Consider the following 56462-nt stretch of genomic DNA (forward strand, 5'->3'; position numbering starts at 1 on the left):
CCCCACACCCCCCGCCATCGGCTGTATCTTCTCGCTTCGTGGCGCAATTTCGAATGAACGGCTCCAAGATGCTCGCCGTCGACCTCGGCGGCGAGACCATCAGGGCGCTGAACGGATCCATGGTCGCCTACGAGGGCCAGATGTCGTTCAAACGCCAGGGCATGACGGGCGGCGAGGGGCTGCGCGGCGCGCTGAAACGCAGGATCGCCGGCGAGGGCATGACCCTCATGGAGATCAGCGGGCAGGGGACGGTGTACCTGGCGAGCGAGGCGACGGAGGTGACCCTCGTCCCGCTGACCGGCGACACCCTGTTCGTCGAGTCGGAGAGCCTCCTCGCCCTGGACGGGAACCTGCAGACCGGCGTCCACTTCGTCGGGCTGCGGGGGATGGGCACGGGGCAGGGGCTCGCCACCACCAAGGTCGAAGGGCACGGGACGGTCGCGATCCTTTCCGAGGGCCCCGCGATCGTGCTGGAGGTGACGCCGCAGGCGCCGCTGTGCGTCGACCCGCACGCCTACGTCTGCCACCACGGGCAGCTCCAGCAGGACGTGGTCACCGACGTCAACTGGCGGACGGTGATCGGCCAGGGATCGGGGGAGAGCGTGCAGTTCCGGTACCAGGGGCACGGCCTGGTGTACGTCCAGCCGTCCGAACGCGGCGGAATCTTGGAGGTCTGATGGCGACGAAGTCGGCCAAGGGGCGTGGGGGGTCGTCCCCCCTCGGGAGGTACTGATGCCCGGATACCAGTCGATCAACTCCAAGATGCTCCAGGTGCCGATCGGACCGGGCCAGGAGGTCTACAGCAAGCGCGGCGCGATGCTCGCCTACACCGGGCCCGTGTCGTTCGCGCCGACCGCGACGGCCGGGCAGGGCATCGGCGGCACCCTCGGACGCGCGGTCGCCGGCGAGCGCAGCGCGATGATGCACGTCACCGGGCAGGGCAGCGTCCTGTTCGGGCACGGCGGGCTGTACGTCACCGTCATCGACCTGCAGGGCGCCGACACCCTCTACGTCGAGGCCGACCGGCTGCTCGTACACGACGCGTCCCTCCAGGTCGGGACGATGTTCATGGGCGAGCAGGGCGGCGTGCGCGGCATCGTCCGCGGCGCGGTCACCGGGCAGGGCCTGTTCACCTCGACGCTCATGGGGCACGGCTCGTGCGCGGTGCTGTCGCACGGCGGGGTGATGGAGCTGCCGATCAGCCAGAACCGTCCCGTGCACGTCGACCCGCAGGCGTACGTGGCGCACCGCGGCCAGGTGCAGAACAAGCTCACCACGGCGGTGGGGCTGCGCGACCTGGTCGGACGCGGTTCCGGCGAGGCGTTCCAGCTCGAACTGAGCGGACTCGGTGTCGTCTACGTCCAGGCCAGCGAGAGGAAGATCTGACCGTGAGCACGTACGGCACGCAGACGCAGACCTGGAACCCGGTCACGCTTCCGTCCAACGACAACGTCAACCCGTACGCCTTCAGCGTCGACCTCAACGGGCAGTGGTTCGCGCAGAAGGGCAAGATGATCGCCTACTACGGGCAGATCAGGTTCGAGGCGCTGTCGGCGGGGCCGCTCGACTCGCTCGTCGCGCACACCTTCAACTCGCCGCTGTACGCGCAGGACTGGATCGTCGCGCAGGGGCAGGGGAAGCTCGTCCTCGCCGACCGCGGGTTCGACGTCAACTCCTTCGACCTGGAGAACGGGAACCTCACCGTCCGGGCCGGGAACCTCCTGGCGTTCGAGCCGGGCCTGGAACTCAAGCAGTCGATCATCCCCGGGTTCCTGACGCTGATCGGGACGGGACGGTTCGTGGCCGCCTCCAACGGCCCCGTGCACTTCGTCGAGCCGCCGATCAGGGTCGACCCGCAGGCGCTGCTCGGCTGGGCCGACTGCCCGTCCCCCTGCCACCACTACGACCATTCCTACATGCGCGGGGCGTTCGGCGCCGCGCGGATGGCGTTCGGGATCGGCGGGCAGTCCGGCGAGGAGCACCAATTCGACTTCACCGGGCAGGGCACCGTGCTGATGCAGTCGTCCGAGGTCGTGATGAACGAGGACGTCCTGCTGCGCGACCTCGAAGGGCAGATCGGGCTGGTCGGCACGTCCGGGCTGCAGCGGCTGCAGCGGACCATCACCCAGCGGCTGTCCGCCGAGCGCGGCGGCTGACCAGGGCCAGAGCAGGCCGTGGGCCCGGACGTCCGGGCCCACGGCCCACCGGTCACGACTCCGGGCCCTGCGCGGGCTTCATCACGCGGAACGGCACGCCGAACGGGTCGCGGACGGTGGCGATGCGCCCGTACGGGGTGTCGACCGGCTCCTCATCGACGGTTCCGCCGCCCGCGCGGACCTGCCGGGCGGCCTCGTCGGCGTCGTCCACCGCGAAGTAGGTGAGCCACGACGCGACCGGCTCCGTGCCGCCGCCGATGACGAGGCCCTCTCCGCCGAGGACGCCGCCCATGAAGCGGCCGTCCGGACGGGCGATGGTGGTGTAGTCCAGGCCCTCGGCGTCCTGCATCGGCTCGACCTGGTAGCCGAACAGGGCCTTGTAGAACTCGCGGGCGGGCCCGGCGTCGCCGGGGACGAAGAGGTCGTTCCACGTGAACGACCCCGAGTCGTTCACGATCCGCGAGCCCGGGTGGGCCTGGCCCTGCCACAGGCCGAACTGGGCGCCGGCCGGGTCCTTGACGATGGTCATGCGGCCCTGGTCCATCACGTCCATGGGCGGGAAGACGACCTCGCCGCCCGCGTCGGTGGCGCGCTTGACGGCGCCGTCGCAGTCGTCGGTGGCGAAGTAGACGTTCCACCAGTACTGCGGGGGCTGGTCGTCGGGGTTCTGCATCATCCCCGCGACCGGCTCCCCGCGCAGCATGCACATGTTGTAGTGCCCGCCCTCGGGCCCCGTGTCCTGGAACTGCCAGCCGAGCAGCGTCCCGTAGAACGTCTTGGCCCGGTCGATGTCGGGGACGCCGATGTCGATCCAGCTCGGCGTGCCCTCGGGTGGATTGCTCGTGACCTGCGTCATTCGTCTCACGCTCCTTCGTGGCGGGACCCCGGGGCCCCCTGTGTCTCTCCGCCGCACGCCCGTGCCCCTCATCCTGGCCCCGCCCGCGCCGTTCACACATCGCCCGCACCGGATCCGGCATGACCGGTGCCGGTCGCCGGTCACGTACACTGGGCGGATGGTTCCGCTCCCGAACTGACAGGCCCGCTTCGAGCGCGCCCCGGTCACGACGCCGACCGAGAGGCGCGCTTCTTCGTGCCTGTCCATCGAGCCGTCCGTCAGGGGAGCCCTGTCACTGTGATCATCGCGAAAGACATCGAGCTGCGCGCCGGGTCCCGGCTGCTGATCGAGGCCGCCACGTTCCGGGTCAACCCCGGCGACCGGGTCGGGTTCGTCGGGCGCAACGGCGCCGGCAAGACCACCCTCACCAAGGTGCTGGCCGGGGACGCGCTGCCCGCGCAGGGCGCGGTGACCTCGTCCGGCACCGTCGGCTACCTCCCGCAGGACCCCCGCGACGTCGACCTGGGCGAGCTGGCCCGCGACCGCATCCTGTCCGCCCGCGGCCTGGACGAGGTGATCCGCGACCTGCGCGCCGCCGAGGACGCGATGGCGGCCGCGACGGGCGCCGACCGCGACAAGGCCGTCCGCCGGTACGGGCGCCTCGAGGAGCGGCTGCACGTCCTCGGCGGCTACGCGGCGGAGTCGGAGGCGGCGTCGATCGCGTCCAGCCTCGGCCTGCCGGACCGGGTGATGACCCAGCCGCTCGGGACGCTCTCGGGCGGGCAGCGCCGCCGCGTGGAGCTGGCCCGCATCCTGTTCTCCGGCGCCGACACGCTCCTGCTGGATGAGCCGACCAACCACCTGGACGCCGACTCGATCGTCTGGCTCCGCGACTTCCTGAAGTCCCACCAGGGCGGCCTCGTCGTGATCAGCCACGACGTGGAGCTGCTGGACGCCGTCGTCAACCGGGTGTTCCACCTCGACGCCAACCGCTGCGTGATCGACATCTACAACGTCGGCTGGAAGAAGTACCTCGACCAGCGCGAGACCGACGAGCGGCGCCGCAAGCGCGAGTCGGCCAACGCGCAGCGGCAGGCGTCCGCGCTGCTGTCGCAGGCCGACAAGATGCGCGCCAAGGCCACCAAGGCCAAGGCGGCCCAGCAGATGGACCGGCGCGCCAGGCAGCTCCTCGCGGGCGTGGAGGGCGAGCGGCAGGCCGACAAGGTCGCCAAGATCCGGTTCCCGGATCCGGCCCCGTGCGGCAAGACTCCGCTCACCGCGGAGGGTTTGTCGAAATCGTACGGATCTTTGGAGATATTCACCGACGTGGACCTGGCCGTCGACCGGGGCAGCCGCGTCGTCGTCCTCGGCCTGAACGGCGCGGGCAAGACGACCCTCCTGCGCCTGCTGGCGGGCGTCGACGAGCCCGACACCGGGACGGTCGTCGCCGGCCACGGGCTGCGGGTCGGCTACTACGCCCAGGAGCACGAGACCCTGGACGTCGACCGGTCCGTCCTGGAGAACATGCAGTCCGCGGCGCCGGGGATGGCGCCCGTCGAGGTCCGCAAGATCCTCGGCTCGTTCCTGTTCTCCGGCGACGACGTCGACAAGCCCGCGGGCGTCCTGTCCGGCGGCGAGAAGACCCGGCTGGCGCTGGCGATGCTGGTGGTGTCCAGCGCGAACGTCCTGCTGCTGGACGAGCCCACCAACAACCTCGACCCGGCCAGCCGCGCGGAGATCCTCGGGGCCCTGCGGACGTTCGCCGGCGCCATCGTCCTGGTCACCCACGACGAGGGCGCGGTGGAGGCGCTCGCGCCGGAAAGAGTGATTTTGCTGCCGGATGGGGTGGAAGACATCTGGAGTGACGACTTTGCCGATCTGGTGGCGCTCGCGTGACCTGCGGGGTGAGTTCCACAGATCTTTTCTGGCCGAGTGGGTAGCCGAACAGCCGGGAATGACTGATCATGGCGGGGGATAACGCAGCGGTCACCACATCACTACGGGAGGTACTCGTGGCCGAGACCCTTAAGAAGGGCACCCGCGTGACCGGTGCCGAGCGCGACAAGCTGGCGGCGGACCTGAAGAAGAGGTACGACTCCGGCGAGAGCATCCGCGCCCTGGCAGCCGCCACCGGCCGCTCCTACGGTTTCATCCACCGGATTCTGACCGAGTCCGGCGTCAACCTGCGCGGTCGCGGCGGCGCGACCCGGGGCAAGAAGTCCTGACCGGACACCGCCCCCGGATGAGCGCACGGCCCGAACCGTCGCCGCGGCCGACCGAGTAAGGTTCGGTCGCGGCGGCGGACGGGTTTCCGGGCCCGCCCCGTGGACGGCGGGGCGGGCCCGCACGCTCATCGAGAGGAAGACGCATGGGGGACGCGACCACGAACGGCCGGCCGGAATCGCTTCCGGACCTCGACGAGGCGGGCCTCCTCCTGGACGTGGACGGAGCCGTCGCCACCGTCACACTCAACAGGCCCGAGCGGCGCAACGCCATGACCTTCGCGACATGGCGCGGGCTCGCCGCGATCGGACGCTCCCTCCCCCCGGCCGTGCGCGTCGTCGTCGTGCGGGGCGCCGGCCCGTCGTTCTCCGCGGGCATCGACCTCGGCATGTTCTCGGGGGAGGGCGGTGGCCTCCCGGACGGCTCCGACGCCGAGGCCGCCGACCGCTTCATCGCCGAGCTGCAGGAGGGCTACACCTGGCTGCGGCGCCCCGACCTCGTCACGGTCGCGGCCGTCCACGGCCACGCCATCGGCGCCGGGTTCCAGCTCGCGCTGTCCTGCGACATCCGCGTGGTCGCCGACGACGCGACGTTCTGCATGCTGGAGCCCGCGCTCGGGCTCGTCCCCGACCTGACCGGCACCAAGCCGCTGGTGGAGATCGTCGGGATCGGCCGCGCCCTGGAGCTGTGCCTGACCGCCCGGAAGGTGCCCGCCGAGGAGGCCGCCCGGATCGGGCTCGCCGAGACCGTCGTCCCGCGCGACGGGCTGGACGGCGCCGTCCGCGGCCTGGTGAAGGATCTGCTCGCCGTCGACGCGGGCGCCGCCGTCGCGACGAAGCGGCTGCTGTGGCAGGCCGCCGGGAACACCCTCGAACAGCAGAGCGCCGCCGAGCGCCGCGAGCAGCTCGGCCGCCTCCGCGACCTCAACGCCAGGTGACCGGCGGTCCTTCCGCGAAACGAACCGGCGGGCCGGGGGCGTGATGCCCCGGCCCGCCGGTCGTTCAGGCCGTGCCGCGTCCGCGGCTACTGGAGCGACTCGCGTCCGCCGCGCGCCAGCGGAAGCAGGATCTTGCTGACGCCGGGCCGCACGCCGACCTCGGTGCCGGCCGGGTAGCGCAGCGTGTAGTCGTAGTCGGTGGACAGCAGGATCACGCCGAGCCGGTGGCCGGGCTTCACGACGTAGTCGGTGGGTTCGAGGTCCCACCGGAACGTGTACGTCTTGCCGGGCTTGATCGGCTCGGTGCGGCTGAAGCTGTGCCGGTTCCGCACGTCCAGCCATCCGCGCGTGATGACCTTGTACGGGGCCGTCTCCGTCCTGTGCGTCTGCCGGATCGTGCAGCCGACGTCGCCTTCGACGCTCTGCCCGAAGCAGACCTGCTCACTGGTGTTGACCCGAGCGCCCGTCGGACGGGTGTCGGTGCCGTAGTCGACCAGCAGCGCCGTCAGGTACGGCGACCGGCCGTCGAGCGCGGCCTGCACCGAGAGCGACGGGATGCCGTTCACCCGGACGGGCTTCGGCAGCGGCCCCGTCAGGTAGGCGAGCCGGTTCGGGTCCGCCTGGTTCTCGTTGACGAGGAGCTGCTCGGCCGTGCGGGTCTTGCCCGCGTCCACGAACGACTGCGTCCTGCCGTGCCGCGGCCACAGGCCGAGAGTGCCCGGCTGCCCGGACGGCCCCGACTGCGCGGCGTTCAGGCTGAGCGGGACGGTGCGGGTCCCGGGCACGGGCCAGTCACGGGCCGTCTCCCACGTTCCGTCCGGGCGCTCGACGTCCACCCGCGGCTCGCGCTCGATGCCGTTCTTGATGCCGTACAGGTAGCGGTCGAACCAGTGGTGCGTCTGCCGCAGCCATTCCTCGACGCGCCAGCGGAACGGCGTCGCGTGGCTGGCCTGGTGCAGCCACAGCTTGCGCGGGACGCCCGCCTTCTTCAGGGCGTTCCACCACTGCACGGAGTTCTTGACCTTGACGTTCCAGTCGTTGACGCCGTGTACGACCATGACGGCCGCGGTCACCTTCCGCGCCTGGCCGACGTAGTCGCGCTGCGCCCAGACCTTGCCGTAGTCGCCGGTCTCGCGGTCCTGCGTCGCCTCGATGTCCTCGATGACCTTCGCGCAGACCTCGGGGTTCTTGCGGGTCAGCACCACCTTGGCCAGGATGTCCAGGTCCTCGCCCTGGAAGCCGCCGGGCGCGACCACGCCGCCGCCCGCGCGGTAGTAGTCGTACCAGCTGGAGATGCCCGCGATCGGGACGATGGCCTTCAGGCCCTCGACGCCGGTCGCGGCGGCCATGTTCGGCAGCGTCCCGTTGTAGGACTGGCCGATCATGCCGACGTTGCCGGTGGACCAGGACGCCTTGGCCGGGGAGCCGTCCGGCGCCCAGCCGCGGGCGCGGCCGTTCAGCCAGTCCACCGCGGCCTTGGCGCCCGCCTGCTCGTCGCGGTCGCCGGACGTCGGGCACCCGGTCGAGCCGCCCGTCCCGATGCTGTCCAGGTTCGCGATGGCGTAGCCGCGGGGCAGGAAGTAGTTGTCGTAGTAGCCCGGGAAGATCTCGGCGAGGCTCCGGAACGGAGGGGCGAGGCCCCGCTTGCGCGCGTCGTCGATGTCGACCGGGTGCATCGGGACATCGTGCGTCCCGGCCCAGTACGGGCTGGCCTCCAGGATCGTCGGGACCTTGAGCCCGGCCGTGTCGGTCTCCTTCGGCCGCATGATCCGCATCCGGACGCGGTCGCGGACGCCGTCGCGGTCGCTGTCGACCGTGGTCTCGATGTCCACGGTCTGGGTGACGGCGTCGGCGCGGGAGTAGATCGGCTTCGTCTCGCCGTTCTGCACCGGGGTCTTCGCCGCTGGCGCGCGAACGGGCGACGCGGACTTCGTGGGTCCGGCCGCCCCCGCTGGGAGCGCGGTGAGGGCGAGCAGCGCGGCCGTGAAGGTGATCACGCCGGCGCCGCCGCGCGGGAGGCGTTGGTTCACTGGGGCTCCTGGGGGGTGTGAGCCTGAAATTGTAATGATCATTAACCCGCAGAGCGGCGTTGAAGTCCATACGCCGTTCTGCCCGCATCCGGCCGCCCCCAAGGCGTCACTGCGGCGCCGCCGCCCGCGGCGCCGGGCGGTTACGCCGTGAGCGGACGCGGGAAGGCCGCCGTCGGGGCACGCGTTGTGGCCACCGGACACTGATGCTTACTTGATTACACAGGCTTGATCGCGTACGGGCGGACCTCGGAGGTGCTCAATGGGAATGCCGGGCAACGGCTGGCAGGTGATGGCCTCGTTCCGCAAGGACGGCTCCGTCACCCAGCAGAAGCTCAAGCCCGGCACCGTCGGGCGGATCGCGGGCTACGCGCGGCCCTACGTCCGCGAGCTGGTGCTGTTCCTCACCCTGAACTCGTTCGCCGCGCTGATCGTCGTCGCCAACCCGCTGCTGCTGAAGGCCATCATCGACCGCGGCATCCTGCCGGGACGGCAGGACCTGGTCATCTGGCTCGCGGTCGCCGTCGCCGGGCTCGCGCTGGTGGAGGCCGTGCTCGGCCTCGCGCAGCGCTGGTACTCGGCGCGCATCGGCGAAGGGCTCATCTACGACCTGCGCAGCCAGGTCTTCGCGCACGTCCAGCGGCAGCCGGTCGCGTTCTTCATGCGCGCCCAGACGGGATCGCTCGTCAGCCGCCTCAACAACGACGTCATCGGCGCCCAGCGCGCGATCACCACCACCCTGTCGTCGGTGGTGTCCAACGTGCTCAGCCTGGCGATGGTGCTGGTCACCATGATGATCCTGTCGTGGCAGGTGACGCTGATCGCGCTGCTGCTGCTCCCGATCTTCGTCCTGCCGGCCAAGTGGGTCGGCAAGCGCCTGCAGCGCGTCAGCCGCGAGCAGATGGTGCTGGACGCCGAGATGGGCTCGCTGATGACCGAGCGGTTCAACGTCGCGGGCGCGATGCTGGCCAAGCTGTACGGGCGTCCCTCCGAAGAGGAGGAGAACTTCCGCGGGCGCGCCGCGCGCGTACGCGACGTCGGCGTCGTCGCGGCCATGTACGGGCGGGTGTTCTTCACCGCGCTGACGCTCGTCGCGGCCCTCGCCACCGCGATGGTCTACGGCGTCGGCGGCGCCCTCGTCGTGGACGGCTCTTTCGAGATCGGCACGCTCGTCGCGCTCGCCACCCTCCTGACCCGCATGTACGGGCCGCTCACCGCGCTGTCGAACGTCCACGTGGACGTGATGACCGCGCTCGTCAGCTTCGACCGCGTGTTCGAGGTCCTGGACCTCAAGCCGCTCATCCGCGACCGCGACGACGCCCGCCCGCTCGATGAAGCCCGTCCGCTCGACAAGGCCCGCCGCGCGTCCGACGAGAAGGCCCCTTCCTTGACGAAGGCTCCGAAGGCGCCGTCGATCGAGTTCGACCACGTCCGGTTCGCCTACCCGTCGGCGGAGGAGGTGTCGCTGGCGTCGCTGGAGTCGATCGCCCGCACCGACACCGCCCCCGGCCGCGAGGTCCTGCACGACGTCGACTTCACCGCCGCGCCCGGACGGCTCGTCGCGCTCGTCGGGCCGTCCGGCGCCGGCAAGTCGACGATCACGCACCTGGTGTCGCGGCTGTACGACGTGTCCGAGGGCGCGGTCCGGATCGGGGGCGTGGACGTCCGCGACGTCACCCTCGAATCGCTGCGCGCGGAGATCGGCGTGGTCAGCCAGGACGCGCACCTGTTCCACGACACGATTCGCGAGAACATGCGCTACGCCCGCCCCGACGCGTCCGACGCGGAGATCCTCGCCGCGCTGGACGCCGCGCAGATCGGCGGGCTGGTCGCCGCGATGTCCGAGGGCCTGGACACCGTCGTCGGCGACCGCGGCTACCGGCTGTCCGGCGGGGAGAAGCAGCGGCTCGCCATCGCGCGGCTGCTGCTCAAGGCGCCGTCGGTGGTCGTCCTGGACGAGGCGACCGCGCACCTGGACTCCGAGTCCGAGGCGGCCGTCCAGCGGGCCCTGCGGACGGCCCTCGCCGGGCGGACGTCCCTGGTGATCGCGCACCGGCTGTCCACGATCCGGGAGGCCGACCAGATCCTGGTGATCGACGGCGGCCGGGTCGCCGAGCGCGGGCGGCACGAGGAGCTGCTGCTCCAGGGCGGCCTGTACGCCGAGCTGTACCGCACGCAGTTCTCCCACCAGCGCGACGAGGAGCGCCAGACCGAGCCGCTCGGAGCCGAGTGAGCGCTCAGAGGTCCGAGCCGAGGGGATAGCCGAGCCGCCGCAGCTCTGTCCCGGCGACCTTCTCGACCTGGGCGAGCTGCCGCGCCGTCAGCCGCTCGCGCCACGACCCGACCCCGGCGCCCGCCTCGGCGCTGAGCTCCCCGGCGCGGACGAGGCCGGTCAGCGCCGTTCTGGAGATCGGCGCGTCCAGGTACTCCGACAGCGCCGCGCCGACGCGGCGCGCCTTGGACACCAGTTCCTCGTAACGGACGGTGAACAGCTGCTCCTCCGGGACCTGCCGCCGCAGCCGCGCGCTGAGCCGCACCGACCCCCGCCAGCGCAGCGCGCACTTGACGGCGGGCGCGGCGCGCGGCCAGCGGCTCCGCTCGGTGTGGTCCTCGACGCCGAAGAACGGGTTCGGGAACACCGTGTCCAGGTTGGCGAGGCCCGGCTTGAACCAGGCCAGGCAGCGCTCGTCGTCCAGCATGTCGGCGACCGCGTCGCGGCCGTCGCGGATGACCTGCACGAGCTGCGCGTCGGGGAAGGCGTCCAGCAGCACGTCGGCGCTGTAGATCAGGTCGGGCGAGGCGTCGGCGAACCGGACGATCCCGGACGGCTCGACGCACGGCTCCGCCGGGTCCCCGCCGGGACGGACGGCCTGGCCCGCGCGGTCCCGTCCCCGCGGCGGGAGTCCGGCCAGCTCGCGGCACTCGTCCGGGCACTGCGCGCAGGCCCGGGCCGACACCAGCCACGCCTCGGCGCAGGCGTCCCGCAGCACCCGCGCCGCGCCCCTCTCGCGCTCCGTCGCGATCGACGGCTGCCGCGCGAACGCGTAGGTGACGCGCAGCACGCCGTGACGGCCGGTGGTCAGATGGAAGCCGGGGGACCGTTTCACCGCACGCGCCAGCAGCTCCGCACCCGAGTGCGGAGCGCCCAGGATGAACACCGGGCGGCGGACCTTGGTGCCGTTGACCACCAGGATGTGCGGCGTCGACCTCATACAGGGCCAAGTTTGTCACCTTTTGAAGACCGCTCCGTCCGTGACGCTCCGTAAGGTCGGCGGATATCCGTTCGGGGCCTAACATGTTGCGGGTGGACGCTCCCCAGACGCTCGCCGAGCTGCTGCCCCGCGCCGAGGCGATCACCGTGCTGACCGGCGCCGGAATCTCCACCGACAGCGGCATCCCCGACTTCCGCGGCCCCCAGGGCGTCTGGACGAAGGACCCGTCGGCGGAGGCGATGTCCACGATCGACGCCTATGTCGCCGTCCGGGAGGTCCGCTGCCGCGCCTGGCGCTCCCGCCTCGACAGCCCGATCTGGGACGCGCGGCCCAACGCCGCCCACGCCGCTCTCGTCGAGCTGGAGCGGGCCGGACGGCTCCGCGCCCTCATCACCCAGAACATCGACGGGCTGCACCAGCGGGCCGGGTCGTCGGCCGAGAAGGTCATCGAGATCCACGGCACCGCCCGCGAGGCCGTCTGCCTGTCCTGCGACCTGCGCACCCCGATGGCCGAGATCCTCGCCCGCGTCGGCGCCGGCGAGGACGACCCGCCCTGCGCCGACTGCGGCGGCGTGCAGAAGTCCGCGACGATCTCCTTCGGGCAGGCGCTCGACCAGGACGTCCTCGACGCGGCGATCACCGCGGCCCGGTCCTGCGACCTGTTCCTGGCCGTCGGGACGTCGCTGACCGTCCAGCCCGCCGCCGGGCTGTGCCTGGAGGCCGTCGACCACGGCGCCCGGCTGGTGATCATCAACGCGGCGGAGACGCCGTACGATGGGCTGGCCGACGCGGTGCTGCGGCGGCCGATCGGCGAGACGCTCCCGCGCCTCGCCCGAATCGCACTCGGTACGGGGAGATGACCGGGAGATGATCTGTTGGGGGGTCGTGACCGGTCGCCTCTTCCGCTGGCGTCCGGATCCTGACAAGCTCTATCCGTCGCGGTGCGAGGAGGGATCGGGTTGAACAGCGGGGGCGCCCGCGCGGAGGCGGCCGAGGAGCCGTCAGACGCGCCCGGCGCCGGCCTGCCGGGAGGCCCGGCGCGGTCCCGGAGGGCCCGCAGGCACGGGCGATTGCGGCCCGGCGACCGGGTCGTCGTGATCGCGCCGAGCGGTCCCGCCGAGCCCGCCCGCCTCGAGGCGGGTTGCGCCGCGCTCCGCGATCTCGGTCTTGACCCGGTGGTCGCAAAGCACGCCCTAGACCGTGTCAATCTGGGTCATTCTGGACCGCTCCGAGACGAGTGGCACCAGCTCGCCGGGGGTGACGCCGAACGGGCCGCCGACCTCCAGGCCGCCTGGTGCGACCCCGGCGTCCGGGCGGTGATCTGCGCGCGGGGCGGCTACGGCGCCACGCGCCTGCTGGACCTGCTCGACTGGGACGCCCTCGCCGCCGCGACGGAGGCGTCCGCCGCGTCCGGCCGCGGGCCGAAGATCCTGCACGGCTCCAGCGACGTGACCGCCCTGCACACCGCCTTCGGGACGCGCCTCGGCGTCACCACGTCCTTCGGCCCCATGCCCGCCGGACTGATCGCCGACCTCGCCCCGGCCGTATCGGAGGGCATGCCCGACGAATCGCTCGACGGCCTCCGCGCCGCCCTGTTCGGCGGTCCCGTCGCACTGCCCGGCACGCACGCGCTGCGGCCAGGACGCGCGGAAGGCCCCCTCACCGGCGGCACCCTCTCGCTCCTCACCGCCCTGCTCGGCACGCCGTACGCGCCGCCGCCCGCCGCCGGCCGCATCGTCTTCCTGGAGGACGTCACCGAGGCGCCCTACCGGGTCGACCGGATGCTCGTCCAGCTCCTCCAGGCGGGCTGGTTCGACGGCGCCGCCGGGATCGCGCTCGGCTCCTGGCGCGACTGCGGCGACCCCGCCGAGCTCGACGCGGTGTTCGCCGCGCGGCTTGGCCCGCTCGGCGTCCCCGTCCTCGCGGGCGTCCCCGCGGGCCACGGCCCGCGGCAGCGCACGCTGGAGCTCGGCGCCCCCGCCGTGCTCGACACCACCGCTTCCGTTCTTGATTCAGGCCCGGACCCCGCCGTGCCGGACATCGGCGCGCTCACCCTCGAAGCACCCCCGGGAGGTGCGCGATGAGCGGCCGCCACGCACGTCCCCATCCGTGGGACGACGGCACCCTCGACTCGCTGGTCGTGCTCGTCGCCGAGAGCCTCGGCTACACCTGCCACAAGGCCCCCGGCGAGATCGTCATGCTGGAGGGCCCGCAGCGCCTGCCCGTCAACATGCGGGACGTGCGGCAGCTCGCCCGGCTCGTGCCGCGCGCGGACTGGCCGGCCGTCGTGTCCGACTACGTCACCACCATCGTCACCTCGATGGAGGAGCCCCTCGACCTCAGCGACTTCGACCTCGCCCAGCATCTGCTGCGCACCCGGATCTACCCGGACGAGGCCGACAACGGCGGGCTGGCCGCCCGCCCGTTCGCGCCCGGCCTGATCGAGGTCGTGGTCGTCGACACGCCGACGTCCGTCCGGACGCTCAGCAAGGAGGAGATGAACGGCTGGCCGGTCTCCGGCGACGCGCTGTTCATGCTCGGCCGCGCGAACGTCCGCGGCGACGGACCGCTCCAGGTCGACGAGCAGGACCTCGGCGGCGTCCGCGTCTCCGTCCTGCACGGCTGGACGTTCTACGTCGCGACCCACCTGGCGTGGCTGGAGGAGTACCTGCCGATCGGCCCGCACGGCGCGCTGGTCATCGCCCCCAACCGCAGCCTCATCGTCACCCACCCGCTCCGCCTCGCCGAAGGCCACCCGAGGGCCCGCTACGACACGGCCGTGGCCGCCGCCACGGAGCTGCAGGCGCAGGCCCACCGCGCTTACGAGGAGGGGCCGGGCTCCCTCAGCCCGCACCTGTACTGGTGGCGCGCCGGTGAGATGACCTACCTCGAGACCCGCTACGAGGGCGACACGCTGGTGCTGCCCCGGGAGTTCTCCACCGTCCTGGCCACGCTCGCCGCCGAACGGTGAGCCGCCCGCGGGTCGTGGTCGCCCCCGACTCGTTCAAGGGCGGCCTGCCCTCCGCCGCCGTGTGCGCCGTCACGGCACTGGCGGAGCAGGCGGTCCGCCTCTTCGCGCGCTAAGCGGCGCGGACGGGTTCCCGGTCCTCCGGCTCGGGCACCGGCTCCGGGGCGGGCTGCTTGATCGTCAGGGCTGGCAGGAGCACGTGCGTCAGCGGGCCGATCGCCACCGCGTAGAGGAGCGTTCCGATCCCGACGGTGCCGCCGAGCAGCCAGCCGATGGCGAGCACGGTCAGCTCGATCCCCGTCCGCACCACGCGGATGGACCTGCCGCGCGCGGCGAGCCCGGTCATCAGGCCGTCGCGCGGGCCGGGGCCGAGGCCCGCGCCGATGTAGCAGCCGGTCGCGAACCCGCCCACCAGCACGGCCGTGACCAGGTACGCCCAGCGCGCGGCGAGCGCGCTCGGCTCGGGCAGGAGCCAGAGGAACAGGTCGGCGAAGACGCCGACGAGGACGACGTTGCTGATCGTCCCGATGCCGGGCCGCTGCCGCAGCGGGATCCACGCGAGCATGACCACCACGCCCGCGATGATGATCCAGGCGCCGATCGACAGGCCGAAGCGCCGGGACAGGCCCTGGTGGAACACGTCCCACGGGTCGTTCCCGAGCCCGGACGCCACCTGGAGGGCGATCCCCAGCCCGTACAAGGCCAATCCGACGTACAGCTGCACCAACCGGCGCACCATCAAGGCCATTGCCGCGCTCCAAACCCATCAGTGGCATCGTCCTGGACCACTTTGCCCGAGAGTGGACTGGTATCTACAGGGCCAATATGGGAAAGTGGCTTGTGTGAGCACACGGTATGTGAGCGGCCCGAACCTGGCCCGGCTGCTGGGCGACGTCCCGGGGGAGCGGCCCGTCTACGCGGCGCTGGCCCGGTCGGTGCGCGGCCTCGTCCTGGACGGGCGGCTCGCCCTGCGCACCCGGCTCCCGGCCGAACGGGACCTCGCCGCCGCGCTCGGCCTCAGCCGGACCACCGTCACCGCCGCCTACGACCGCCTCCGCGACGAGGGCTACATCGAGAGCCGGCAGGGCGCGGGGAGCTGGACGGCCTTGCCCCCGGTCCGGATGTCGTCCGCCGAGCCGAGTGTCGCGGCCGCGCACGGCGGGCGGTTCGGCAAGGCGCATCCCGTGCCCGACGACCCCACGTTCATCGACCTCGGCTGCGCCACCCCCGGCGCCCCGGCGATCTTCGCCGAGGCCGTCGCGGCCGCCGTCGACGAGCTGCCCCGCTACAGCACCGGTCCCGGTTACGAGCCCGCCGGCCTGGCGGGCCTGCGCCAGGTCATCGCGGACGGCTACGCGGCGCGCGGCGTCCCGACCCGGCCCGACCAGATCGTCGTCACCACCGGGGCGCAGCACGCGTTCACGCTGCTGGCGCAGGTCCTCGCCGAGCCCGGCGACGCCGTGATGGTGGAGCGCCCGACCTACCCGCACGCGCTCGGCGCGCTCCGCGCCCGCGGGACCCGGCTCGTCCCGGTCGGCGTCAACGAGGGCTGGGACATCGAGCTGATCGCGGGCGCCATGCGGCAGGCCGCCGTCCGGATGGCCTACACGATCCCCGACTTCCAGAACCCGACCGGGCATCTCATGCCCGCCGCCGAACGCGCCGCGCTCGTCGACGCCGCGCGCCGCGCCGACGCGTTCCTCGTCACCGACGAGACGTTCGCCGATCTCGCCCTCGACCTGGACGCGCCGCGCGAGCCGCCGCTGGCCGCCTATGACGCGGGCGGCCGTGTCGTCACCATCGGGTCGGCGTCCAAGCTGCTGTGGGGCGGGCTGCGCATCGGCTGGATCCGCACCACCGCCCCGCTGGCCCGCCGCCTGATCATCGCCCGCGAGCCGTTCGACATGGCGAGCCCGGTGCTGGACCAGCTGATCGTCCGGGAGCTGCTGCTGCGGGTGGAGGAGGTCCGGGCCGAGCGCGCGGAGAGCCTGCTGCGCGGCCGGGACGCGCTGGCCGCGGCGCTGCGCGAGCTGCTGCCCGGCTGGGACTTCGGGCTGCCCGCGGGCGGCATGTCGCTGTGGGCGCGGATCGGCGCGCCGGTCGCCACGCGGCTCGGCGAGGCGGCCGAGCGGCTCGGCGTCCGGGTCGTCGGCGGGCCGGTGTTCGGCGTGGACGGCGTCCTGGAGGACTACGTCCGGCTGCCGTACGTCCTGCCGCCGGACAGGCTGCGCCCGGCCGTCGAACGGCTCGCGCTGGCCTTCCGCGAGGTCGAGGCCGCCCCGCCCGCCCGCCAGCCGCCCGCCTACGTATGAGCGGGCCGCCGGACGGACAGTCCGGCGGCCCTCCCAGGCGGGACTACTGGACGTTCTGGATGTAGCCGACCAGGTGCTCGCGCTCGCTCTCCAGCTCGTCGATGGCGCTCTTGACGACGTCGCCGATGCTGACGATCCCGGTGAGCCGCCCGTCCTCGACGACGGGCACGTGCCGGATCCGGTGCTCGGTCATCGTGCGGCGCAGGTCCTCGACCTTGTCGGCGGGGCCGCAGCTGCGGACCTCCGAGGTCATGATGTCGGAGACGGGACGGTCGAGCAGCACCGCGCCGCGCTCGTGCATCCGCCGTACCACGTCTCGTTCGGACACGATCCCGGCGATGGACGCGCCGTCCGGCGAGACCACCACCGCCCCGATGTTGTGCTCCGCCAGGACGGCGAGCAGCTGCCGCACGGTGGCCTCGGGACGAACCGTGGCCACCGTGTCTCCCTTCCTCCGCAGGATGTCGCGAATCCGCATGCCTCACGCTCCGGTGCCGTTCCGGGCCCGTGCGGGGACGGCCCCGCCGGGGCGGGCCGGGCCGCTGGGCCTGTCCTGCCAAGGTCGCATGTTCCGGCCCTTGGGGAAACCCCGAGCCGGTAAACCGTTCATCGGCCGACGTCGAGCCGGGCCAGAAGCCGCATGAGCCCCGGCGCCGCGCGGGACGCCGCGTACCCGAGGCGCGCCTCCGGCGTGACCGGGACGACGGCCCTGTCCCGCCGGACGGCCGCGACGATCTGCTCCGCCACGCCGTCCGGGCCGAAGCCACGGCGCGCGTAGGCCCGCGCGACGCGCTTCCGGCTGCGGGCCTCCTCGTCCCCGTCCTGGCCGACGAAGCGGGACGTCCGGGTGATGTTGGTGTTGACGATGCCGGGGCAGACGGCGCTGACCCCGATGCCCTTGCCCTTCAGCTCGGCGCGCAGGCACTCCGACAGCATCAGCACGGCCGCCTTGCTCGTCGCGTAGGCGGGCAGGGCCCGGGACGGCGTGAACGCCGCCGCCGACGAGGTGTTCACGATGTGGCCGCCCTGCCCGCGCTCCACCATCTGCGCGGCGAAGAGCCGCGATCCGTGGATGACGCCCCAGAGGTTGACGTCCAGGACCTTCCGCCAGTCGTCGGCGGTGTGGTCGAAGAACGATCCGGCCATGCCGATCCCGGCGTTGTTGACGACGACGTCCGGCACCCCGTGGTCGTGCAGGACGGACTTGGCGAAATCCTCCATAGCGGCGGGGTCGGACACGTCCACCTTGACCGCGTGCCCCTCCGGGCCCAGCAGACCGGTGAGTTCGGCAGTGCGCTGGGCGGCGGCCAGGTCGAGATCGGCGGCGACGACCTCGGCGCCGCGTTCGGCGAACGCCAGCGCGGTGGCGCGGCCGATCCCGCTGCCCGCGCCGGTCACGACCACGAGCGAGCCCTCGAACGGCCGCCTGCCCGGCCCGACCTTGGCGCGACGCAGGGCGCGCGATTCGGCGGCGGTGAGCGGGCCGCCCCCGACGCCCGTGATGTGCTCGGCGATCCAGCGGGCGACGGCGTCGGGGTGGCTGCGCGGCACCCAGTGCCCGGCGGCGACCGGCCGCAGCGACAGGTCCGGGACCCGCCCGGCCAGCCCGCCGACCAGGTGCGGAGAGACGAACAGGTCCTTGGTAGGGACGATGACCTGCGTGGGCACGTCCGTGCGCCGATCGCGCGGACGGGTCAGCCGCCGCACCATGTTCGCCCGGTACAGCCCGACGCCGGACGCGCCGTCACGCCCCATCGTCCGGGCCGGGTGGCCCTCGCGCGCCGGGACGCCCTCGCCCACCTCCAGCGCCCGCGCGAACGGCCGGGACATCCCCGCCCGCCACAGCAGCTCGGGCAGCACCGGCGTCTGGAAGAAGTAGATGTACCAGGACCGGACGGCCTGCCCCGCGGCCCGCCTCAGGTTGGACGGCGTCGGACGGGCCAGCGTCCGCCGCGTCCAGTGCGCGACGTGGTCCAGGCACGGCCCGGAGATCGAGGTGAACGACGCGAAGCGCTCCGGCATCGTGCAGACCGCCTCCCACGCCTGGATCGAGCCCCAGTCGTGCCCCACCAGGTGCACCTTGCCGGCAGGGGCGGTGGCGTCCAGCACGGCCCGCATGTCGGCCATGAGGTGCTCGAACGCGTAGTGCTTGCGTCCGAACGGCCTGGACGACGCCCCCGCCCCGCGCACGTCGTACCGGACGACATGGAACCGCTCGGCGAGCCGTCCGGCCACCTCGTCCCAGACCGCGTGCGTGTCGGGATAGCCGTGGACGAGCAGGACGGTCGGCCGCGACCGGTCGCCCTGCTCATAGACGGCCAGGTCGACATCGTCGCCGCGGACGCGCCGCGAGGTGACGTCCGTCATCGGGCCTCCCACCGGCGCACGTGGGGCAGGTCGTCGTCGAGCCAGTACGCGTCGTCCACGGTGACCACGAGGATCTCCTCGAACTTCACGCCGACGCCGCGGAACCCGATGTGCGGCTCCACCGCCCACAGGCCGGGCGTCGGCGGATGCTGCGACTGCGCGGCCCCGTTCCAGAGCGGCGAGCGGCCTTCCAGGCGCTCCTTGACCAGCTCGCGGCCGATGGTCTGGAGGAACCGCACGCCGAACGGGAACCCGACGCGCTTGGGGAGGATCCCGCCGATGATCCCGACCTGGTGGCCGATGACCCGTCCCGGGTACTTGCGGTGCCGGTTCTGGTATCCCTGCCGGTCGATGAGGGCGTCCACCTCGGCGTAGATGTCGGCGAACGTGCGGCGCTCGCGGACGAGGCCGAGGATGAGGGTCCGGTAGGCGGCGAGGTCGGCGTCCAGCCGCTCCCAGATCCGGTTCTCGCCGAGCACCCCGCCGTACCCGATGTCGGCGGAGTAGCCGCCCCGCACCGGGGCCATGTCGAGGATGTAGGGCATCCCCTCCTCCAGCCGCGCCCCGCTGGGGAGGAACTGCGTCGGGACCTTGAAGCCGCGGAACGCCGTCCGGTCGCCGAACCACGCGAACGGCGTGTGCAGCCAGTCGTCCACGCCCCGCTCGCGCAGCCACCGCCGCATCCGCCGGCACGCCTCCCGCTCCGTCACGCCCGGTTCGAGCGTGGCGGCGACCTCGTCGGCGCACCGGTAGCACAGGCGCTGGACGTCACGGAATCGCTCAAGCTCCGCCGCATCGTGCACGTGAGCGAGCGCCACTTTATTGGACACAGAGTTAATAAATCGCCGAACGCCCCGTCCGGTCAAGAGGCACCGGGGTGAGGCTCACCACCGCGACGTCACAGGACGATGCGCTCGGCCCCCGCGTAGACGTTCATGGTCTCGCCGCGCAGGAACCCGACGAGCGTCATGCCCGCGTCCTCGGCCAGCTCCACCGCCAGCGACGACGGCGCCGACACCGCCGCCAGCACCGGGACGCCCGCCGTCATCGCCTTCTGCGTCAGCTCGAACGACGCGCGCCCGCTCACCATCAGCACCGTCCCGGTGAGCGGCAGCCGCCCCTGGCGCAGCGCCCACCCGATCACTTTGTCGACCGCGTTGTGCCGCCCGACGTCCTCCCTCAGCGCGAGCAGGCCGCCGTCGGCGTCGAACAGCCCGGCCGCGTGCAGGCCGCCCGTCCGGTCGAACACCCGCTGCGCCTCCCGCAGCCGATCCGGCAGCTCCGCCAGCAGGCCCGGCGTGAGCCGCAGCGGATCGTCCGCCACCTCGTAGGGCCGGTCGGCGCGCAGCGCCTCGATGCTCGACTTCCCGCACACCCCGCACGCGCTCGTCGTCGTGAACGCCCTGGTCATCGAGTCGTCCGGCGGCGGAACCCCGGGCGCGAGCACCACGTCCAGGGTGTTCTGCTCCTCGGTGTCGGCGCAGTACCGCATCGTCGCCAGGTCGTCCGCGCCAGCGATCACGCCCTCGGCCGCGAGGAACCCCGCGACGAGGTCGAAGTCGTGCCCCGGCGTCCGCATCGTGATCGTCAGCGGCTTGCCCGCGACGCGGATCTCCAGCGGCTCCTCCACCGCGAGCGTGTCGGGCCTGCGCCCCCGCGCCCCCGACGTGCTCAGGCGCAGCACGGGCCTGCGCACGGTGATCCGCCCCATAACGGTCACCGTACCCCGGAAACCCGCAGGTGCGGCCGGAGTGGCGGAGGCGTACGGGAATCGAACCCGCCGTCCCGAGGTCCTCGGGACCGTCGGCTTTGAAGGCCGGGGAGGCCACCAGGCGCTCGCACGCCTCCGCCGGTGATCTTAACCGGTGCGGCTGGTCTCAACCGGTGTAGAGGGCGTCGATGGCCTCGGCGTACTTGGCGTGGACGACGCGGCGCTTCAGTTTGAGGGTCGGGGTGAGCTCCTCGCTCTCGGCGGTCCACTCGGCGGGCAGCAGGCGCCATCTCTTGACCTGCTGGACGCGGGCCAGGCGGGCATTGGCGTCCGCGACGGCCTCGGCGATCTCGTCTATGACGGCGGGGTGCTCGGCCAGCGCGGCCAGGTCGGTGGCTTCGACGCCGTGGGCGGCGGCCCAGACGGGCGCCACCTCCCCGTCGAGGGTGATGAGGGCGACGACGTGGGGGCGGCGGTCGCCGAAGGCGAGGGCCTGGCCGATGAGCGGGTGCTCCTTGAGGTGGTTCTCGATGAGGGACGGCGCGACGTTCTCGCCGCCCGCGGTGATGATCAGTTCCTTCTTGCGGTCGACGACGGTGAGGAAGCCGTCGGGGTCGAGGCGGCCGACGTCGCCGGTGCGGATCCAGCCGTCGGGGTCGATGAGGTCGGCGGTGGCGTCCGGGCGGTCCAGGTAGCCGGGCGTGCAGGTCGCGCCGCGGACGAGGATCTCGCCGTCGTCGGCGAGCCGCAGCTCGACCCCGTCGAGGGGGCGGCCCACGGTGCCGAGCTTGAAGCAGTCGGAGCGGTTGGCGGTGATCGCGCCGGTGGTCTCGGTCATCCCGTAGGCGTCGAAGATCTTCATGCCGAGGCCCGCGAAGAAGCGGGCGACGTCGATGGGCAGCGGGGCGGCGGCGCTGGACGCCTGCTGGACGCGGTCCAGCCCGAGCAGGGCGCGCATGGGCGTGAGGACCGCGGCGTCGGCCGCCTCGAACGCGGCGGTGATCTCGGGCGTGGGGGTGTTGCCGTACTCCTGGCTCGCGACGTAGGCGCGGCCCGCGTCGAGGGCGGCGTTGACGGCCTGCTTCTTGGCCTCGTCCTGCTCGGCGGCGAGCACGGCCTGGATGCCGGCCATGATCTTCTCCCAGACGCGGGGGACGCCGAAGAACGAGTGCGGCCGCACCTGGCCGAGCATCCCGGCGAGCTGCGTCGGGTCCGGGCAGAAGTGGATGTGGGCGGCGAGCCGGACGGGCAGGTAGTAGCTGAGGACCCGGTCCGCGATGTGCGCGAACGGCAGGTAGGAGATCCCGGACGGGTGCTCGGTGGGGGCCGAGCTGCGCTGCAGCATCTCCGCCTCGTGCAGCGCCATCGAGTGCGTGATCAGGACGCCCTTCGGGTCGCCGGTCGTCCCGGACGTGTACAGCAGCGTGACGGTGTCGTCCGGTTTCACGGCCCGCCAGCGGCGGTCGATCTCGGCGGGGTCGGCGGCGAGCTCCGCGCGGCCCAGCTCGGTGAATGCGTCCCAGGTGAGGTAGCGGTCGCCGGGCGGGCAGGCGGCGGCGTCCACGACGATGATCCTGCGGAGGGCGGGGAGGCGGTCGAGGGCGGGCAGCCAGCGGTCGAGCTGGTCCTTGCCGTCCAGGACGGCGTACTTCGCGGAGCAGTGGCCGGCGACGAACGCGATCTGGTCGGGCGCGAGCGTCGCGTACACGGTGGTGGGGATCCCGCCCGCGTGGACGGCGCCGAGGTCGGCCAGGACGTGCTCGGAGCGGTTCGGCATCATCAGCGCGACGACGTCGCCGGGCTCCAGGCCGAGGGCGGCGAACCCGGCGGCCGTCTCCAGCGCCCGGGTGCGCGTGTCGGCCCAGGTGAGGGTGGTCCACTCGCCGCCGATCCGGTCGGAGTAGGCGGGTTTGGCGCCGTGCCGCTCGGCGGTCTCGGCGAGGCTCGTGCAGATCGTCCGCCCGGCGACGGCTTGGTCGAGGTGGGCCTGCTGTTCCTGGATCCCCATGTCGCCCCTTGATGTAAGTAATGACTTGCAGGAGGGAATCGCATCACGCGGGGCCGTGTCCGGACAAGGGGTTCCCGCATTTCCGTGCAGGTCGGACGAGGATCTCCGCCCTCGGTGACCGCACCCGTACTGTCCGTTTGTTGATCATTTGCGATAGTTGTGCGTTAAATTTTCCAGTGACACGCCTCGCCCCCGTCGCCCGCCTCACGCAGTACGCGCACGGCGGCGGCTGCGCGAGCAAGATCCCGCCCGCCGAGCTGGAACGGGTCGTGGCCGGGCTCACCGGCGGCGGCGACGACCTCCTCGCCGGGGGAGCGGACGGCGACGACGCCGCCGTGCTGCGGATCGGCGGCGGCCGCGCCGTGGTGTCCACCGCCGACTTCTCCACCCCCGTCGTCGACGACGCCTACGACTGGGGCCGCATCGCCGCCGCGAACGCGCTCTCCGACGTCTACGCGATCGGCGGGGAGCCGCTGATGGCGCTCAACCTGCTCGGCTGGCCCCGCGACCTGCTGCCCGCCGAGCTGGCCCGCGAGGTGCTGCGCGGCGGGCGGGACGTGGCCGCGCTCGCGGGCTGCGCGATCGCCGGCGGCCACAGCGTCGACGACCCCGAGCCGAAGTACGGCATGGCCGTCACCGGCGTCGCCGACCCCGGCCGGCTGCTGCGGCTGGACGCCGGGCGCCCAGGGGTTCCGCTGTCGCTGACGAAGCCGCTCGGCATCGGCGTCCTCAACGCCCGCCACAAGGCGACCGGGCAGGTGTTCCCGCATGCCGTGGAGACGATGACGGCGCTGAACGCGGACGCGGGCCTCGCCGCGTTGGAACGCGGCATAGCCTGCGCCACCGACGTCACCGGGTTCGGGCTGCTCGGCCACCTCTACAAGCTGGCGCGGGCCAGCGGCGTCACGGCCGTCGTGGACGCCTCCGCCGTCCGGTACCTGGACGGCGCCCGGACCGCGGTGCGGCACGGGTTCGTCCCCGGCGGGACGCGGCGCAACCTGTCCTGGGTGTCGCCGCACACCGAGTTCCGCCGGATCGCCGAGGAGGAGCGGCTGCTGCTGGCGGACGCGCAGATCTCCGGCGGCCTGCTGATCGCCGGGGAGATCCCCGGCGCCCCGGTCATCGGCGAGCTGGTCGCCCCCGGGCGCCGCACGCTGGTCGTCCGCTGACCCCGACGTCCTGAATCCGCTGACCTCGACGTCCTGAAACGGCCGTTCCGGGGGGTTCGTGTCGGCGTCCTTGACGCGGGTAGGGGCTCCCATGACCGGGCCTTCGCCGTGGCCTGGCAATCGGAGGCCGAGCGAAGCCCGCCGTTTGACCGGCGGCGGGCAGGGGCTGGAGGACGGGGGACATGACCATCGGGGGGCTAGCGGCGGCCGTCGTCCTGGGCGCCGCCGTCGGCGTGCTGGGACGGCTGCTCGCGCCCGACCGGGAGAGCATGCCGGTCTGGTGCACGATCGCGGTCGGGATCGTCGCGGCGTTCGCGGGGACGGGCCTCGCCAGCCTGTTCGGCCTGGCGTCCGGGAACTGGAGCCTCTGGGAGACGGTCTTCCAGATCTCGATCGCCGCGCTCGGCGTGTTCCTGGTGGCGGTGTGCTGGCCCAAGCGGATCGTCCACTCGCCGAGACCGCCCAGATCGCCGGGAGCGCCGGGGGCGCCCAAAGCGCCGGGGTCGAAGCCGCCCAGGGCGCCCTAGAGGGCCTTGCGCAGGACGGGGCGCAGGTCGTCCAGGACGCCGGGGTCCTCGATCGTTGAGGGGGCGGGGACCTCCCGGCCGTCGGCCATGCCGCGCATCACGCCCCGGAGGATCTTGCCGGAGCGGGTCTTGGGGAGCGCGGCGACGACCGTGATCTCCTTGAGGGCGGCGACCGGGCCGACCTGGTCGCGGACCATCGCGACCAGTTCCGCGCACACCTCGCCCGGCTCGGCGAGGACGCCGCTCTTCAGCACGATCAGCCCGCGCGGGACCTGGCCCTTGAGCGCGTCCTGGACGCCGATGACCGCGCACTCGGCGACGGCCGGGTGGGAGGCGATGACCTCCTCCATCGTCCCGGTGGACAGCCGGTGCCCGGCCACGTTGATCACGTCGTCGGTGCGGCCCATCACCCAGACGTAGCCGTCCTCGTCGATGTGGCCGCCGTCGCCGGTGAGGTAGTGGCCCGGATAGGTCGTCAGGTACGACTCCACGAAGCGCTCGTCGTCCTGCCAGAGGGTGGGGAGCGTTCCCGGCGGCAGGGGGAGGCGGATGGCGATGTCGCCGTCCTCGCCGGGCGGGACGGACGCGCCGTCCGGGCCGAGGACGCGCACGTCGTAGCCGGGGACCGGCACGGACGGGGAGCCGGGCTTGACCGGCATCGGCTCCAGCCCGCGCAGGTTCGCCACGATCGGCCAGCCCGTCTCCGTCTGCCACCAGTGGTCGATGACCGGACGGTCCAGGACGCGCGACGCCCACCGGTAGGTGTCGGGGTCCAGCCGCTCCCCGGCCAGGAAGAGCGTGTCGAGGACGGACAGGTCGTGCCCGGCGAGCAGCGCGCCCTCCGGGTCCTCCTTCTTGATGGCGCGGATCGCGGTCGGCGCGGTGAACAGCGCCTTCACCCGGTGCTGCGCGGCGACGCGCCAGAACGCGCCCGCGTCCGGCGTGCCGACGGGCTTGCCCTCGTACAGGACGGTCGTGCAGCCGGTGAGCAGCGGCGCGTACACGATGTAGGAGTGCCCGACCACCCAGCCGACGTCGGACGCCGCCCAGAACACCTCGCCGGGCCCGACGCCGAACACGTTCTCCATCGACCAGCGCAGCGCCACCGCGTGGCCGCCGTTGTCGCGGACGACGCCCTTCGGCCGCCCGGTCGTCCCCGACGTGTACAGGATGTAGAGCGGGTCGGTGGCGGCGACGGGCACGCACTCGGCGGGCCCCGCGGCGGCGACGGCCTCGTCCCACTCCACGTCCCGCGGCCGGACGAGGTCGGCGTGCAGCTGCTCGCGCTGCCGGATCACGCACCGCTCCACCTTGTGCTTGGCGAGGTCGAGCGCTCGGTCGAGCAGCGGCTTGTAGGGGACGACGCGTCCCCCCTCGATGCCGCAGGACGCCGACACGACCGCCTTGGGCCGGGCGTCGTCGATCCGGACGGCCAGCTCCCGCGCCGCGAACCCGCCGAACACGACCGAGTGCACCGCGCCGAGCCGGGCGCACGCCAGCATCGCGATGACGGCCTCCGGCACCATCGGCAGGTAGATGACCACCCGGTCGCTGCGGTCGACGCCCTGCGCCCGCAGCGCCCCGGCGAACCGGGCGACGAGGTCGGTCAGCTCGCGGTAGGTGTAGGTCTGGACGGTCCCGGTCACCGGGCTGTCGTAGATCAGCGCGGGCTGGTCGCCGCGGCCCTCCTCGACGTGCCGGTCGAGCGCGTTGTCGCAGGTGTTCAGCTCGCCGCCGGTGAACCAGCGGTAGAACGGGGGCGCGCCGTCGTCCAGCACCCGGTCCGGCGGGACGAGCCAGCGGACGTCCCGCGCCGCCAGTCCCCAGAAGCGGGTCGGATCGGCGATGCTGCGTTCGTACGCGGCCGCGTAGGCGCCCATGTCGTCCTCCCGGTGCGGGTCCCTGGTCCCGCTCAGCGGCGTTCGGCCCTCCGGCGATCGGCCCCGTGCTCCGATTCGGGCCGCCCCCCTATAGGGCATGGCGCGGGCCCGGTTCGTCAAGGCCCCCCGCCGCTCCGCGTCCGGCGGAAGAGCCCTCCGGAGCGGCCGGTTCCGGCGGCCTGATCAGGGTGCCGCAGGCCGTGCACGACGGCGACGACGGCGGCCAGCGCGGCGCCCGCGGCGACGATCCAGAAGCACAGCACATAGGCGTCCAGGGTGGGCTCGGCGGTGCCGGGGATGACCTGCGCGGCCAGGATAGACGCGGTGATCGCGCCCGCGACGCTGCCGCCCGCGACGCGCACGAGCGAGTTGATCCCGCTGGCGATGCCGCTCTGGTCCATCGGGACGTGCTGGACGGCGAGCGTCCCGAGCGCCGCGTACGCGATCCCGAACCCGGTCCCCTGGAGGGAGCTGAACGCGAGGACGTCGTACACGTGCGAGTTCGACACGGCCAGCCAGACGTAGCACAGCGCGACGAACACCGTCCCGAGCGCGAGGGTGAAGGCGGGGCCGATGCGGGCGGCGATCCGTCCGGCCATCGTGGAGAACACCAGCATCGTGACCGTGTTCGGGAGCATGTAGAGGCCGACGTCGAGGACCGATCCGTCCAGGCCGTACCCGACGGCGCCGGGCCGTGCCTGCACGAAGCCCGAGATCAGCGTGAACGCGGCGAACATGGAGAAGCCGAGCAGCGCGGACACGAGGTTGGCCGACAGCGACCGCGGCCCGACCAGCAGGGCCAGCCGCACCAGCGGCGCGCGGACCCGCAGCTCGATCGCCACCCACGCGGCGCACAGCACCGCCGCGGCGGCGAACAGGGCGAGCACGCCGCCGGACGTCCAGCCCCAGTTGTTGCCCTCGCTGATCGCGAGCAGCAGGCTGAACAGCATGCCGGCGAGCACCGCCGCGCCGGCGTAGTCGGGCCGCCCGCCCGTCCGGCCGCCGACGTCCCTGGCCGCCACGGCGACCAGCACCAGCGCGGCGGCGGCGATCGCGGCGGCGATCCAGAACACCGGATGGTGGCTGGCGGTGCGGTCGGCGATCAGCCCGGTCACGATCATGCCGGCGCTGCCGCCGACGCCCATCGTGGCGCTGACGATCCCGATCGCCATGATGACCCGGTCGCGCGGGAAGGTGTCCCTGATCATGCCGATCGCCAGCGGGATCAGCGACGACGAGACGCCCTGCACGGCGCGCCCGGCGATGAGCACGGGCAGCGACCCGGACAGCGCGCAGATCACCGAGCCGATCAGCAGCAGGCTCAGCGCGAGCAGGATCATCCGCTTCTTGCCGTACATGTCGCCGAACCGCGTCAGCAGCGGGGTGGCGGTCGCCCCGGCCAGCAGGGACGCGGTGAACACCCAGGTCACGTCGGTGATCGGCGCGTCGAAGGCGCGGCCGAGCTGGGGCAGGAGCGGGAGCACCAGGGTCTGCTGCACCGACACGACCATCCCGGCGGCCGCCAGCGCGAGCAGCGTGCGGCCGGTCCGCGGCGGATCGGCGGCGGGTCGCCCCGCCGTCTCGCGCGCCGTGGTCGGGACCCCCGTCATGCACACCTCCACTACTTTGCTTACCTAAGTTAAGGATTGTAGAGGGGTAGGGTGAGCGGCATGTCGTCACCGGTGCCGTCGGGCGCAGCCGGGCCGCCGGACGCCGCGCAGTCGTCGGACGTCGCGGAGATCGAGCGGGCGCTGAGCCGGGTCGCGCACATGCTGACGCGGTTCCGCCAGCACGACCGGACGGTGATCGCCGCGGGCGTCCCGGTCGACCGCGCCGCCGTCCCGCTGCTGCGCGCCCTCGCCGAGCACGGCCCGATGCGCCCGGGGGAGCTGGCCGCGCGGCTCGCCGTCGAGGCGCCGCACGTCACCCGCCAGGTGCAGCGGCTGGAGCGGGCCGGATACGTCGAGCTGCTGCCCGACCCCGACGACAAGCGGTGCAGGAGGGTCGGGCTCAGCGGCTCCGGGCTGCACGCGGTCGAGTCGATCCGCGCATCCGGGCGGCGCTGGATCTCCGAGGCCCTCGCCGGCTGGTCGCCCGGCGAGCGCGAGCGGCTCGCGGGCCTCGTCCACCGCATGGTGGACGACTTCGAGGCGCACTCCGGCCACGGCGAGGCCGCGCGCTCCGCCCACACGGAGGCTGCGCGTTCCGGGCACGGCGAGGCCGCCCGCGGCTGAATCCGCTGTATGTGCAGGATCTGGTTTTGCGCGGGCCTCCGGCGTCCATAGGGTTGCCTTCCGTGGACCTTCGTCTGCACTACCCCCGCGTTGATTTCCCCCGCACGGTCGTCTGCGTCCATGCACGGAGAGGCCGCTGATGCAGGTCGTCACCACCGCCGGCCACGGTGGGCACGGCAAGTCCGCGCTCGTGCGCGCCCTCACCGGCAAGGACACCGACCCGCCCGGCGCCTGGACGGAGCTGCCCTCGGGGCGGCGCGTCGCGTTCGTGGACGTCCCCGGCGGCGAACGCGACGTCCCGGCGATGCTCGCCGGCGCCGCGCCCGCGCCCGCCGTGCTGCTGTCCGTCGCCGCCGACGAGGGCTGGATGCCGCAGTCGCAGGAGCACCTGGACGTCCTCGGCGCGCTCGGCGTCCGGTTCGGCGTGCTCGCCGTCACCCGGTCGGACGTCGCCGACCCGAAGCTCGCGCTGCGGCAGGCCCGCGAGCGGCTCGCCGGCACCGCGCTGCGCGGCGTCGAGGCGGTCGCGGTCAGCGCCGACACCGGCGCCGGGATGGACGAGCTGACCGCCGCGCTGGACCGCCTCGCCGGGCGCCTGCCCGTCCCCGACCCGGACGCGCCGGTGCGGCTGTGGATCGACCACGCCTTCACCGCCGGGCGGCAGACCGTCGTCACCGGCACCCTCACCGCCGGGACGATCACCGTCGGCGACGAGCTGCTGCTTATGCCCGCGGGCGAGCGCGTCCGCGTCCGGACGATCGGCTGCGCGGGCGAACCGCACGAGACGGTCGGCGGCGTCTCCCGCGTCGTGCTGACCCTGCGCGACGCGGGACGCGTCGACGTCGGCATGGCGCTCGTCGCCGCCGACGCCTGGACCCACACCACCAGCGTCGACGTCCGCACGCGCTTCGGGGAGGCGTCCGGGAGGCTGGCGCGGCGGATGACGCTGCACCTCGGGGCCGCGGCCGTCCCGGTGCGGCTGCGCCCGCTCGGCCCCGACACGGCCCGCCTCACGCTGAACAGCCGCCTCGCGCTGCATCTGGGGGACACCGGGATCCTGCGCGACCCGGAGCGCCGGTCGATCGCGGGGGTGAGCGTGCTGGACGTCCGTCCGCCGACCCTCGTGCGGCGCGGCGCCGGGGCGGCCCGAGCGCGGGAGCTGGCGTCGTGGCCCGACCGGCCGGACGGCGCGATCGTGCTGCGCCGCCACGGCGTGCTCCGCCGCGCCGAGCTGTCGGTGATGGGCTGCGCGCCGCCGGACGGCGCCGTCGCGCTGAACGGCGAATGGCTCGCCGACCCCGCACACTGGGAGTCGCTGTTCGAACGCCTGGCCGAGGAGGCGGCCCTGCACGCGGCCGAGAACCCGCACGCGCCCGGCATTCCGCTGGAGACCGTCCGGCTGCGGCTGGGGCTTCCCGCCCGGCAGCTCGTGGAGGCGCTCGTCCGTCCGCCGCTGCGGGTGGAGGCCGGGCGCGTCTACGGCCCCGCCGACGCGCAGCCGGTCTGGACGGCGGCCGTGGAGCGCCTCAAGGCCGACCTGGCGGACTCGCCGTTCGACGCACCCGCCCCGGACCGGCTGGCCGAGCTGGGCCTCACCGGCGACGCCCTCGCCGCCGCCGAACGCGCGGGCGCCGTCCTGCGGATCACCGGCGACGGCGACGAGATCGTCCTGCCGCCGGGCGCCGACCAGGAGGCGCTGCGCGTCCTGTCCGGGCTGCCGCAGCCGTTCAGGCCGCGCCAGGCGGCCGACGCCCTCGGCACGAGCCGCCGCGTCGCCGTCGCCCTGCTCCGCCATCTGGACGGCCTCGGCCTCACCGAACGCCGCCGCTCCTGACGCCGCATGGCCCGGCTCCGCACGGGAAAACCGGTTGAACCGCGGGCCCGCGCTCTGGCGTCATAGATCACGGTTCGGTTCCCGTCGAGCAAGGAGAAGGAATGCCGTACCAGACCATCAAGGGCGGCCGCGTTCCCATCCGGATGTGGACCGACCCCGGCACCGTCGAGGACCTCGCCCTCGACCAGCTCCGCAACGTCTCGGCCCTGCCGTGGGTGGAGGGCCTCGCGGTGATGCCCGACGTCCACTACGGCAAGGGCGCCACCGTCGGCTCGGTGATCGCGATGAAGGACGCGGTGTCCCCGGCGGCCGTCGGCGTCGACATCGGCTGCGGGATGACCGCCGCGAAGTCGTCCCTCACCGTCGAGGACATGCCGGACGACCTGTCCGCGCTGCGCTCGAAGCTGGAGAAGGCGATCCCGGTCGGCCGCGGCTCGCACCGGCAGGCCGTCGACCCGTCCGGGCTGCCGAACCTGAAGGAGCGCGGCTGGTACGACTTCTGGAAGGCGTTCGACGACCTGCACCCGGCGGTGCGGTCCCGCCTCGGCCGCGCCCGCGTCCAGATGGGCACGCTCGGCGGCGGCAACCACTTCCTGGAGCTGTGCGCGGACGACGAGGGCGCGATCTGGCTCGTCCTGCACTCGGGGTCCCGCAACATCGGCAACGAGCTGGCCGAGCAGCACATCGAGGCCGCCCGCAAGCTGCCGCACAACCAGGACCTGCCGGACAACGACCTCGCCGTGTTCCTCACCGGCACCGCCAAGATGGACGCCTACCGCCACGACCTGTTCTGGGCGCAGGAGTACGCGCGCCGCAACCGCGCCGTCATGATGGCGCTCGCGCAGGACGTCGTGACCAAGCGGTTCGGCGAGCAGCGCTGCAGGTGGGACCAGGTCATCTCCTGCCACCACAACTACGTGGCGGAGGAGGAGTACGGCGGCGTCGAGCTGCTGGTCACCCGCAAGGGCGCGATCCGCGCGGGCGCGGGCGACCTCGGGATCATCCCGGGCTCGATGGCGACGGGCACCTACATCGTCCGCGGCCTCGGCAACGAGACCGCGTACAACTCCGCCTCGCACGGAGCGGGCCGCAAGATGAGCCGCAACAAGGCCCGCAAGAACTTCACCGTGGACGACCTGATCGAGCAGACCAGGGGAGTCGAGTGCCGCAAGGACAGCGGCGTCATCGACGAGATCCCCGGCGCCTACAAGGACCTGGAGACGGTCATCGAGGCGCAGTCCGACCTGGTCGAGGTCGTCGCCCACCTCCGCCAGCTCATCTGCGTGAAGGGCTGAGGCCGAGTAGGCGACCTGACGCCGGACGTCCCCAAGAGTTCCCCGCAGGTCTCGGGCGACTCCCGTGCCCGTGTGCCCTGCGTGTGCCCCTGCCGGGAGGGCTTCGGGGGAACTCTTGGGGATGGTCGCGCGACGGGCCTCCACGCGCCGAGCTGAACCGCGCCCCTCGCCTCCCAGCGGTACAGGTGCCCGACCCTCTCCTGGCCCGGCGCCGGCCGGTGCACGACCCTCGTGGAGTCGATCCGCCGGGCCTTCCTCGCGCACCTGGTCGGCCATCCGGCCACCACGGGCGAACACTGCAGTCGTCACATCACCTCCTCGCCCACGTGGGCTCCGATCTGATCACGAGAGAGCGGAACCGATCCGCCGGGGTGAGGTCTCAGTAGCGTCGTCGGCCCGACGTACGAATTGAGGGGCAGCGTGGAGAAAACCGAGCTCGTCTTTAAGTGCTGGACGGTGACGGTCGTGACCCTGGGCGTTGTGATCGGGTTCGTCGTCTACCGAGATCCGATCAGCGATGCCTTGCAAAGGGTCACGATGATCGACGCAAAGGGGGTCAGGATCGAGCTGGCATAGCGGTCTGAGTAGCGTCATCCGTCCGCACGCGAATCGAGGGGACCTGGGTGAAATCACCAAGCTCGTCCTGGAGTACTGGAAGTCGTCGGTTTGGCCGCTCGCTGTCGCGGTCGCCTTGTTCGTCTTCCGCGATCGGATCCGGGACCCGTTGCGACGAGCTGCGGCGATCGACGTGATGGGGGTCAATCTTGAATTTGCTGAGCGGGCAGAGGTGCTAGAGGAGGCGTCCCGCGTTGATGACTACGCCCGGACGACCGACCGGTTCTTAGGCGAACTTCTCGCCGGTGACGGCCCCTGCGCCAACAGGGAGCCGTCTGGACCGAACCCGACTCTCTACACGAAGGCCGAGCCCGAGATGAGCCACGTCCTGCTCGGCACGCCACGCAGTCGTCAGATGCTGTGTCCCTGGACACGTCTGCGCTGCTAGCCGTGTTCAGCGCCGTGGTCGTCGGCGTCGCGGTCGCTAAAGACCCAAAGCTGGCACAGCCCATCGGGTGGCCTGCGCAGTTACGGCCGTGCTCATGGTGGAGTTGACGAGGTGACGTCACGGGGAGCGCAGCATCGGCGCACCGTCCCGCGCGACTGGCGGCGCTCGTGGTCGACCTCCGGCGGCTCGTCCTCACGGACGTAGCGGCCGGTGAGCCCGCGGACCTCGTACACGGGCGGGCGGCGGGCGGGCGGCGATCCGTCGATCGAGGGTGCGGCGGGTCACCTTCGCCAGGCGTGCGGCCTGGTCGAGGTCGGGCAGCTCAGACAGCTCACCATCCGGGTCGAGGCGCATGCCGCCATTGTCCTTCCAGTGCGGCTCATCCTGCAGAGCTGATCCGGGGAACGGCGCGGAGCAAGAACAGAGCGTGCCGGAACAGGGCTCCGGCACGCTTTGTGGTGAGCGTTCACCATTGAAACGGAGAACGGCTCAACGGCTACACGGGCAGCGTGATCGCGGCGTTCCAGGTGGCATCCCAGGTCTTCGGGCCGACGATTCCGTCCACCTTCAGTTTTGCCATCTTCTGGAGATCTCTACAGTCGTCCGCGGATTTCGGGCCGTAGATGCCGTCGACCTTGAGGTGAAATCCGCGCTTGTTCATCTGGGTCTGCCAGTTCTTTACGTCGTTGCCCTTGCCCTTCATCGGCGGCGGCTGCTTGAAGACGTAGCCAGGGTAGGCCGGTCCGGCCATGTCAAATCCCTCCTCGATGGGATCGGGTCCTTACTGGTCAGACTCCACGACGACGCGTTAATGCCGCAACGCCCGCCAGGGAACATTCGGGCAAAGAGGTCACCTCCGGTCTTACTTGAATACGCCGGAAGATGAAAATTCAATGGCTTCTGCGAACCATGGCCGAACGGCCCCAATCGGCCTTCGCCTCAGCCAATACCTTCAGCCCAGTCCCCTAGACCATCCGGCTTCCCGTCGCGAAGGTGCCCCCTTGCCCCCCCTCCGTCTGCCCGTCCTAGCCACGTGGGATCAGCCCGCCGGGTCCGCCACGGGGCCTGCATGGCGGACCCGGCGCGCGGGCGGCCTCCAGCCACGGCCAGGCCGCGTCGCGCCCGGCATCCAGCAGCGGGATGAGCCGGAACGTTGCGTCGGTATCGGGACGCCGGCATAGGCATCCGCTGTCCCTGGCGGCGCGAAGTAGGGGTGATTCAGCTCCAACAGACATGGTCGGGCATGACACGAAATCAAACCGCCGCGCCTGGGCGGCGTGGGGGCGTCCTGCGCGTCCTGGTCGTGGTGATCGCGGGCGTGGCGCTCGGGGTGAGCGGCGTTGTCCTGGCGGTGCCGGCGGCCGCGAAGGTGGCGCCGCTGCCGTTCGACGTCACGCAGGCCAGCACGCCCGCGGCCGACCCGAATGGCAGGTTCATCTTCGCCACGGGTACTGGCACGACGCGATCTACATCAACCGGCGGCCGTTCAACGGGCTGTTCTCCGGCTACACGTGGCTGGGCGGGGTCGCCGCGGGCAACCCGGCCTCGACCGGCGCCGCACCGGCCGCCGGCCGCACCTTGGACGACCAGTTGATCGTGCTGGGCCGCGGCAGCGCGCTGTACGGCAACACCCAGCCAGTTGCCGGGCAGCGGCTTCAGTGGCTACTTCGCTTTCACCGGACCGCCGCACTCCTGATCGAACGAGGGCGACCGGGGCACGTGGCAGTCCCGGTCGCCCTGCTCCGGGCCGGCGGCGGGGGCGGTCAGGTCAGGACGCCGTCGATGAAGGCGGTGACGTCGGCGAGGACCTCCTCGCGGTTGGTCTCGTTGAAGACCTCGTGGCGGGCGCCGGGGTAGAGGCGCTCGGTGAAGTCGGTGCCGCGGACGGCGTCGATCCCGGTCCGCGTGTCGCGCGGGCGGACGAGCTCGTCCGCGGCGCCGTGCATGTAGAAGGTCGGCAGGTCGCCGAGGGAGCCGTGCTCGTTGACGCGCCTGAGCGCCGTGTCGAGCGCCGTGACCGTGGCCTTCCTGAACGGGCCGTGCCAGACGAGCGTGTCCTCGGCGTACGCCTTCCCGACGGCCGGGTCGCGGGACAGGACGGACGTGTCGATGGGCTCGTCGGGCATCTCGTCGAGGGGGAGCAGCTCGTCCACGACGTGCCAGCGGCCGAGGACGGGCCCCGACAGCACCAGCGCGGCGAGGACGCCGCGGTGCAGCTGGGCGTACCGGGTCGCGATCAGCCCGCCCATCGAGTGCCCGATCATGACGACGGGCAGGCCGGGACGGTCGCCGCGCGCCGACTCCACGACCGTGTGCAGGTCGGCGACCACGTCGTCGTAGTCCTCGATCAGGACGCGGTCGCCGGCCGAGCGGCCGTGGCCCATGTGGTCGGGGCCGCAGACGACGGCGCCGTGCCGGGCGAGGACGTCCGCGACGTGGTCGTAGCGGCCGAGGTGCTCGCCGTATCCGTGCACGAGGACGGCGATGTACCAGGGGTCGCCGTCCGTCCAGATCCTGGCCGTGACGGCGCCCCGCGTCCCCGCGAACTCCCACTTCCGTACCGTGGTCACGCAGCCTCCCAGATGCCGGACGGATGGTTACCGTCTCTCGTGAGGGACGGATCGTCAACCACCGCAATAGGGTGGAGAGGATCGACCGTAATCAGCAGGAAGGGGCGCCCGTGCTGGTCGACACATTCGGCCGAACCGCGACGGACCTGCGGGTCTCCCTCACCGACCGCTGTAATCTCCGGTGCTCGTACTGCATGCCCCCGGAGGGCCTGGACTGGCTGCCCAAGCCGGAGCTGCTCACCGACGACGAGGTCCTGCGGCTGGTCGGGCTGGCCGTCCGGGACCTCGGCGTCACCGAGGTCCGCTACACCGGCGGCGAGCCGCTTCTGCGCCGCGGCCTGCCCGACATCGTGCGGCGGACGGCGGAGCTGTCGCCGCGTCCGCAGATCTCGCTGACGACGAACGGCATCGGGCTCGACCGGCTCGCGGGGCCGCTGGCCGAGGCGGGGCTCGACAGGGTGAACGTGTCCCTCGACACCCTCGATCCGGAAACGTTCAAGCGGCTCGCGCACCGCGACCGTCTGGACGACGTCCTGACCGGCCTTGCGGCGGCGCAGGCCGCGGGGCTGGAACCCGTCAAGATCAACGCGGTGCTGATGCGGGGGATCAACGACCACGAGGCCGTCCCGCTGCTGCGGTACTGCCTCGACCACGGGTACCGGCTCCGGTTCATCGAGCAGATGCCGCTGGACGCCCAGCACGGCTGGACCCGCCACGACATGATCACCGCCGACGAGATCCTGGAGCGGCTGGCCGCGGCGTTCGCGATCGCCCCGGACGAGGAGCACGACCGCGGCAGCGCCCCCGCCGAGTCGTTCACCGTGGACGGCGGCCCCTACACCGTCGGCGTGATCGGCTCGGTGTCCCGGCCGTTCTGCGGCGCGTGCGACCGGGTGCGGCTCACCGCCGACGGGCAGGTCCGCAACTGCCTGTTCGCCACCGAGGAGTCCAACCTGCGGGACGCCTTGCGCGCCGGAGCGGACGACGCCGAGCTGGCCGAGCGGTGGCGCAAGGCGGTGCGGGCCAAGCGCGCGGGGCACGGCATCGACGACCCGTCCTTCCTGCAGCCCGCCCGGCCCATGTCGGCGATCGGCGGCTGAGCCCCTGTGCCTTTCGACGCGGTGCTGCTGGCGGGCGGGCGGGCCCGGCGGTTCGGTGCCGACAAGCCCGCAGCGCCGCTCGGCGGGCGGACGCTGCTCGAATGGGCGGCGGACGCCGCGTCCGGCGCGTCCCGGCTGATCGTGGTGGGGCCGCGGCGGGACGTCCTGCCGGAGGCCGTCTTTGTGCGGGAGGATCCGCCGGGCGCGGGGCCGGTCCCGGCGCTGAGGGCCGGGCTGGCGGAGGTGCGGTCGCAGTGGCTGGTGCTGCTGGCGGCCGATCTGCCGTTCCTGCGCCCCGTCCACGTGACCGGGCTCCTGGACGCCGCGGCGGAGCGGGCCGGAGCCGTCCTCCTGGACGACGAGGGCCGCGAGCAGTGGCTCGCCGGCTGCTGGCGGTCCGCGACGCTGCGGGACGCCCTCAACGCTTACACGGGCGCGTCGCTGCGCGGGCTCCTCGGCCCGCTCGACCCGGCCCTGGTCGCGCCGCCGCCTGGTTCGCGTCCGGCCTGGTACGACTGCGACACCCCGGAGGATCTGGCCGCCGCCGAGCACCTGCTTTGATCGTGTGAGAGTGGGCAGGTTCGGCTGGACGACGCGAGAAGGGGGACCCATGCCGGTGCTGGAGGACTGGATCAACGCGGCCTGCCAGGAGCTGGGCCTGGAACGCGGCGACATCGACCAGGGCCTGGTGCTGGACCTCGCCCGCGACGTCGCGCACGGCGTCGCGCGGCCCGGCGCGCCGGTCACGGCGTACCTGCTCGGCCTCGCGGTCGGGCGCGGCGTCCCCGCGCGGGACGCCGCCGCCCGGCTGACCGAGATGGCCGAGGGCTGGCAGTCGGCCGCCGCCGCGGAGCCCGCCGCCGACGTCCCCGGGCCCGCGCCCGAGGTCCCGGAGCAGATGGGCGGGACCGTCCTCGACGACGCCTAGTCCTCGTTCCGCGCGGGCGCGTCCCGCTCGGCGACGGGGACGACGTCCTTCAGGAAGTCGCGGCGGCCGAGGAACGCCGACAGGCTCTCGCGGTGCTCGTCGCACGCGAACCAGATCTTCCGCCGGTCCGGAGTGTGGATCTTCGGGTTGTTCCACCGCAGCGCCCACACGGCGTCGGCGCGGCAGCCCTTGGCGGAGCACTGCAGTTCCTCGGGGCCGGTTCCCTGAACGGAGTCGGTCATCCGGCAACTCTGGCACAGCCCGCCGGGCACGGCGCGCCCGCTCCGCGTTCCGGCCGGTGACGCGCGTTTCGCCCGGTGATCCCCGGATAGGACCCTGCCGTGCGGACGGAGCCTGCGGACGCCGGAGGCCGGGCGGCGGAGCGGCGGCGCCGCTGGGAGGCGCTCTCGGTCTGCCTGGTCGCGGCGTTCATGACCCTGCTGGACGTCAGCATCGTCAACGTGGCGCTCCCGTCGATCCGGGAGGGCCTGCACGCGTCCGCCGCGGAGCTGCAGTGGATCCTGTCGGGGTACGCGCTGACGTTCGGGCTCGTCCTCGTCCCGGCCGGGCGGCTCGGCGACGCCCGCAGCCGCCGCGCCGTGTTCCTGTCCGGGCTCGCGCTGTTCACGCTGGCGAGCGCGGCGGCCGGGATCGCGCCGACGATCTCGTTCCTCGTCCTGGCTCGGCTCGTGCAGGGCGTCGCGGGCGGGATCCTGAACCCGCAGGTCGCGGGGCTGATCCAGCAGCTGTTCCACGGCGCGGAGCGGGGCCGGGCGTTCGGCGCGCTCGGCGCCGTCATCGGCATCGCCACGGCGGTCGGGCCGCTGCTCGGCGGCGGGCTGATCGCGATCGCCGGGCCCGAGGAGGGCTGGCGCTGGGTGTTCTACGTGAACGTGCCGGTCGGCGTGGTGGCGCTGGTGCTGGCGTGGCGGCTCCTGCCCGCGCCCGTCTACGGGGAACGGCAGGGCCTGGACCCGCTCGGCGTCCTCCTGCTCGGCGCGGGCGTCGTGTGCGTGCTGCTGCCGCTCGTCCAGGAGCAGCAGTGGAAGAGCGACCTGAAATGGCTGCTGGTGCTCGCGGGCGCGGCCCTGATCGCGCTGTTCACCGTGTGGGAGCGCCGAGCGGGGACGCCGATGGTGGACCTCGGCCTGTTCCGGCTCCGCTCGTACGCGCTCGGCTCCGCGATCGCCCTCCTGTACTTCGCCGGGTTCACCGCGATCTTCTTCATCTTCACGCTCTACCTGCAGAACGGTCTCGGCTACAGCGCGCTCGGCGCGGGGCTCGCGATCACCCCGTTCGCGGTCGGGTCCGGCATCGCGTCCGCCGCGGGCGGCCAGGTCGTGGCTCGGTACGGGCGCCCGCTCGTCGCCGCCGGGCTCGGCGTGGTCCTGGTGGGTCTCGGCGCGGCGTGGGTGGCGGTCGAGGTGCATCCGGGGTCCGGCGTGGCCTGGTGGACGGCGGCGCCGCTGCTCATCGCGGGCCTCGGCAGCGGCCTGGTCATCGCCCCGAACCAGACGATCACCCTGTCGGAGGTGCACTACACCGAGGGCGGCAGCGCGGCGGGCGTCCTGCAGACGGGCCAGCGGGTCGGCACCGCGACGGGCATCGCCGCGGTCGGGTCGGTGTTCTTCGCCACCGTCGCCGGGACGGGCGGGGACTGGGCGGCGGCGTTCCGGCACGGGCTGATCGTCATCCTGGTGTTCGTCCTGGCGGCGCTGGCCGCGGCCGTCGCCGACCTCGTCGCGGGCCGCCGCGCCGTCCGTGAGGCGGCCCGCCGCCGCGGCTGAGCTACCGGCGGCGGAGGGCGCGGGCGGCCAGGGCGAGGACGGCCGCGCCGCCGAGCACGGACGCCGCGAGGACGCGGTTCTGCCGCCTGATCCGCGCCGGGATCTCCGCGTACGGCATCGTCGAGAACGACACCAGCTCGTACCGGGACACGTAGCGTCCCGCCAGCCGCCGCTCCAGCGCGTGCGTCGCCGCCCGCTTCGCCCGGTAGACCGGCGACGACACGCGGTCGCGCATCTCGATGAAGTTGTCGAGGGCCATCTCCGCGATCGCGTCGGTGTTGGCCTTGCGCCGCTCCTGGTAGAGCGACAGCGCGCGGGCCCAGTCGCCGCCCGCCTCGGTCAGGCACCGGTCGATCTCGATGCAGTCCTCGAACGCGCAGTTGGCGCCCTGCCCGAAGAACGGGACGATCGCGTGCGCCGCGTCGCCGAGCAGCGCCACGAGCGCGCCGTCCCCGTACCGCGTCCACGGCCAGCACCGGACGGTCACCAGCGACCCGACCGGGTTGTGCGCGTAGTCGTCGGCCAGGTCGGGCATGAGGCCCGCGACGTCCGGATAGTGGCGCTCGAAGTAGGCGGCGACCCTCTCCGGCGTGTCGAGCGCGGCGAAGTCGTCCTTGGGCCAGAACAGCGTGCAGGTGAACGACCGGTCGAGGTTCGGCAGCGCGATCATCATCGTGGTGCCGCGCGGCCAGATGTGCAGCGCGTCGGGGTCGAGCGCGAACTCGCCGTCCTTCGGCGGGACGGTCAGCTCCTTGTAGCCGTGCTCCAGGAAGTCGGCGTCGTCGCCGTCCAGCGCCAGGGATCTGCGGACCGCGCTGTAGGCGCCGTCCCCGGCGAGGACGACGTCGGCGGGCTCGGCGTCGGCCTCGTCCAGGAGGATCGTCCCGGCGCCGGCGTCCACGCCGGTGACGCGCTGGGAGAACCGCAGCGTGACGCCGGGCGTGGCCTCGGCCGTGTCCAGCAGCGACCGGTTCAGCTCGGCCCGGCTGACGGAGTTGATCGCGCGCTCGCCGTCCGCGCTGTAAGGCTGGAAGTTCTGGCCGCCCGCCAGCGGATGCACCATCCGGCCGTGCATGGGCAGCGCCTGCTTGAGCAACTGGTCGCGCAGCCCGACCTGCTCCAGCGCCGCCAGGCCGCGCGCCGAGATCGCCAGGTTGATCGAACGCCCGCGTTCGGCGCCCGCGACCCGCGGGTCGGGACGCCGCTCGTACACCGTCACCGGGATGCCCCGGCGGCCGAGCAGCACCGCCAGCAGGCAGCCCGCCAGCCCCGCGCCGACGATCGCGACCCGCTCGCCTCCGCCCTCCTCACGCCCCATGGACGGGGACCTCCTCCGTCTGGGACCTGACCTCCCACAGATCCGGGAACGCGGGCGCGAACAGCGTCTTGCGCAGGTAGTCGGCCCCGGCCGACCCGCCGGTCCCGACCTTCGCGCCGATCGTCCGCTCGACCATCTTCAGGTGCCGGTACCGCCACTCCTGGATGCCCTCGTCCACGTCGACGAGCGCCTCGCAGACCTCCATGCCGGGCCCGGACTCGTCCGCGTACGCGGCGACCAGCGCCTTCTGCACCCCGGCGTCCGGCTCCCACGGGCGGGACGTGTCGCGGTCGAGCGCCGCGCGCGGGACGGGGAACCCGAGCCCGTCCAGGTAGCGCAGCAGCGAGTCGAACATCGACGGCCGCGCCACCGCCGCCTGGAGCCGCTCGTCGTCGCGCAGGTCCGAGGCCGGGAACGCGCGCCGCCCGAGCACGGCCTCGATCTCGCGGAACTGCTCGCTCTGGAACCCGCTGGACGTGCCGAGCTCGCCGCGGAACGCCGCGAACTGGCGGGGCGTCATCGTCTCCAGGACGTCCAGCTGCCCGACCACCGTCTTGAGGATCTTGGCGATGCGGCGCGCCGTGTGCAGCGAGCCGGCGCTGTTGCCCTCCTCCAGCCGGCGCTGCAGCAGCGCCGACTCGTGCAGGATCTGCTTGAACCACAGCTCGTACACCTGATGGATGATCACGAACAGCAGCTCGTCGTGGGCGGTCGTCCTGGGCTCCTGGCAGGACAGGAGATCATCGAGCCGGAGATAGCCGCCGTACGTCATCGTCGGCGAATCCGTCATCAGGCCTCCTCGCGGCACACCGGATACAGAACCGCAGCATATGGGACGCCCCTTCGGACGGCGGACGCCCCGTCAGTCGGGGACGGCTGGTTCGCCGAGCGGAGCTCGTCCGTTGGATGGCGGTGGGTGGGGGCTGGAGGACGGTCAGTCGAGGTCGCCGGCGGCGAGGCGGACGGGGTGGAGCGCGGCCGTGATCCCGGCGGCCTGCGCGGCGGGGAGCCCGGCGATGCCGAAGCCGGACTCGTTGAGCGCCAGCGTCGCCTCCTCGGCGAGCTCGCGTCCGGCGGGCGTGATCGTGGCGAGGACGACGCGGCGGTCGTCGGGGGAGGGGCCGCGGCCGACGAGGCCGCGCTGCTCAAGGCGTCCGATCACGTTGGTGACCGAGGCGGGGTGGACCATGAGCCGGGTGCCCATCTTGCCCATGGGGAGCGTGCCCGTGCGCGTGAAGGCGAGCAGCCGCAGCGCCTCGTAGGCGGCGAACGTCAGCGCGTACGGTTTGAGGACGGCCTCGATACGGCTCAGCAGGAGCTGCTGGGCCCGCATGACCGATGTGACGGCCGCCATGTGGTCGGCGTGCTCGGGCCACCGGAGGCTCCATTGGCGGTGGGCCTCCGCAATCGGGTCGCTCATATCGGGCATCGGGCCACCGTACGTGGTCTTGACTGGCTCGCGCATGGAAACTATTTTAACTTCCAAATATTGGATGTCCAAGGGTTGAGGTGAGAGCGGTGACGGGGGACCTGCACAAGCCCGAGCACCCGGTCCGGTTCGTGACGGCGGCGGCCCTGTTCGACGGCCATGACGCGGCGATCAACATCATGCGGCGCATCCTGCAGTCGCAGGGCGCCGAGGTGGTGCACCTCGGGCACGACCGCTCGGTCCGCGAGGTCGTCGACGCCGTCCTGGAGGAGGACGCGCAGGGTGTCGCGATCAGCTCGTACCAGGGCGGCCACGTCGAGTACTTCGAGTTCCTGTCGCGCAGCCTGAAGGAGGCCGGCGCCGAGCACGTGAAGGTGTTCGGCGGGGGCGGCGGCGTGATCGTCCACGAGGAGATCGCGCGGTTGTCCGGGGCCGGGGTGCGGATCTTCTCGCCGGAGGACGGCCAGCGGCTCGGCCTGCCGGGGATGATCAACGAGCTGGTGCGCGACTGCGACGTCGACCTCGCCGCCGAGCCCGCCCCGGCCGAGGCCGTGGTGGCGGGGGAGCGGCACGCGCTGGCGCGGGCCATCACCTGCCTGCAGGCCGGGAAGCTGCCCGGCGACGACCGGGCGCTGCTCGCCGAGGCGGCGGGCAAGCGGCCCGTCCCCGTGCTGGGGATCACCGGGACGGGCGGCTCCGGGAAGTCGTCCCTCACCGACGAGCTGGTGCGGCGTCTCCGCGTCGACCAGCAGGACAAGCTGCGCGTCGCGGTCCTGGCCGTCGACCCGACGCGGCGGCGCGGCGGCGGCGCGCTGCTCGGCGACCGCATCCGGATGAACGCCCTGGACGGCGACCACGTCTTCTTCCGCTCGCTGGCGACCCGCGGCGCGCGGGAGCTGCCCGACAACATCGAGGACATCGTCGGCGCCTGCAAGGCCGCCGGATACGACCTCGTCATCCTGGAGACGCCCGGCATCGGGCAGGGCGACGCCGCGATCGTTCCGCTGGTCGACGTGTCGCTGTACGTGATGACGCCCGAGTTCGGCGCCGCGACGCAGCTGGAGAAGATCGACATGCTCGACTTCGCGGACGTCGTCGCGATCAACAAGTTCGAGCGGCGCGGCGCGGCCGACGCGCTGCGGGACGTGTCGCGGCAGCTCGTCCGCAACCGGGAGGCGTTCGGGCAGCGGCCCGAGGACATGCCCGTGTTCGGCACCAGCGCCGCCACGTTCAACGACGACGGCGTCACCGCGCTGTACCAGCACCTGGGCGGCCTGCTCGGCGAGCACGGCCTGGAACTGGCGGACGGCGTCCTGCCGGAGATCACGACGAAGGTGTCGACCGGCGCGGCGACCGTCATCCCGCCGGGCCGGGTGCGGTACCTGTCGGACATCTCCGAGACCGTGCGCGGCTACCACGCCGACACGGTGAAGCAGATCGAGGCGGTGCGCCGCGTCCAGCGGCTGGACGAGGTCCGCGCCGAGCTGACCGACGCGTCCGAGGTCGAAGAGCTGCTGGCCGGGGCGCGCCGGGACGTGGCGCCGGAGAACGCCGACCTGATCGAGGGCTGGCCCGCGGTGGTCGAGTCGTATTCGGGCGACGAGCAGGTCGTGCGGATCCGCGACAAGGAGCTGCGCACCAAGCTGACGCGCGAGTCGCTGTCGGGCAGCCGCATCCCGCGCGTCGCGCTGCCCCGCTACACCGACCACGGCGAGCTGCTGCGGTTCCTGCGGAACGAGAACCTCCCCGGACGGTTCCCATACACCGCCGGTGTGTTCCCCTTCAAGCGCGACAACGAGGACCCGGCGCGCATGTTCGCGGGCGAGGGCGACCCGTTCCGCACCAACCGCCGCTTCAAGCTGCTCTCGGAAGGGCAGCCCGCGACGCGCCTGTCCACCGCGTTCGACTCGGTCACGCTGTACGGGCGCGACCCGGACGAGCGTCCCGACGTGTACGGCAAGGTCGGCACGTCCGGCGTGTCGATCGCGACGCTGGACGACATGAAGGCCCTCTACGACGGGTTCGACCTGTCGTCGCCGACGACGTCGGTGTCGATGACCATCAACGGCCCCGCGCCGACGATCCTGGCGTTCTTCCTCAACACCGCCATCGACCAGGGCCTCGACGCCTTCCACGAGGAGCACGGGCGCGCGCCGTCCGAGGAGGAGGCCGCCGTGATCCGCGCGCGCGTGCTGTCCACCGTGCGCGGCACCGTCCAGGCCGACATCCTCAAGGAGGACCAGGGGCAGAACACCTGTATCTTCTCCACCGAGTTCTCCCTGCGGATGATGGGCGACATCCAGGAATGGTTCATCGCCAACAAGGTCCGCAACTTCTACTCGGTGTCCATCTCCGGCTACCACATCGCCGAAGCCGGCGCTAACCCCATCAGCCAGCTCGCGTTCACCCTCGCCAACGGGTTCACCTACGTCGAGTCGTACCTGGCGCGCGGGATGGACGTGAACGACTTCGCGCCCAACCTGTCGTTCTTCTTCTCCAACGGCATGGACCCCGAGTACAGCGTCCTCGGACGCGTGGCCCGCCGCATCTGGGCCGTCGCCATGCGCGACCGGTACGGCGCCAACGAACGCAGCCAGAAACTGAAGTACCACGTGCAGACGTCCGGGCGCTCCCTGCACGCGCAGGAGATGGACTTCAACGACATCCGCACGACGCTGCAGGCGCTCATCGCCATCTACGACAACTGCAACAGCCTCCACACCAACGCCTACGACGAGGCCGTCACGACCCCGACGGCCGAATCGGTGCGGCGCGCCCTGGCGATCCAGCTCATCATCAACCGGGAGTGGGGCCTGGCGATGAACGAGAACCCGCTGCAGGGGTCGTTCATCATCGACGAGCTGACCGACCTGGTCGAGGAGGCGGTGCTGGCGGAGTTCGACCGCATCAGCGAGCGCGGCGGCGTCCTCGGCGCGATGGAGACCGGTTACCAGCGCGGCCGCATCCAGGACGAGTCGATGCTGTACGAGCAGCGCAAGCACGACGGCTCCCTGCCGATCGTCGGCGTCAACACGTTCCGCAGCCCCGGCTCCGGCGACGGGACGCCCGACACGATCGAGCTGGCCCGCGCCACCGAGGAGGAGAAGCGGTCCCAGCTCGACCGCGTCCGCGCCTACCAGGACGCGCACCGCGACGAGGCGCGGGCGGCCCTCGACGCGCTCAAGGACGCGGCACAGGCCGGCGAGAACGTGTTCGCGGTCCTGATGGACGCGGCCCGGGTCTGCAGCCTCCAGCAGATCACCGACGCGTTCTTCGAGGTAGGCGGCCAGTACCGCCGCAACGTATGAGCGGAGCGAACCGGGTGGTGTGGGGGGTCGGCCCCCCACGAGGGAAACGTATGACGGTGGACGACACCGGCACCCCGGTTCCCGTTCCGGACCGGGTGCGGCGGGTGGTGTCGATCGTCCCGTCGCTGACGGAGACGGTCGCGGTCACCGCTCCTGGGCTGCTGGTGGGCGCCACCGACTGGTGCACCCACCCCGCTGACCTGGACGTGCCGCGCGTCCGGGGCACCAAGAACCCCGACCTGGAGAGGATCGCGGAGCTGCGGCCGGACGTCGTCCTCGGCAACACCGAGGAGAACCGCCCGGCCGACGTCGACGCGCTGCGCGCCGCCGGGATCCCGGTCTGGATGACGGAGATCCGCACCGTGGACGAGGCGCTGGCGTCGCTGCGCCGGATGCTCGCCGGGGCGTGCCGCGTCCCCGCGCCGGGCTGGCTGGACGAGGCGTCCCGCGCCTGGTCCGAAGCCACGCCCGGCAAGCCGCGCACCGCCGTCGTCCCGATCTGGCGGCGGCCGTGGATGGTCGTCGGACGCGACACCTTCACCGGCGACGTCCTGTCCCGCCTGGGCGTGTCCAACGTCTACGCCCGCCACCCCGACCGGTATCCGAAGATCCCGCTCGGCGAGCTGAACGCGTCCGGCGCCGACCTGGTCGTCCTGCCGGACGAGCCCTACCGGTTCACCGAGGACGACGGCCCCGAGTCTTTCCCCGCCATCGACGTGGCGCTCGTCAACGGCAGGCACCTCACCTGGTACGGCCCGTCCCTGGTCGAGGCCCCGGCCGCGCTGGCCCGCGAGCTGGCCGCCCCCCGGACCTACTGAGTCAGACCAGTCAGACCTGGAGGTCCTTGGCGATGATGGTCTTGAGGACCTCGCTGGTACCGCCGTAGATGCGGGTGACGCGGGCGTCCGCGTACAGCCGTGCGATCGGGTACTCCAGGATGTAGCCGTAGCCGCCGTGCAATTGCAGGCACTTGTCGACCACGCGGCCCTGCACCTCGGTGCAGAAGAGTTTGGCGACGGCGGCGTCGGCGGGCGTTAGCTCTCCCGCGTCGAGGGCCTCGATGCAGCGGTCCACCAGCGACCGGGCGGCCTCCACCTCGGTGGCGCACTCGGCGAGGACGAACTTGGTGTTCTGGAACGACGAGACGGTCTTGCCGAAGACTGTCCGGTCCTGCACGTACCTTCGGGCGAACTCCACGGCCGCCGCGGCCGACGCGTAGGAACTGGTGGCGATGCCGAGCCGCTCCTCGGCCAGGTTGTGCGTCAGGTACTCGAACCCGCGGCCCTCCTCGCCGAGGAGGTCGTCCACCGGCACGCGGACGTCGGTGAACGACAGCTCGGCGGTGTCGGAGCTGCGCAGCCCGATCTTCTCCAGCTTGCGGCCGACGGCGTAGCCCTCGCTCCTGGTGTCCACGGCCAGGATCGACAGGCCCGCGCGGCGGTTCTCCGGCGCGGCGGGGGAGGTGCGGGCGACGACGAGCACCCGGTCGGCGAGGACGCCGCCGGTGATGAACGTCTTGGCGCCGTTCAGGACGTAGTGGTCGCCGTCGCGGCGCGCGGTCGTCCGCATCCCGGCGAGGTCGGAGCCGGTGCCGGGCTCGGTCATCGCGATGGCCGTCATCATCTCGCCGGACGCGAACGGCGGCAGCCACCGCTTCTTCTGCTCGTCCGAGCCGTACTTCAGCAGGTAGGGCAGGACGAGGTTGACGTGCACCCCGTAGCCGCCGAAGCCAACCCCGGCGCGGGCGCACTCCTCGGAGACCACCGCCTGGTACTTGAAGCTGGTCTCGCCCGCGCCGCCGTACTCCTCGGGGACCTGGATGCCGAGCACGCCGAGTTCGCCGAGCTTGCGGTAGAAGTCGCGCGGCGGGTGGCCCGCGTCCTCCCACTCGCCGTAGACCGGCGCGACCTCGGCCTCGATGAACGCCCGGATCGTCTCCCGGAACGCCTCGTGGTCCTCGTTGAACAGGGTGCGGCGCACGCGGGTCCCCTTTCGCTCCCTGGCCTGGCGGAACGCACAACCTAACTCGAACCCCATTCTAGAATCAATCGCGGCGCGGGTGGGACCGCGACGGATTCGGCGGTCAGCAGCCCGGTTCGCAGACGCGCCTGGACAGCGCCTTGAGGAAGAGGTCCTGCACCTGCCCGGGCGTCTCGGCCACGTAGGCGTCGCCGTTCGTCAGCCGCGCGATCCGCCTCAGCTCCTGGACGTCGACGTCCGGTCCGTACCCGAACATGTTGATCAGGACGGGACGCTCCGGGTCGTACTCGCGGCGTATGTGGTCCAGGGCCTCGGCGAGCGAAGGGCCCTCCGGGTCTTGGTTCCTGCCGTCCGTCCACAGCAGGACGGAGTTCACGTACTCGGGCTTGTAGGTCCGCTTCATGTGGTCGAACGCGGCCATGACCGTGTCGTACAGGCCCGTCCCGCCGCCCCTCTTGACCCTGATCTGCGCGAACGCGCTGAGCACGAGCTGGCGTCGGGTGGCGGAGCCGAGCCGCTCGCCCAGGGGGCCGACGCTGACCAGCTCCCGCCAGTCGCGGCCGCCGCCCAGCTTCGTGGAGAACACCCATTGGCCGAGCTCGCTGTCGTCCGGCAGCAGCGACAGCCCGCCCTGCGCGGTGCGCACCGTCGACTGCAGCCGCGTCACGCCCGGCGCGACCCGCTCGTCCATGGAGCCCGAGACGTCGATGACGCTCAGCATCCGGATGCTCAGCGACAGCTGCGCCCACTGCTGCATGGTGCGCCGCACCTCCGCCCCCGGCGCGGGCGGCAGCGCCTTCGGCGCGCCCGGGTTCAGGCCGGTCCGCTCGGAGAACGCGGCGGGCGCGGCGCCGTCGGGCGTCCGGAACCCGAGGCTCCGGACGTCGTCGCGCGTCGCCCCGGACGAGAGCGCCTCCCACAGCAGCCGGCCCGCGCTCGCCACCGCCGGGTCCTTGGACAGGACGGTCACGGGATGGTCGAGGAACACGGTCCCCTCGGCCGGATACACCGCGGCCGCGGGCTCGGACGGACGCCGCGCGTTGTAGGCGAACACCGCCTGCTCCGGCGCGAGCGCGACGGGATAGCGGTCGTCGCCTCCCGCCTTCCGGAACGCGTCGAACTCCGCCTTGACCGACGCCACGATCCCCTCGCGGAACGTCCGCACCACGCCGGTGAACAGCGCCCGGCCCTCGGCGTCGCCCGACAGCAGCGCGCTGGCCAGGAGCAGCGCGCCCATCCCGGTGGCGTCGCGGTCGGGGTCGGGGACCTGGAGCCGCAGCAACCGCGGCGGGATCACGCCGCCGCCTCCGCCGACGCCGGGCCCCCGATCGGAGTTCCCGGCCGTCCCGGCCGCCGCGAGCAGCTCCCGCCAGGTGGGCCGCGCCGGCGCCCCGAGGTTCCGCAGCTGCGCCGCGAGCCCGCGCGGCATCGCCAGGACGATCGGGGTCGACGCCATCCCGCCGAGCCGGACGGACGGCCCCGTGGTTGTTTGTCCTGTCGCGGTCCCGTCCCGGCCGGAGCCCTCGACGAGCTTCGTCCAGAGGGACGAGTCGGGGATCCAGACGTCCGGCCGCTCGGTGACCCCCGCGCTGCCCCTGCCGGACAGCAGGGTCGCGACGGCTGCCGGGTCGGTCGGACGCACCAGGGCGCGGGCGCACCGGCCCCCGACCTCGTGGCGGGCGTCGTTGAACCGTCCCGCGGCCCGGATCACCGCGGGCGCGACGTCCGGGGCCGCGGCCACCTCGACGGTGAGCGCGCCGTCGCCCGAGCACTCGCCGGCGCGGGACGCGAGCGCGTACACGCCGAGGCCCGCCAGCAGCACGAGCCCGGCCGCGCCCGCGAGCGGCCCCAGCAGCTCGCCGCCGACCCGCCTCGGCGGACGGAACGAGCCCCGGCGCCACCACGGCGACTTGGCGGCCGCGTGCGCCGGCCCCGGCCGCCTGCCCGTCCGGCCGGGGCCCCCGGCGGCGGCACCGGACGTGTCGCCCGCCGCCGCGCCCGCACTGCCCGCTGGCATGCCGGACGGGACACCGCCCAGGTAGGAGGCGCCCAGGAAGGTGTAGGGGCTGTTGGTCCCGCCCGTCCCCGACGGGTTTCGGGGTGCCCACTCGGGCACGTCGTCGCGTCCGTTCATCGCCGATCTCCATGAGACACATTGATGATCTGTCTCAGTAGGGGCAGGTGTGATGTTCGTCTCATCGGTGTCGTCCGTCAAGGGGTCCGGCGGTTCAGGACCGGACGGGGACTTCTTCGAGCAGCGCGGTGAGGCCCGCCGCGCGTCCGGGGGAGACCTCGTCCGGGGCGCGGTCCGCGATGGCCGCGCGGAGCCGCTCCACCCGCCGGCCGAGATCCACCGGCTCGCCGCCGTCCACCTGGTTCAGCAGCGTGCTGACCTCGCGGGCGAGGTCGCTGCCGAACCGTGCCCCGACCTCGCCGGCCGCGATGCCCACGTCGATCGCGCGCCGCATCCGCGCGAGCGCGCCGACCGTCACCGCCCGCGTCTCGGCCGACGGGACGGCCTTGCCAGGCAGGGTCGCCGGCGCGGACGGCGCCGTCGGGCGGCCGCCCGGATCCCCCGCGGAACCGGGCGGCGGCGCCGCGCCGGAGCGGCTGGGCAGCGGCGGCAGCGCCACGCCACGCGGCGCGTCCGACAGCGAGGAAGTAATCACCGCGAGCGGGGTCAGGACCAGCGCGAGCATCGCCGCCGCCGCGACGCCGAGCACCGCCCCGCGACCGGCCCGTCCCAGCCCGCGCCACCGTGACCCGCCGCGTCCGGCGGCGGGCGGGCCGGGCTCCGCCACCACGGGCAGGAACGACGTCTCCGTCGCCTGGGCCGCCAGGATCCGAGCGATGACGATGGCGTCGGGCCGCTCGGCGGGGTCGTCGGCACGGCAGCGGACGGCCAAGTCGACCAAGTCGGCCTGTGCGTCTCCGGCGTCGCCGGAGGGCGATGCGGCCTCCGGGTCCCCGGTGAGGCATTCGGCGAGGATCCGCCCGAACGCCAGCACGTCCCCGGCCCGCCCGGACGCGTCCGCGGCCTCCGCCGCTTCCTCGGTGAGGGCGCCGGTGAGGCCGAGGCCGAGGAGCTTCACGCCGTCCGCGGTGAGGAACACTTGCGCGGGCCTCAGATCGCCGTGCACGGTTCCGCAGGCGTGGACGGCGGCGAGGGCATCAGCGAGTTGCGCGCACACGCCCACGGCCTCCTGAGCGCCCGGCAGCCCCCGCGTGAGGCGCTCCGCGAGGGACTCGCCGCCGAGGTACTCCGTCACCGCGTACGCCAGCGCGTCCCCGCCGGAGCCCTCCGCCTCGCCGTAGTCGTAGGTGGTCACGATGTTGGGGTGGGCGAGCGCGGCGGCGGCGCGGGCCGCGTCGCGGAGCCGCCGCCGCAGGTCGCGCCCGGACCGCCGGACGCCGACGAGCGTCACGGCGACGCGGCGGGCGAGCAGTTCGTCGCGGGCGGCCCACACCTGCGCCGGGCCGCGCCGCGCGAGGCGGCGCTCCAGGCGGTAGCGGCCGTCCAGCCGGAATCCTGGGTCCACGAGACCTCCCCTCGGGCGGGGGACTGCGGGTGCCGGTGCCCAGCAGTACGCAGCGCGGGCCGGATCGGATCGGTCCATGACCGTCCCGTCCTGACGGGCCGTGCCGGGTTTCGGGCCTTGGCCGGACCAGGCCACCGCCGGGGCTTGCCTTCTCCCGCGGATGCGCTACGACCGAGGAAGGGCCGTCAAGGACGCGTCACGGGCGGGTCATCCGCGACCCGTGGAAGTCCCAGGAGAAACCCCGGACATTGAAAAGCGGCGCCGGGTGGATACGGGGGCAATCCACCCGGCGCCGCATCATCGGTGTTCCGACGGGGGCCCGGAACACCGGCACGGGCGCTCCGACGGGGGACCAGAGCGCCGGTACAAATCGTACACCGAAACCCCCCGCGGTTAGTCAAGAGAATGTCACGACCCGATTTCCGGTCGCTGTCCGGAAACGGGCTTCTGTTCGCGTCCTTGCGGGTCGCCGAAGGTCGCGGAGGGGGTCGGCTCCCGTCCGCCGTTGGCGAAGACGACCGCGATGTAGGGCAGGAAGAGCGCCCCGACGATGAGAAGGATCACCACCCACACCGGCGCCCCCGCCACAGCGGCCAGCACGGCGCCGACGAAGCACCCCGTCCGGACGCCCATGGACATCAGATACCGGCGCTGCCGGTGCCCGATGTCGTCCGACAGCGGGAGCGGCGCGTCGGTGACCGTGTAGACCGCCGGCGCCCGAGACGCCCGATGGTGATTGACCCTCACGTTTCCACGGTAAGCCCAAGGGGACCGGCAGGCGACAGCAGTACGGGTAAAGGCAGAACGGGTCAGAAAGCAGCACGGATCAGAAAGCAGCACGCGTCCAAGCTCGGGAGGAACGAGATGACCGATCGCACGTACCGGGTGACGGAGATCGTCGGGACCTCGCCGGAGTCGGTCGAGGCCGCGATCCGCAACGGCGTCAGGCGCGCCGCGCAGACGCTGCGCCACCTGGACTGGTTCGAGGTGACCGAGGTCCGCGGCCAGATCGAGGACGGTGAGGTCGCTCACATCCAGGTCACCATGAAGGTCGGCTTCCGCCTCGAAGACGCCTGAGCGTCACGGCCGCGAGCGAGCGTGACGCGCGCGGCCGTGACGCACGCTCACGTCGCCTTGCTCACCGTCGACATGTGGAAGTCGGGGACGCGCAGGGCGGGCATGGCGGCGCGGGTGAAGTAGTCCGACCACTCGCGCGGCAGCGTCGGGACGGTCGCGCCGACCTCGGTGAGGCGCGACAGCAGGTCGACGGGGCTCTCGTTGAACCGGAAGTTGTTCACGGCCCCGACGACCTCGCCGTCCTCGACGAGGTAGACGCCGTCGCGGGTGAGGCCGGTCAGCAGCAGGCTCTGCGGATCGACCGTCCGGATGTACCACAGGCACGTCAGCAGCAGCCCGCGCTCGGTGCGGGCGACCATCTCCTCCAGGGACGCGCCGCCGTCCGGCCCCGTCATCGAGAGGTTGTCGATGGGCGGGGTGAGCGGCAGCCCGGTGCGCTCCGCCGAGTGCCGCGTCTGGGTCAGCGAGGCGAGGTCGCCGTCGCGGATCCAGTCGGTGGCGCCGAGCGCGAGGCCGTTGTCGAACACCGACTCCTCGCGGCTGGACGCGTGCGCGATCACGAACGGCGCGCACTGCAGGCCCGCGGCGGCCGGGTCGCTGGACAGGCTGACGGGCAGGCTCGCGAGCCTCTCGCCGACGCGGGTGCCGCCGCCGGGCGCGCTGAACACGGTGCGGCCGTCCAGGGCGTCCTGCGCTCCCGCCGACCAGTACAGGTAGATCATCAGGTCGGCGACGGCGCACGGCGGCAGGATCGTCTCGTACCGCCCAGCGGGCAGGTCCACGCGCCGCTCGCCCCACGTCAGCCGCCGGTCGAGGTCGGCGGTGAGGGCGTGGACGTCCACGTCGGTGAAGTCGCGGGTGGCGACGCCCGCCCACGCCGAGCCGCCCGCGCCCTTGGCGTTCAGCTCCAGCAGCCCGGTCGGCTGGACGTGCCGCGCCCGCAGCCCGGCCGAGTTCCCGACGTACGTCGAGGTCACGACGTGGTTGGCGAACCCGTACAGGCGCCGGTCGGCGGCCTGCGCGGCGGCGAACGCCTCGCCGAGCGCGGGCGCGAAACCCTCGTACACGCCGATGCCGGTCTCGGCCGGGTCGTCGCCCCACGCCGCCGACGCGGCGGCCGGGCCCTCGGAGACGAGGGGGCGGGCGTCCTCGGCGGGCTCGTTCCCGGCGGCGTCGGCCTCGGCGGCGCGCACCAGGTCCTCGATGCCGCCGGCGTCCACCGCCGACCGCGACACCACGCCCGCGGCGACGCCCCCCGCGGTGCTGCGCAGCGCGATGACGGTGAGGCGGCTGGCGCGCGTCACGCCGTTGGTGGTGAGGGTGTTGCCCGCCCACCGCAGGTTCGCGGTGCTCGTCTCGTCGGCGATGACGACGCAGTCGTCCGCGCGGGACAGCTCGAGCGCTCGCTCGACGGCCTCGCTCGGCCTCATCCCGGTCACTGGCCGGCCTCCTTCAGCGCGTTGAGGATGTTGACGCCGCGGAACAGCGCCGACGGGCAGCCGTGGCTGACCGGCGCGATCTGCCCCGGCTGGCCCTTCCCGCAGTTGAAGGCGCCGCCGAGCACGTACGTCTGCGGGCCGCCGACCGCCTCCATCGAGTTCCAGAAGTCGGTGGTGGTGGCCTGGTAGGCGACGTCGCGGAGCTGCCCGGCGAGCCGCCCGCTCTCGATGCGGTAGAACCGCTGCCCGGTGAACTGGAAGTTGTAGCGCTGCATGTCGATCGACCAGCTCTTGTTGCCGACGATGTAGATCCCGCGGTCGACGCCGGAGATGAGCTCGTCGGTGGACGGGCCGTCCACGGCGGGCTGGAGCGACACGTTCGCCATCCGCTGGATCGGCATGCTGGACGCCGCGTCCGCGAACGCGCACCCGTTGGAGCGGTCGGCGCCGGTGAGGCGGGCGATGCGACGGTCGGTCTGGTATCCGGTGAACCGGCCGTCGGCGATGATGTCGAACGCCTGGGCCTCGACGCCCTCGTCGTCGTAGCCGATGGTGGCGAGGCCGTGCTCGGCGGTGCGGTCGCCGGTGACGTTCATGACCTTCGAGCCGTACTGCAGCTCGCCGAGCTTGTCGGGGGTGGCGAACGAGGTGCCCGCGTAGGCGGCCTCGTAGCCGAGCGCCCGGTCAAGCTCCGTGGCGTGCCCGATCGACTCGTGGATCGTCAGCCACAGGTTGGACGGGTCGACGACGACGTCGTACACGCCCGGGTCGACGGACGGCGCCGCGAGCTTCTCGGCGAGCAGCTCGGGGATCCGGGCCAGCTCGCCGTCCCAGTCCCAGTGGTCGCCGGTCAGCCACTCCCACCCGTACCCGGCGGGCGGCGCGAGCGTCCGCATCGTGTCGAACAGCGGGCCGGAGATGCCGACGGCGTCCACGGCGGGATACAGCCGGACGCGCTGCTGGGTGGTGACGGTCCCCGCGAGGTCGGCGAAGAACTTGTTCTCCTTGACCTGCATCAGCGTGGCGTCGACGTGGTCGACGCGGTCGTCGTCCAGGAGGCGGCGGCTCCACCCGGCCAGCAGCGCGATCTTGTCGCCGGTCGGGACGTCGAACGGGTCGATCTCGTAGGCGGAGACCCAGGTGCGCTCTCCGTGGACGGGTTCGGGGGCCAGCTCGATGGGTTCGCGGTTGACGGGCTTGGCGACGGCCGCGACGTCCACGGCCTGCGCGGCGACGCGGGCGGCACCGTCGGGGGTGAGGTCGATGCCGGCGGCGAAGCCCCAGGTGCCGTCCTTGACGACGCGGACGGACAGGCCGACGTCGTCGGCGTCCAGCGCGGTCTCCAGCGCGGCGTCGCGGAGGTTGAGCGTCTGGCTGCGGATGCGTTCGAGGCGGAAGTCGGCGTGCTCGGCGCCCAGCTCCCGGGCCCGGGTGAGGGCCGCGTCGGCCAGCGCGCGGAGCGGCAGGGCGGTGAAGGCGGGATCGATGTCATGCACCCTCCGCAACCTACCGCCGCCGCCGCCCGCGTTCCGCCCCTGATTTCGCGGGCGGAACACGCGCGGCCGATCATGCGCGGACGTCGTGCGCGGACGAGATCGCCCGCGAACAAAACGGGGTCGGCGGAAGTTGTCGGTTCGGCACATCCGCAGGGCGGCGCCCGGCCGCTAGTGTCGTGCCGCAGCCAACGCGGCAGCCCGAACGGGAACGCGCAGCCTGAACGAGAGGGTCCTGATGAGTCGCTCTGTCCTCGTGACCGGGGGTAACCGGGGCATCGGCCTGGCCATCGCCCGCGAGCTCGCCGCGGCGGGCGACGCCGTGGCGGTCACGTACCGGTCCGGCGAGCCGCCGGACGGCCTGTTCGGCGTCCGGTGCGACGTGACCAGCGCCGAGGACGTCGACGCCGCGTTCGGCAAGATCGAGGCGGAGCAGGGCCCGGTCGAGGTGGTCGTCGCCAACGCCGGGATCACCAAGGACACCCTGCTGGCGATCATGAGCGAGGAGTCGTTCACGTCCGTCATCGACACGAACCTGACGGGCTCGTTCCGCGTCGCCAAGCGCGCGGTGAAGAGCATGATGCGCAAGCGGACCGGGCGGATCGTGCTGGTCTCGTCCGTGGTGGGCCTGACGGGCTCGGCGGGGCAGACGAACTACGCCGCGTCCAAGGCGGGCATGGTCGGGTTCGCCCGGTCGCTCGCCCGCGAGCTCGGCTCCCGCGGCGTCACCGTGAACGTCGTCGCGCCGGGGTTCGTCGACACCGACATGACGGCGGTGCTGACCGAGGACCAGCAGAAGGCCATCACCGCCTCGATCCCGCTCGGCCGGATCGCCAGGCCGGAGGAGGTCGCGAAGGCGGTGCGGTTCGTGGCGAGCGAGGACGCCGCCTACATCACCGGGGCCGTGATCCCGGTCGACGGCGGACTGGGAATGGGGCACTGACGGTCATGGGCATTCTCGAAGGCAAGCGGATCCTGGTCACCGGCGTCCTCACCGACGCCTCGATCGGCTTCCACATCGCGCGGGTCGCGCAGGAGCAGGGCGCCGAGGTGGCGCTGACCGCCTACCCGCGCCCGACGCTGACGGCGCGGACCGCGAAGCGGCTCCCGTCCGGTCCCGACTCGCCGCCCCCGGTGATCGAGCTGGACGTGACCGACACCGCGCAGCTCGACGCCCTCGCCGGGAACCTCCGCGACAACGGCTTCGACCACCTGGACGGCGTCGTCCACGCGATCGCGTTCGCGCCGCAGACCGCGCTCGGCGGCACGTTCCTGGAGACGCCGTGGGAGGACGTCGCGACCGCCGTCCACGCCTCGACGTACTCGCTGAAGTCCCTGACGATGGCGTGCCTGCCGCTGATGAAGGACGGCGGCTCCGTCGTCGGCCTCGACTTCGACGCCACCAAGGCGTGGCCGGTCTACGACTGGATGGGCGTGGCGAAGGCCGGCCTGGAGTCGTGCGCCCGCTACCTCGCCAAGTACCTGGGCCCGCAGGGCATCCGGGTCAACCTCGTCGCCGCGGGCCCGCTCGCCACGATGGCGGCCAAGAGCATCCCCGGGTTCGAGGGCATGACGGAGATGTGGCCGAAGGCCGCGCCGCTCGGCTGGGACATCAAGGACAGCGAGCCGACCGCGCGGGCGTGCGCGGCGCTGCTGTCGGACTGGTTCCCGGCGACGACGGGCGAGATCGTCCACGTCGACGGCGGCCTGCATTCTGTCGGGGCCGTGGGCTGAATTCATTGCATTTCTCCTCCTTCGGCCCTGGCGGGCCTCCATCGTCGAGAAACGCGGCGCGA

The 56462-nt window shown here is 72.7% G+C and carries 52 protein-coding genes and 1 tRNA gene; 28 read left to right on the top strand and 25 right to left on the bottom strand.

What is annotated here, in order from left to right; all coding sequences use genetic code 11:
* The first annotated feature begins 38 nt into the window (after positions 1-38).
* The 3 genes from E1287_RS13825 to E1287_RS13835 are packed head-to-tail and all read left to right on the top strand — an operon-like array spanning position 39 to position 2156.
* Complete coding sequence (locus E1287_RS13825; RefSeq protein ID WP_243718974.1) at positions 39-677, top strand: AIM24 family protein; 639 nt, start codon at positions 39-41, stop codon at positions 675-677.
* Positions 678-732: 55 nt separating this feature from the next.
* A complete protein-coding gene (locus tag E1287_RS13830; RefSeq protein WP_131965326.1) occupies positions 733-1386 on the top strand; it encodes an AIM24 family protein in 654 nt (217 codons plus the stop codon).
* 2 nt (positions 1387-1388) lie between these two features.
* On the top strand, positions 1389-2156 hold the full coding sequence (locus E1287_RS13835; protein ID WP_131965327.1) for an AIM24 family protein: 768 nt from the start codon (positions 1389-1391) through the stop codon (positions 2154-2156).
* Positions 2157-2208: 52 nt separating this feature from the next.
* Here the strand turns inward: E1287_RS13835 and E1287_RS13840 are convergent, their stop codons facing one another.
* Complete coding sequence (locus tag E1287_RS13840) at positions 2209-3012, bottom strand: VOC family protein (RefSeq protein WP_131965328.1); 804 nt, start codon at positions 3010-3012, stop codon at positions 2209-2211.
* A 276-nt stretch (positions 3013-3288) separates the two neighbouring features.
* On the opposite strand from E1287_RS13840, the gene E1287_RS13845 reads away from it, so the two are divergent.
* The 3 genes from E1287_RS13845 (at position 3289) to E1287_RS13855 (ending at position 6151) form a co-directional block, all read left to right on the top strand.
* A complete protein-coding gene (locus tag E1287_RS13845) occupies positions 3289-4887 on the top strand; it encodes an ABC-F family ATP-binding cassette domain-containing protein (RefSeq protein ID WP_131965329.1) in 1599 nt (532 codons plus the stop codon).
* 116 nt (positions 4888-5003) lie between these two features.
* Positions 5004-5216, top strand: coding sequence for a helix-turn-helix domain-containing protein (locus tag E1287_RS13850; protein ID WP_021596738.1), 213 nt, complete (start codon positions 5004-5006; stop codon positions 5214-5216).
* A 143-nt stretch (positions 5217-5359) separates the two neighbouring features.
* Positions 5360-6151: an enoyl-CoA hydratase/isomerase family protein gene (locus E1287_RS13855; protein ID WP_131965330.1), complete on the top strand. Its 792-nt coding sequence runs from the start codon at positions 5360-5362 to the stop codon at positions 6149-6151.
* A gap of 86 nt (positions 6152-6237) precedes the next feature.
* Here E1287_RS13855 and E1287_RS13860 read toward each other — a convergent pair whose 3' ends face one another.
* A complete protein-coding gene (locus tag E1287_RS13860; RefSeq protein WP_243718976.1) occupies positions 6238-8181 on the bottom strand; it encodes a Xaa-Pro dipeptidyl-peptidase in 1944 nt (647 codons plus the stop codon).
* A 259-nt stretch (positions 8182-8440) separates the two neighbouring features.
* Between E1287_RS13860 and E1287_RS13865 the strand changes: the two genes are divergently transcribed.
* Positions 8441-10411, top strand: a complete 1971-nt coding sequence (locus tag E1287_RS13865) for an ABC transporter ATP-binding protein (RefSeq protein ID WP_243718978.1) — start codon at positions 8441-8443, stop codon at positions 10409-10411.
* Between the two features lie 4 nt (positions 10412-10415).
* Here E1287_RS13865 and E1287_RS13870 read toward each other — a convergent pair whose 3' ends face one another.
* Positions 10416-11390, bottom strand: coding sequence for a sulfotransferase (locus E1287_RS13870; RefSeq protein WP_131965332.1), 975 nt, complete (start codon positions 11388-11390; stop codon positions 10416-10418).
* A gap of 92 nt (positions 11391-11482) precedes the next feature.
* On the opposite strand from E1287_RS13870, the gene E1287_RS13875 reads away from it, so the two are divergent.
* The 4 genes from E1287_RS13875 to E1287_RS45615 all read left to right on the top strand — a co-directional run bounded on the left by E1287_RS13875 (position 11483) and on the right by E1287_RS45615 (position 14474).
* The gene (locus tag E1287_RS13875; RefSeq protein WP_243718981.1) at positions 11483-12250 is read left to right on the top strand and encodes an NAD-dependent deacylase; all 768 of its coding nucleotides are present in this window, start codon (positions 11483-11485) and stop codon (positions 12248-12250) included.
* Positions 12251-12349: 99 nt separating this feature from the next.
* Positions 12350-13474 (top strand): LD-carboxypeptidase, encoded by a 1125-nt coding sequence (locus tag E1287_RS13880; protein ID WP_243718983.1) that lies wholly within the window; start codon positions 12350-12352, stop codon positions 13472-13474.
* Complete coding sequence (locus E1287_RS13885) at positions 13471-14361, top strand: hypothetical protein (protein ID WP_131965334.1); 891 nt, start codon at positions 13471-13473, stop codon at positions 14359-14361. The genes E1287_RS13880 and E1287_RS13885 overlap by 4 nt, the downstream gene beginning before the upstream one ends.
* Positions 14358-14474, top strand: a complete 117-nt coding sequence (locus E1287_RS45615; RefSeq protein ID WP_165968992.1) for a glycerate kinase — start codon at positions 14358-14360, stop codon at positions 14472-14474. Before E1287_RS13885 ends, E1287_RS45615 begins: the two co-directional genes overlap by 4 nt.
* On the opposite strand, the gene E1287_RS13890 is transcribed toward E1287_RS45615, so the two are convergent.
* Positions 14471-15106, bottom strand: coding sequence for a hypothetical protein (locus E1287_RS13890; protein WP_131965335.1), 636 nt, complete (start codon positions 15104-15106; stop codon positions 14471-14473). The two genes, E1287_RS45615 and E1287_RS13890, sit on opposite strands and share 4 nt — an antisense overlap.
* Positions 15107-15200: 94 nt before the next feature.
* On the opposite strand from E1287_RS13890, the gene E1287_RS13895 reads away from it, so the two are divergent.
* Positions 15201-16670 (top strand): PLP-dependent aminotransferase family protein, encoded by a 1470-nt coding sequence (locus tag E1287_RS13895; protein ID WP_243718985.1) that lies wholly within the window; start codon positions 15201-15203, stop codon positions 16668-16670.
* Positions 16671-16713: 43 nt separating this feature from the next.
* On the opposite strand, the gene E1287_RS13900 is transcribed toward E1287_RS13895, so the two are convergent.
* From E1287_RS13900 to E1287_RS13925, 6 genes are all read right to left on the bottom strand, one after another.
* A complete protein-coding gene (locus tag E1287_RS13900; protein ID WP_131965336.1) occupies positions 16714-17148 on the bottom strand; it encodes a CBS domain-containing protein in 435 nt (144 codons plus the stop codon).
* Positions 17149-17276: 128 nt separating this feature from the next.
* On the bottom strand, positions 17277-19037 hold the full coding sequence (locus E1287_RS13905) for an SDR family oxidoreductase (RefSeq protein WP_131965337.1): 1761 nt from the start codon (positions 19035-19037) through the stop codon (positions 17277-17279).
* The gene (locus E1287_RS13910) at positions 19034-19855 is read right to left on the bottom strand and encodes a M24 family metallopeptidase (protein WP_131965374.1); all 822 of its coding nucleotides are present in this window, start codon (positions 19853-19855) and stop codon (positions 19034-19036) included. The genes E1287_RS13905 and E1287_RS13910 overlap by 4 nt, the downstream gene beginning before the upstream one ends.
* A gap of 80 nt (positions 19856-19935) precedes the next feature.
* Complete coding sequence (gene fdhD, locus E1287_RS13915) at positions 19936-20748, bottom strand: formate dehydrogenase accessory sulfurtransferase FdhD (protein WP_131965338.1); 813 nt, start codon at positions 20746-20748, stop codon at positions 19936-19938.
* Between the two features lie 41 nt (positions 20749-20789).
* Positions 20790-20885: transfer RNA gene (locus E1287_RS13920), tRNA-Sec, on the bottom strand.
* A 29-nt stretch (positions 20886-20914) separates the two neighbouring features.
* Entirely contained in the window at positions 20915-22756 is a 1842-nt protein-coding gene (locus E1287_RS13925; protein ID WP_131965339.1) for an AMP-dependent synthetase/ligase, read from the bottom strand.
* Positions 22757-22932: 176 nt separating this feature from the next.
* Here E1287_RS13925 and selD point away from each other — a divergent pair, with 176 nt between their 5' ends.
* Together selD and E1287_RS13935 are read left to right on the top strand one after the other, a co-directional pair.
* On the top strand, positions 22933-23925 hold the full coding sequence (gene selD / locus E1287_RS13930; RefSeq protein WP_243718987.1) for a selenide, water dikinase SelD: 993 nt from the start codon (positions 22933-22935) through the stop codon (positions 23923-23925).
* Positions 23926-24107: 182 nt separating this feature from the next.
* The gene (locus E1287_RS13935; RefSeq protein ID WP_207934206.1) at positions 24108-24452 is read left to right on the top strand and encodes a GlsB/YeaQ/YmgE family stress response membrane protein; all 345 of its coding nucleotides are present in this window, start codon (positions 24108-24110) and stop codon (positions 24450-24452) included.
* Here E1287_RS13935 and E1287_RS13940 read toward each other — a convergent pair.
* Together E1287_RS13940 and E1287_RS13945 are read right to left on the bottom strand one after the other, a co-directional pair.
* Positions 24449-26332, bottom strand: coding sequence for a propionyl-CoA synthetase (locus E1287_RS13940; protein ID WP_131965341.1), 1884 nt, complete (start codon positions 26330-26332; stop codon positions 24449-24451). The genes E1287_RS13935 and E1287_RS13940 overlap by 4 nt on opposite strands.
* Before the next feature lie 116 nt (positions 26333-26448).
* Positions 26449-27942, bottom strand: coding sequence for an MFS transporter (locus E1287_RS13945; RefSeq protein ID WP_131965342.1), 1494 nt, complete (start codon positions 27940-27942; stop codon positions 26449-26451).
* 60 nt (positions 27943-28002) lie between these two features.
* On the opposite strand from E1287_RS13945, the gene E1287_RS13950 reads away from it, so the two are divergent.
* From E1287_RS13950 to E1287_RS13965, 5 genes are all read left to right on the top strand, one after another.
* Entirely contained in the window at positions 28003-28566 is a 564-nt protein-coding gene (locus tag E1287_RS13950; protein ID WP_131965343.1) for a MarR family transcriptional regulator, read from the top strand.
* Between the two features lie 139 nt (positions 28567-28705).
* Positions 28706-30400 (top strand): SelB C-terminal domain-containing protein, encoded by a 1695-nt coding sequence (locus tag E1287_RS13955; RefSeq protein WP_131965344.1) that lies wholly within the window; start codon positions 28706-28708, stop codon positions 30398-30400.
* Positions 30401-30501: 101 nt separating this feature from the next.
* A complete protein-coding gene (locus E1287_RS13960) occupies positions 30502-31695 on the top strand; it encodes an RtcB family protein (RefSeq protein WP_131965345.1) in 1194 nt (397 codons plus the stop codon).
* Positions 31696-32115: 420 nt separating this feature from the next.
* Positions 32116-32271, top strand: coding sequence for a hypothetical protein (locus E1287_RS43685; RefSeq protein WP_165968993.1), 156 nt, complete (start codon positions 32116-32118; stop codon positions 32269-32271).
* A 637-nt stretch (positions 32272-32908) separates the two neighbouring features.
* Positions 32909-33094 carry a hypothetical protein gene (locus E1287_RS13965; RefSeq protein WP_131965346.1) on the top strand — a complete coding sequence of 62 codons (186 nt, stop codon included), beginning with the start codon at positions 32909-32911 and terminating at the stop codon, positions 33092-33094.
* Between the two features lie 100 nt (positions 33095-33194).
* On the opposite strand, the gene E1287_RS13970 is transcribed toward E1287_RS13965, so the two are convergent.
* The 3 genes from E1287_RS13970 to E1287_RS13980 form a co-directional block, all read right to left on the bottom strand.
* Complete coding sequence (locus E1287_RS13970; RefSeq protein ID WP_131965347.1) at positions 33195-33449, bottom strand: peptidoglycan-binding domain-containing protein; 255 nt, start codon at positions 33447-33449, stop codon at positions 33195-33197.
* Between the two features lie 503 nt (positions 33450-33952).
* The gene (locus tag E1287_RS13975; protein ID WP_131965348.1) at positions 33953-34135 is read right to left on the bottom strand and encodes a hypothetical protein; all 183 of its coding nucleotides are present in this window, start codon (positions 34133-34135) and stop codon (positions 33953-33955) included.
* 326 nt (positions 34136-34461) lie between these two features.
* Positions 34462-35211, bottom strand: coding sequence for an alpha/beta hydrolase (locus tag E1287_RS13980; protein WP_243718999.1), 750 nt, complete (start codon positions 35209-35211; stop codon positions 34462-34464).
* Between the two features lie 167 nt (positions 35212-35378).
* Between E1287_RS13980 and moaA the strand changes: the two genes are divergently transcribed.
* The 3 genes from moaA to E1287_RS13995 are packed head-to-tail and all read left to right on the top strand — an operon-like array spanning position 35379 to position 37296.
* A complete protein-coding gene (gene moaA / locus E1287_RS13985) occupies positions 35379-36368 on the top strand; it encodes a GTP 3',8-cyclase MoaA (RefSeq protein ID WP_243718989.1) in 990 nt (329 codons plus the stop codon).
* Between the two features lie 6 nt (positions 36369-36374).
* Positions 36375-36929, top strand: coding sequence for a molybdenum cofactor guanylyltransferase (locus E1287_RS13990; RefSeq protein ID WP_131965351.1), 555 nt, complete (start codon positions 36375-36377; stop codon positions 36927-36929).
* A gap of 49 nt (positions 36930-36978) precedes the next feature.
* Positions 36979-37296 (top strand): DUF6457 domain-containing protein, encoded by a 318-nt coding sequence (locus tag E1287_RS13995; RefSeq protein WP_165968994.1) that lies wholly within the window; start codon positions 36979-36981, stop codon positions 37294-37296.
* On the opposite strand, the gene E1287_RS14000 is transcribed toward E1287_RS13995, so the two are convergent.
* On the bottom strand, positions 37293-37538 hold the full coding sequence (locus E1287_RS14000; RefSeq protein WP_131965352.1) for a hypothetical protein: 246 nt from the start codon (positions 37536-37538) through the stop codon (positions 37293-37295). The two genes, E1287_RS13995 and E1287_RS14000, sit on opposite strands and share 4 nt — an antisense overlap.
* 99 nt (positions 37539-37637) lie before the next feature.
* On the opposite strand from E1287_RS14000, the gene E1287_RS14005 reads away from it, so the two are divergent.
* Positions 37638-39083 (top strand): DHA2 family efflux MFS transporter permease subunit, encoded by a 1446-nt coding sequence (locus E1287_RS14005; RefSeq protein WP_243718991.1) that lies wholly within the window; start codon positions 37638-37640, stop codon positions 39081-39083.
* A 1-nt stretch (position 39084) separates the two neighbouring features.
* Here E1287_RS14005 and E1287_RS14010 read toward each other — a convergent pair whose 3' ends face one another.
* The 3 genes from E1287_RS14010 to E1287_RS14020 form a co-directional block, all read right to left on the bottom strand.
* A complete protein-coding gene (locus E1287_RS14010; protein WP_131965353.1) occupies positions 39085-40401 on the bottom strand; it encodes an NAD(P)/FAD-dependent oxidoreductase in 1317 nt (438 codons plus the stop codon).
* Positions 40391-41191 (bottom strand): tryptophan 2,3-dioxygenase family protein, encoded by an 801-nt coding sequence (locus E1287_RS14015; protein ID WP_131965354.1) that lies wholly within the window; start codon positions 41189-41191, stop codon positions 40391-40393. The genes E1287_RS14010 and E1287_RS14015 overlap by 11 nt, the downstream gene beginning before the upstream one ends.
* A 144-nt stretch (positions 41192-41335) precedes the next feature.
* Positions 41336-41866 (bottom strand): MarR family transcriptional regulator, encoded by a 531-nt coding sequence (locus E1287_RS14020; RefSeq protein WP_243718993.1) that lies wholly within the window; start codon positions 41864-41866, stop codon positions 41336-41338.
* A 53-nt stretch (positions 41867-41919) separates the two neighbouring features.
* On the opposite strand from E1287_RS14020, the gene icmF reads away from it, so the two are divergent.
* Together icmF and E1287_RS14030 are read left to right on the top strand one after the other, a co-directional pair.
* The gene (icmF, locus tag E1287_RS14025) at positions 41920-45138 is read left to right on the top strand and encodes a fused isobutyryl-CoA mutase/GTPase IcmF (RefSeq protein WP_131965355.1); all 3219 of its coding nucleotides are present in this window, start codon (positions 41920-41922) and stop codon (positions 45136-45138) included.
* A 50-nt stretch (positions 45139-45188) separates the two neighbouring features.
* The gene (locus E1287_RS14030; protein ID WP_131965356.1) at positions 45189-45956 is read left to right on the top strand and encodes a helical backbone metal receptor; all 768 of its coding nucleotides are present in this window, start codon (positions 45189-45191) and stop codon (positions 45954-45956) included.
* Positions 45957-45966: 10 nt separating this feature from the next.
* Here the strand turns inward: E1287_RS14030 and E1287_RS14035 are convergent, their stop codons facing one another.
* From E1287_RS14035 to E1287_RS14050, 4 genes are all read right to left on the bottom strand, one after another.
* The gene (locus E1287_RS14035) at positions 45967-47118 is read right to left on the bottom strand and encodes an acyl-CoA dehydrogenase family protein (protein WP_131965357.1); all 1152 of its coding nucleotides are present in this window, start codon (positions 47116-47118) and stop codon (positions 45967-45969) included.
* 103 nt (positions 47119-47221) lie between these two features.
* Complete coding sequence (locus tag E1287_RS14040) at positions 47222-49252, bottom strand: substrate-binding domain-containing protein (protein WP_131965358.1); 2031 nt, start codon at positions 49250-49252, stop codon at positions 47222-47224.
* A gap of 94 nt (positions 49253-49346) precedes the next feature.
* A complete protein-coding gene (locus tag E1287_RS14045; RefSeq protein WP_165968995.1) occupies positions 49347-50657 on the bottom strand; it encodes a protein kinase in 1311 nt (436 codons plus the stop codon).
* A 408-nt stretch (positions 50658-51065) separates the two neighbouring features.
* On the bottom strand, positions 51066-51404 hold the full coding sequence (locus tag E1287_RS14050; protein WP_131965360.1) for a DUF3099 domain-containing protein: 339 nt from the start codon (positions 51402-51404) through the stop codon (positions 51066-51068).
* Between the two features lie 117 nt (positions 51405-51521).
* Here E1287_RS14050 and E1287_RS14055 point away from each other — a divergent pair, with 117 nt between their 5' ends.
* Positions 51522-51734: a dodecin gene (locus tag E1287_RS14055; RefSeq protein ID WP_131965361.1), complete on the top strand. Its 213-nt coding sequence runs from the start codon at positions 51522-51524 to the stop codon at positions 51732-51734.
* 47 nt (positions 51735-51781) lie between these two features.
* On the opposite strand, the gene E1287_RS14060 is transcribed toward E1287_RS14055, so the two are convergent.
* Entirely contained in the window at positions 51782-53164 is a 1383-nt protein-coding gene (locus tag E1287_RS14060; RefSeq protein WP_131965377.1) for a metallopeptidase TldD-related protein, read from the bottom strand.
* Positions 53165-53169: 5 nt separating this feature from the next.
* Positions 53170-54669 (bottom strand): TldD/PmbA family protein, encoded by a 1500-nt coding sequence (locus E1287_RS14065; RefSeq protein ID WP_207934207.1) that lies wholly within the window; start codon positions 54667-54669, stop codon positions 53170-53172.
* A gap of 235 nt (positions 54670-54904) precedes the next feature.
* Between E1287_RS14065 and E1287_RS14070 the strand changes: the two genes are divergently transcribed.
* Positions 54905-55609, top strand: coding sequence for a beta-ketoacyl-ACP reductase (locus E1287_RS14070; RefSeq protein ID WP_131965363.1), 705 nt, complete (start codon positions 54905-54907; stop codon positions 55607-55609).
* Between the two features lie 5 nt (positions 55610-55614).
* Entirely contained in the window at positions 55615-56400 is a 786-nt protein-coding gene (gene fabI / locus E1287_RS14075) for an enoyl-ACP reductase FabI (protein WP_131965364.1), read from the top strand.
* Positions 56401-56462 lie beyond the last annotated feature (62 nt).

It is taken from the genome of Actinomadura sp. KC06 (genome assembly GCF_004348735.1).
Classification (GTDB): domain Bacteria; phylum Actinomycetota; class Actinomycetes; order Streptosporangiales; family Streptosporangiaceae; genus Spirillospora.

Bases quoted from the DNA above. Each gene is read 5' to 3' on its own strand.
- E1287_RS13975 (WP_131965348.1), bottom strand. From the start codon at position 34,135: ATGAACCTGCCATTCGGGTCGGCCGCGGGCGTGCTGGCCTGCGTGACG.
- E1287_RS13830 (WP_131965326.1), top strand. From the start codon at position 733: ATGCCCGGATACCAGTCGATCAACTCCAAGATGCTCCAGGTGCCGATC.
- E1287_RS13905 (WP_131965337.1), bottom strand. From the start codon at position 19,037: ATGACGGACGTCACCTCGCGGCGCGTCCGCGGCGACGATGTCGACCTG.
- E1287_RS14070 (WP_131965363.1), top strand. From the start codon at position 54,905: ATGAGTCGCTCTGTCCTCGTGACCGGGGGTAACCGGGGCATCGGCCTG.
- E1287_RS14015 (WP_131965354.1), bottom strand. From the start codon at position 41,191: ATGACGGATTCGCCGACGATGACGTACGGCGGCTATCTCCGGCTCGAT.
- E1287_RS13935 (WP_207934206.1), top strand. From the start codon at position 24,108: ATGACCATCGGGGGGCTAGCGGCGGCCGTCGTCCTGGGCGCCGCCGTC.
- E1287_RS13890 (WP_131965335.1), bottom strand. From the start codon at position 15,106: ATGGCCTTGATGGTGCGCCGGTTGGTGCAGCTGTACGTCGGATTGGCC.
- E1287_RS13950 (WP_131965343.1), top strand. From the start codon at position 28,003: ATGTCGTCACCGGTGCCGTCGGGCGCAGCCGGGCCGCCGGACGCCGCG.
- E1287_RS14030 (WP_131965356.1), top strand. From the start codon at position 45,189: ATGACGGTGGACGACACCGGCACCCCGGTTCCCGTTCCGGACCGGGTG.
- E1287_RS14020 (WP_243718993.1), bottom strand. From the start codon at position 41,866: ATGCGCGAGCCAGTCAAGACCACGTACGGTGGCCCGATGCCCGATATG.
- E1287_RS13945 (WP_131965342.1), bottom strand. From the start codon at position 27,942: ATGACGGGGGTCCCGACCACGGCGCGCGAGACGGCGGGGCGACCCGCC.
- E1287_RS14040 (WP_131965358.1), bottom strand. From the start codon at position 49,252: ATGAACGGACGCGACGACGTGCCCGAGTGGGCACCCCGAAACCCGTCG.
- E1287_RS13840 (WP_131965328.1), bottom strand. From the start codon at position 3,012: ATGACGCAGGTCACGAGCAATCCACCCGAGGGCACGCCGAGCTGGATC.
- E1287_RS13925 (WP_131965339.1), bottom strand. From the start codon at position 22,756: ATGGGGATCCAGGAACAGCAGGCCCACCTCGACCAAGCCGTCGCCGGG.
- E1287_RS13870 (WP_131965332.1), bottom strand. From the start codon at position 11,390: ATGAGGTCGACGCCGCACATCCTGGTGGTCAACGGCACCAAGGTCCGC.
- E1287_RS14055 (WP_131965361.1), top strand. From the start codon at position 51,522: ATGACCGATCGCACGTACCGGGTGACGGAGATCGTCGGGACCTCGCCG.
- E1287_RS13995 (WP_165968994.1), top strand. From the start codon at position 36,979: ATGCCGGTGCTGGAGGACTGGATCAACGCGGCCTGCCAGGAGCTGGGC.
- E1287_RS13940 (WP_131965341.1), bottom strand. From the start codon at position 26,332: ATGGGCGCCTACGCGGCCGCGTACGAACGCAGCATCGCCGATCCGACC.
- E1287_RS14060 (WP_131965377.1), bottom strand. From the start codon at position 53,164: ATGAGGCCGAGCGAGGCCGTCGAGCGAGCGCTCGAGCTGTCCCGCGCG.
- fdhD (WP_131965338.1), bottom strand. From the start codon at position 20,748: ATGGGGCGGATCACCGTGCGCAGGCCCGTGCTGCGCCTGAGCACGTCG.
- E1287_RS13885 (WP_131965334.1), top strand. From the start codon at position 13,471: ATGAGCGGCCGCCACGCACGTCCCCATCCGTGGGACGACGGCACCCTC.
- E1287_RS13955 (WP_131965344.1), top strand. From the start codon at position 28,706: ATGCAGGTCGTCACCACCGCCGGCCACGGTGGGCACGGCAAGTCCGCG.
- E1287_RS13960 (WP_131965345.1), top strand. From the start codon at position 30,502: ATGCCGTACCAGACCATCAAGGGCGGCCGCGTTCCCATCCGGATGTGG.
- fabI (WP_131965364.1), top strand. From the start codon at position 55,615: ATGGGCATTCTCGAAGGCAAGCGGATCCTGGTCACCGGCGTCCTCACC.
- E1287_RS14000 (WP_131965352.1), bottom strand. From the start codon at position 37,538: ATGACCGACTCCGTTCAGGGAACCGGCCCCGAGGAACTGCAGTGCTCC.
- E1287_RS13900 (WP_131965336.1), bottom strand. From the start codon at position 17,148: ATGCGGATTCGCGACATCCTGCGGAGGAAGGGAGACACGGTGGCCACG.
- E1287_RS14010 (WP_131965353.1), bottom strand. From the start codon at position 40,401: ATGGGGCGTGAGGAGGGCGGAGGCGAGCGGGTCGCGATCGTCGGCGCG.
- E1287_RS13970 (WP_131965347.1), bottom strand. From the start codon at position 33,449: ATGGCCGGACCGGCCTACCCTGGCTACGTCTTCAAGCAGCCGCCGCCG.
- E1287_RS13855 (WP_131965330.1), top strand. From the start codon at position 5,360: ATGGGGGACGCGACCACGAACGGCCGGCCGGAATCGCTTCCGGACCTC.
- E1287_RS13865 (WP_243718978.1), top strand. From the start codon at position 8,441: ATGGGAATGCCGGGCAACGGCTGGCAGGTGATGGCCTCGTTCCGCAAG.